Annotated in this window: 52 protein-coding genes and 1 pseudogene (2 of these 53 cut by a window edge); 28 read left to right on the forward strand and 25 right to left on the reverse strand. The window is 62.8% G+C overall.

Annotated elements, in window-relative coordinates; all coding sequences use genetic code 11:
* From argF to KY495_RS01495, 11 genes are all read left to right on the forward strand, one after another.
* Nucleotides 1-49, forward strand: partial view of an ornithine carbamoyltransferase gene (gene argF / locus KY495_RS01445; protein ID WP_219882015.1) — the end only. It extends 878 nt beyond the left edge of the window; 49 of the gene's 927 nt are visible here — the last part of the coding sequence; its start codon lies beyond the left edge, outside the window; the stop codon is at nt 47-49.
* Nucleotides 50-93: 44 nt separating this feature from the next.
* Nucleotides 94-1,326, forward strand: a complete 1,233-nt coding sequence (locus KY495_RS01450) for an argininosuccinate synthase (RefSeq protein WP_219882016.1) — start codon at nt 94-96, stop codon at nt 1,324-1,326.
* Nucleotides 1,327-1,448: 122 nt separating this feature from the next.
* On the forward strand, nt 1,449-3,272 hold the full coding sequence (locus KY495_RS01455) for a methyl-accepting chemotaxis protein (protein WP_219882017.1): 1,824 nt from the start codon (nt 1,449-1,451) through the stop codon (nt 3,270-3,272).
* A 66-nt stretch (nt 3,273-3,338) separates the two neighbouring features.
* On the forward strand, nt 3,339-5,150 hold the full coding sequence (locus KY495_RS01460) for a methyl-accepting chemotaxis protein (protein ID WP_219882018.1): 1,812 nt from the start codon (nt 3,339-3,341) through the stop codon (nt 5,148-5,150).
* Complete coding sequence (locus tag KY495_RS01465; RefSeq protein ID WP_219882019.1) at nt 5,151-5,606, forward strand: chemotaxis protein CheW; 456 nt, start codon at nt 5,151-5,153, stop codon at nt 5,604-5,606.
* Complete coding sequence (locus KY495_RS01470; protein WP_219882020.1) at nt 5,603-6,838, forward strand: protein-glutamate O-methyltransferase CheR; 1,236 nt, start codon at nt 5,603-5,605, stop codon at nt 6,836-6,838. The genes KY495_RS01465 and KY495_RS01470 overlap by 4 nt, the downstream gene beginning before the upstream one ends.
* Nucleotides 6,835-7,521: a chemotaxis protein CheW gene (locus KY495_RS01475; RefSeq protein ID WP_219882021.1), complete on the forward strand. Its 687-nt coding sequence runs from the start codon at nt 6,835-6,837 to the stop codon at nt 7,519-7,521. Before KY495_RS01470 ends, KY495_RS01475 begins: the two co-directional genes overlap by 4 nt.
* Nucleotides 7,518-9,896 carry a hybrid sensor histidine kinase/response regulator gene (locus KY495_RS01480; RefSeq protein ID WP_219882022.1) on the forward strand — a complete coding sequence of 793 codons (2,379 nt, stop codon included), beginning with the start codon at nt 7,518-7,520 and terminating at the stop codon, nt 9,894-9,896. The genes KY495_RS01475 and KY495_RS01480 overlap by 4 nt, the downstream gene beginning before the upstream one ends.
* Nucleotides 9,893-10,906 carry a chemotaxis-specific protein-glutamate methyltransferase CheB gene (gene cheB, locus KY495_RS01485; protein WP_219882023.1) on the forward strand — a complete coding sequence of 338 codons (1,014 nt, stop codon included), beginning with the start codon at nt 9,893-9,895 and terminating at the stop codon, nt 10,904-10,906. Before KY495_RS01480 ends, cheB begins: the two co-directional genes overlap by 4 nt.
* 26 nt (nt 10,907-10,932) lie before the next feature.
* Complete coding sequence (locus tag KY495_RS01490) at nt 10,933-11,949, forward strand: diguanylate cyclase (protein ID WP_307728231.1); 1,017 nt, start codon at nt 10,933-10,935, stop codon at nt 11,947-11,949.
* A 639-nt stretch (nt 11,950-12,588) separates the two neighbouring features.
* On the forward strand, nt 12,589-13,602 hold the full coding sequence (locus KY495_RS01495) for an IS110 family transposase (RefSeq protein ID WP_219881833.1): 1,014 nt from the start codon (nt 12,589-12,591) through the stop codon (nt 13,600-13,602).
* Between the two features lie 39 nt (nt 13,603-13,641).
* On the opposite strand, the gene murB is transcribed toward KY495_RS01495, so the two are convergent.
* Nucleotides 13,642-14,670 (reverse strand): UDP-N-acetylmuramate dehydrogenase, encoded by a 1,029-nt coding sequence (gene murB, locus KY495_RS01500; RefSeq protein ID WP_219882024.1) that lies wholly within the window; start codon nt 14,668-14,670, stop codon nt 13,642-13,644.
* A 126-nt stretch (nt 14,671-14,796) separates the two neighbouring features.
* Between murB and KY495_RS01505 the strand changes: the two genes are divergently transcribed.
* A complete protein-coding gene (locus KY495_RS01505; RefSeq protein WP_219882025.1) occupies nt 14,797-15,282 on the forward strand; it encodes a YajQ family cyclic di-GMP-binding protein in 486 nt (161 codons plus the stop codon).
* 137 nt (nt 15,283-15,419) lie between these two features.
* Nucleotides 15,420-16,685 (forward strand): nitronate monooxygenase, encoded by a 1,266-nt coding sequence (locus KY495_RS01510; protein WP_219882026.1) that lies wholly within the window; start codon nt 15,420-15,422, stop codon nt 16,683-16,685.
* A gap of 59 nt (nt 16,686-16,744) precedes the next feature.
* Here KY495_RS01510 and KY495_RS01515 read toward each other — a convergent pair whose 3' ends face one another.
* The gene (locus KY495_RS01515; protein WP_219882027.1) at nt 16,745-17,695 is read right to left on the reverse strand and encodes an exopolyphosphatase; all 951 of its coding nucleotides are present in this window, start codon (nt 17,693-17,695) and stop codon (nt 16,745-16,747) included.
* A gap of 275 nt (nt 17,696-17,970) precedes the next feature.
* Between KY495_RS01515 and KY495_RS01520 the strand changes: the two genes are divergently transcribed.
* The 4 genes from KY495_RS01520 (at nt 17,971) to KY495_RS01535 (ending at nt 22,556) form a co-directional block, all read left to right on the forward strand.
* Entirely contained in the window at nt 17,971-19,269 is a 1,299-nt protein-coding gene (locus tag KY495_RS01520) for a sensor histidine kinase (RefSeq protein ID WP_219882028.1), read from the forward strand.
* Between the two features lie 61 nt (nt 19,270-19,330).
* Nucleotides 19,331-20,092, forward strand: coding sequence for a LytTR family DNA-binding domain-containing protein (locus KY495_RS01525; RefSeq protein ID WP_219882029.1), 762 nt, complete (start codon nt 19,331-19,333; stop codon nt 20,090-20,092).
* 123 nt (nt 20,093-20,215) lie between these two features.
* The gene (locus tag KY495_RS01530) at nt 20,216-21,448 is read left to right on the forward strand and encodes a PAS domain-containing sensor histidine kinase (protein ID WP_219882030.1); all 1,233 of its coding nucleotides are present in this window, start codon (nt 20,216-20,218) and stop codon (nt 21,446-21,448) included.
* Nucleotides 21,449-21,545: 97 nt separating this feature from the next.
* On the forward strand, nt 21,546-22,556 hold the full coding sequence (locus KY495_RS01535) for a porin (protein ID WP_219882031.1): 1,011 nt from the start codon (nt 21,546-21,548) through the stop codon (nt 22,554-22,556).
* 39 nt (nt 22,557-22,595) lie between these two features.
* Here KY495_RS01535 and KY495_RS01540 read toward each other — a convergent pair whose 3' ends face one another.
* From KY495_RS01540 to KY495_RS01550, 3 genes are read right to left on the reverse strand one after another with little or no spacing between them, the layout of a single operon-like run.
* Nucleotides 22,596-23,576: a tetratricopeptide repeat protein gene (locus KY495_RS01540; RefSeq protein WP_219882032.1), complete on the reverse strand. Its 981-nt coding sequence runs from the start codon at nt 23,574-23,576 to the stop codon at nt 22,596-22,598.
* Between the two features lie 6 nt (nt 23,577-23,582).
* The gene (locus KY495_RS01545) at nt 23,583-24,233 is read right to left on the reverse strand and encodes a class I SAM-dependent methyltransferase (RefSeq protein ID WP_219882033.1); all 651 of its coding nucleotides are present in this window, start codon (nt 24,231-24,233) and stop codon (nt 23,583-23,585) included.
* Nucleotides 24,234-24,236: 3 nt separating this feature from the next.
* The gene (locus KY495_RS01550; protein ID WP_219882034.1) at nt 24,237-25,178 is read right to left on the reverse strand and encodes a CysB family HTH-type transcriptional regulator; all 942 of its coding nucleotides are present in this window, start codon (nt 25,176-25,178) and stop codon (nt 24,237-24,239) included.
* 180 nt (nt 25,179-25,358) lie between these two features.
* Here KY495_RS01550 and KY495_RS01555 point away from each other — a divergent pair, with 180 nt between their 5' ends.
* Genes KY495_RS01555 through cobA form a run of 6 tightly spaced genes read left to right on the forward strand, consistent with a single transcriptional unit; the run spans nt 25,359 to nt 31,421 of the window.
* A complete protein-coding gene (locus tag KY495_RS01555) occupies nt 25,359-27,047 on the forward strand; it encodes a nitrite/sulfite reductase (protein ID WP_219882035.1) in 1,689 nt (562 codons plus the stop codon).
* Entirely contained in the window at nt 27,040-27,600 is a 561-nt protein-coding gene (locus KY495_RS01560; RefSeq protein ID WP_219882036.1) for a DUF934 domain-containing protein, read from the forward strand. Before KY495_RS01555 ends, KY495_RS01560 begins: the two co-directional genes overlap by 8 nt.
* A gap of 10 nt (nt 27,601-27,610) precedes the next feature.
* Nucleotides 27,611-28,327, forward strand: coding sequence for a phosphoadenylyl-sulfate reductase (locus KY495_RS01565; RefSeq protein ID WP_219882037.1), 717 nt, complete (start codon nt 27,611-27,613; stop codon nt 28,325-28,327).
* A gap of 37 nt (nt 28,328-28,364) precedes the next feature.
* Nucleotides 28,365-29,303: a sulfate adenylyltransferase subunit CysD gene (gene cysD, locus KY495_RS01570; protein WP_219882038.1), complete on the forward strand. Its 939-nt coding sequence runs from the start codon at nt 28,365-28,367 to the stop codon at nt 29,301-29,303.
* Nucleotides 29,303-30,637, forward strand: a complete 1,335-nt coding sequence (locus tag KY495_RS01575; protein ID WP_219882039.1) for a sulfate adenylyltransferase subunit 1 — start codon at nt 29,303-29,305, stop codon at nt 30,635-30,637. The genes cysD and KY495_RS01575 overlap by 1 nt, the downstream gene beginning before the upstream one ends.
* A 19-nt stretch (nt 30,638-30,656) precedes the next feature.
* Complete coding sequence (gene cobA, locus KY495_RS01580; protein ID WP_219882040.1) at nt 30,657-31,421, forward strand: uroporphyrinogen-III C-methyltransferase; 765 nt, start codon at nt 30,657-30,659, stop codon at nt 31,419-31,421.
* A 6-nt stretch (nt 31,422-31,427) separates the two neighbouring features.
* On the opposite strand, the pseudogene KY495_RS01585 reads toward cobA, so the two are convergent.
* The 6 genes and pseudogenes from KY495_RS01585 to KY495_RS01610 form a co-directional block, all read right to left on the reverse strand.
* Nucleotides 31,428-32,227: pseudogene (locus tag KY495_RS01585) on the reverse strand (IS5 family transposase).
* A gap of 189 nt (nt 32,228-32,416) precedes the next feature.
* Nucleotides 32,417-32,803, reverse strand: coding sequence for a pentapeptide repeat-containing protein (locus tag KY495_RS01590; RefSeq protein ID WP_219882041.1), 387 nt, complete (start codon nt 32,801-32,803; stop codon nt 32,417-32,419).
* Between the two features lie 451 nt (nt 32,804-33,254).
* Entirely contained in the window at nt 33,255-33,713 is a 459-nt protein-coding gene (locus KY495_RS01595; RefSeq protein ID WP_219882042.1) for a hypothetical protein, read from the reverse strand.
* A gap of 157 nt (nt 33,714-33,870) precedes the next feature.
* The gene (locus tag KY495_RS01600) at nt 33,871-34,305 is read right to left on the reverse strand and encodes a DUF6678 family protein (protein ID WP_229518457.1); all 435 of its coding nucleotides are present in this window, start codon (nt 34,303-34,305) and stop codon (nt 33,871-33,873) included.
* Nucleotides 34,306-34,602: 297 nt separating this feature from the next.
* Nucleotides 34,603-35,097 (reverse strand): nuclear transport factor 2 family protein, encoded by a 495-nt coding sequence (locus KY495_RS01605; RefSeq protein WP_219882043.1) that lies wholly within the window; start codon nt 35,095-35,097, stop codon nt 34,603-34,605.
* Between the two features lie 214 nt (nt 35,098-35,311).
* Nucleotides 35,312-35,731, reverse strand: coding sequence for a hypothetical protein (locus tag KY495_RS01610; protein ID WP_219882044.1), 420 nt, complete (start codon nt 35,729-35,731; stop codon nt 35,312-35,314).
* Between the two features lie 188 nt (nt 35,732-35,919).
* Here KY495_RS01610 and hemP point away from each other — a divergent pair, with 188 nt between their 5' ends.
* Nucleotides 35,920-36,102, forward strand: coding sequence for a hemin uptake protein HemP (gene hemP / locus KY495_RS01615; RefSeq protein ID WP_229518458.1), 183 nt, complete (start codon nt 35,920-35,922; stop codon nt 36,100-36,102).
* A gap of 80 nt (nt 36,103-36,182) precedes the next feature.
* The gene (locus tag KY495_RS01620; RefSeq protein WP_219882045.1) at nt 36,183-36,476 is read left to right on the forward strand and encodes a hypothetical protein; all 294 of its coding nucleotides are present in this window, start codon (nt 36,183-36,185) and stop codon (nt 36,474-36,476) included.
* Between the two features lie 7 nt (nt 36,477-36,483).
* On the opposite strand, the gene KY495_RS01625 is transcribed toward KY495_RS01620, so the two are convergent.
* Genes KY495_RS01625 through lptF form a run of 4 tightly spaced genes read right to left on the reverse strand, consistent with a single transcriptional unit; the run spans nt 36,484 to nt 40,824 of the window.
* Nucleotides 36,484-38,091, reverse strand: a complete 1,608-nt coding sequence (locus KY495_RS01625; protein ID WP_219882046.1) for an alpha-amylase family glycosyl hydrolase — start codon at nt 38,089-38,091, stop codon at nt 36,484-36,486.
* 53 nt (nt 38,092-38,144) lie between these two features.
* On the reverse strand, nt 38,145-38,522 hold the full coding sequence (locus tag KY495_RS01630) for a sirohydrochlorin chelatase (RefSeq protein WP_219882047.1): 378 nt from the start codon (nt 38,520-38,522) through the stop codon (nt 38,145-38,147).
* Nucleotides 38,519-39,688, reverse strand: a complete 1,170-nt coding sequence (lptG, locus tag KY495_RS01635) for an LPS export ABC transporter permease LptG (RefSeq protein ID WP_219882048.1) — start codon at nt 39,686-39,688, stop codon at nt 38,519-38,521. Before lptG ends, KY495_RS01630 begins: the two co-directional genes overlap by 4 nt.
* Nucleotides 39,685-40,824: an LPS export ABC transporter permease LptF gene (gene lptF, locus KY495_RS01640; protein WP_219882049.1), complete on the reverse strand. Its 1,140-nt coding sequence runs from the start codon at nt 40,822-40,824 to the stop codon at nt 39,685-39,687. The genes lptG and lptF overlap by 4 nt, the downstream gene beginning before the upstream one ends.
* Before the next feature lie 58 nt (nt 40,825-40,882).
* On the opposite strand from lptF, the gene KY495_RS01645 reads away from it, so the two are divergent.
* The gene (locus KY495_RS01645; protein WP_219882050.1) at nt 40,883-42,370 is read left to right on the forward strand and encodes a leucyl aminopeptidase; all 1,488 of its coding nucleotides are present in this window, start codon (nt 40,883-40,885) and stop codon (nt 42,368-42,370) included.
* Nucleotides 42,371-42,446: 76 nt separating this feature from the next.
* On the opposite strand, the gene KY495_RS01650 is transcribed toward KY495_RS01645, so the two are convergent.
* The 4 genes from KY495_RS01650 to KY495_RS01665 are packed head-to-tail and all read right to left on the reverse strand — an operon-like array spanning nt 42,447 to nt 44,005.
* Complete coding sequence (locus KY495_RS01650; protein ID WP_219882051.1) at nt 42,447-42,911, reverse strand: hypothetical protein; 465 nt, start codon at nt 42,909-42,911, stop codon at nt 42,447-42,449.
* A 22-nt stretch (nt 42,912-42,933) separates the two neighbouring features.
* Nucleotides 42,934-43,419, reverse strand: coding sequence for a CreA family protein (locus tag KY495_RS01655; RefSeq protein WP_219882052.1), 486 nt, complete (start codon nt 43,417-43,419; stop codon nt 42,934-42,936).
* Between the two features lie 20 nt (nt 43,420-43,439).
* Nucleotides 43,440-43,628 (reverse strand): DUF1653 domain-containing protein, encoded by a 189-nt coding sequence (locus tag KY495_RS01660; protein WP_219882053.1) that lies wholly within the window; start codon nt 43,626-43,628, stop codon nt 43,440-43,442.
* Nucleotides 43,628-44,005, reverse strand: coding sequence for a hypothetical protein (locus KY495_RS01665; protein WP_219882054.1), 378 nt, complete (start codon nt 44,003-44,005; stop codon nt 43,628-43,630). The genes KY495_RS01660 and KY495_RS01665 overlap by 1 nt, the downstream gene beginning before the upstream one ends.
* 463 nt (nt 44,006-44,468) lie before the next feature.
* Here KY495_RS01665 and xth point away from each other — a divergent pair, with 463 nt between their 5' ends.
* A complete protein-coding gene (xth, locus tag KY495_RS01670) occupies nt 44,469-45,239 on the forward strand; it encodes an exodeoxyribonuclease III (protein ID WP_219882055.1) in 771 nt (256 codons plus the stop codon).
* Between the two features lie 2 nt (nt 45,240-45,241).
* On the opposite strand, the gene KY495_RS01675 is transcribed toward xth, so the two are convergent.
* From KY495_RS01675 to prpB, 5 genes are all read right to left on the reverse strand, one after another.
* Complete coding sequence (locus tag KY495_RS01675; RefSeq protein ID WP_219882056.1) at nt 45,242-48,862, reverse strand: bifunctional diguanylate cyclase/phosphodiesterase; 3,621 nt, start codon at nt 48,860-48,862, stop codon at nt 45,242-45,244.
* A gap of 210 nt (nt 48,863-49,072) precedes the next feature.
* Nucleotides 49,073-50,263 (reverse strand): 2-methylaconitate cis-trans isomerase PrpF, encoded by a 1,191-nt coding sequence (prpF, locus tag KY495_RS01680; protein WP_219882057.1) that lies wholly within the window; start codon nt 50,261-50,263, stop codon nt 49,073-49,075.
* 1 nt (nt 50,264) lies between these two features.
* Nucleotides 50,265-52,859, reverse strand: a complete 2,595-nt coding sequence (gene acnD / locus KY495_RS01685) for a Fe/S-dependent 2-methylisocitrate dehydratase AcnD (protein WP_219882058.1) — start codon at nt 52,857-52,859, stop codon at nt 50,265-50,267.
* A gap of 16 nt (nt 52,860-52,875) precedes the next feature.
* On the reverse strand, nt 52,876-54,042 hold the full coding sequence (gene prpC, locus KY495_RS01690) for a 2-methylcitrate synthase (RefSeq protein ID WP_219882059.1): 1,167 nt from the start codon (nt 54,040-54,042) through the stop codon (nt 52,876-52,878).
* A gap of 28 nt (nt 54,043-54,070) precedes the next feature.
* Entirely contained in the window at nt 54,071-54,955 is an 885-nt protein-coding gene (gene prpB / locus KY495_RS01695; RefSeq protein WP_219882060.1) for a methylisocitrate lyase, read from the reverse strand.
* Nucleotides 54,956-55,149: 194 nt separating this feature from the next.
* Here prpB and prpR point away from each other — a divergent pair, with 194 nt between their 5' ends.
* Complete coding sequence (gene prpR, locus KY495_RS01700; protein WP_219882061.1) at nt 55,150-56,745, forward strand: propionate catabolism operon regulatory protein PrpR; 1,596 nt, start codon at nt 55,150-55,152, stop codon at nt 56,743-56,745.
* 8 nt (nt 56,746-56,753) lie between these two features.
* On the opposite strand, the gene KY495_RS01705 is transcribed toward prpR, so the two are convergent.
* Nucleotides 56,754-57,136 carry the 3' portion of a DUF4304 domain-containing protein gene (locus tag KY495_RS01705; RefSeq protein WP_219882062.1) on the reverse strand. 340 nt of this gene lie beyond the right edge of the window, so 383 of the gene's 723 nt are visible here — the last part of the coding sequence; its start codon lies beyond the right edge, outside the window — the gene reads right to left on this strand; it ends in the stop codon at nt 56,754-56,756.

Here is a 57,136-nt window from a genome sequence, read left to right on the forward strand (position 1 = left end):
AAAGGCACTGATCGAGTACCTGCTGCTCGGGCGCCTGAGCAATCCATAACATCAATAAAGCAGCAATCATCAACCCAACACTTTGGACACACCATGAGCGACATTAAAAAAGTAGTCCTGGCCTATTCGGGTGGCCTGGATACCTCGGTCATCCTGAAATGGCTGCAAGACCATTACCAGTGCGAGATCGTCACCTTTACCGCCGACCTGGGCCAGGGCGAAGAGCTGGAGCCGGCGCGCGCCAAGGCCATCAAGTTCGGCATCAAGCCGGAAAACATCTACATCGACGACGTGCGTGAGGAATTCGTGCGCGACTTCGTCTTTCCCATGTTCCGCGCCAATACGGTGTACGAAGGCGAATACCTGCTGGGCACCTCGATTGCCCGTCCATTGATTGCCAAGCGCCTCATCGAGATCACGCGCGAAACGGGCGCCGACGCCATTTCGCACGGCGCGACAGGCAAGGGCAACGACCAGGTGCGCTTCGAGCTGGGCGCCTATGCGCTCAAGCCGGATGTCAAGATCATCGCCCCATGGCGCGAGTGGGACCTGCTGTCGCGTGAAAAGCTGCTCAAGTATGCCGAAGAAGCGGGCATCGAGATCGACATGAAGCACAAGAACGGCGGCGCGCCCTATTCGATGGACGCCAACCTGCTGCACATCTCGTTCGAAGGCCGGCACCTGGAAAACCCGAGCCACGAGGCCGAGGAATCGATGTGGCGCTGGACGGTCAGCCCCGAGGCGGCGCCCGACCAGGCCGAATACCTGGACCTCGAATACGAGCGCGGCGACATCGTGGCCATCAATGGGGTGCGCATGTCGGCCGCGGCCGTGCTGACGGAACTGAACCGCGTGGGCGGCAAGCATGGCATCGGGCGCCTGGACCTGGTGGAAAACCGCTACGTGGGCATGAAGTCGCGCGGCTGCTACGAAACCCCGGGCGGCACCATCATGCTCAAGGGCCACCGCGCGATCGAATCGATCACGCTCGACCGCGAAGTGGCGCACCTGAAGGATGACCTGATGCCGCGCTACGCCTCGATGATCTACAACGGCTACTGGTGGGCGCCCGAGCGCGTGGCCCTGCAAACCCTGATCGACCATACCCAGCAGACCGTAAATGGCTGGGTTCGCCTGAAACTGTACAAGGGCAATGTGATCGTGGTCTCGCGCGACTCCAAGACCGATTCGCTGTTCGACATGAACATCGCCACCTTTGACGAAGACGGCGGCGCCTACAACCAGGCCGACGCGGGCGGCTTCATCAAGCTCAATGCCCTGCGCATGCGCATTGCGGCGGTGGCGCGCGAAAAGCGCAGCAAGTAGGGCACGTCAGCGCAGCAAATCGGCGCAGCAAATCGGCGCCGCCGGCGCACGCCACCTTCGGGTGGCTTTTTTTTCGCCCCAGCATGTTACATTGAGCAAAAATGTATCACTAAGGCGACAACATGTTAAAGAACCTCGGCATCGGCCACAAGATTGCGCTGGCCTTCGGCACCATCATTGCATTGCTGCTCCTGCTGCTGTCGCTGGCGTACGCAAGCTTCCAGCAATTATCCGAAGCCAACAGCTGGGACCGCCATACCCTCAAGGTTTTACTGGAAACGCAAGAGATCGCCACCTCGGTGCTGCAAATCCAGAGCGCCACGCGCGGGTTCATGCTAACTGGCAATGAAGCGGTGGCCCAGCCGATCCCGGCAGAAGAAGCCAAAGTCAGGCGCCACCTGGCCACCGCCCTGGGCCTGACCGCCGACAACCCCGCCCAGCAAGACCGCTTGCGGCGCATGGGTCCCATGCTCGAGGATTGGCTGGTCAATGTCATCGACCCGCTGCTGGTGCGGCGCCGCCTGGCCAGGGAACGGCCCGACCTGCCGCAGCAAACGGCAACCGAGGCCGATGTCGTCAACGGCGCGCGCACCATTGCCGCCATTCGCAAGCTGATTGACGAAGTCAGCACCGAGGAAGCACGCTTGCTGGCCGCGCGCAGCGCCCAGGCGCAGCTGCTGCATGACCGCATGGCGCTGCTGCTGCAGGGAGGTGGCCTGGCATGCGTGGTGCTGGCAGGCTTGATCGCCTGGTGGCTGGCCGGCGCGCTGCTGCGCCCTTTGCACAGCCTGACGCAAGCGGTCGGCCGGCTGGGACGGGGCGAGGCCGGCGCGCGCGCGGCCGTCCTGTCGGGCGATGAACTGGGCCGGGTGACGCAGGCCTTCAACGGCATGGCGCAGTCGATCGAAGACGCCCACGCGGCCGAACTGGCCCAGAACGCGTCGCTGCGGGCCAAGGTCGATGCGCTGCTCGGCGTGGTCTCGCGCGCTGCCGCGGGCGACCTGACGGGCGCGGTGACGGTCAGGGGCGAGGATGCGATCGGCCGCATGGGTGAAGGCTTGCATACGATGGTCGAGAATCTGCGGCGCCTGATCGACAATGTGCAACAGGCCGGCATCCAGGTCACCACCTCGGCCACCGAGATTGCCGCCGCCGCCAGCCAGCAGGAAGCGATGGGCATCGAGCAGGCCCAGACCAGTGTCGAAATCCTGGCCACTACGCGCGAAATCTCGGCCAACACGGAGCAGCTGCTCAAGACAATGGAAGGGGCCACCGCGGTGGCCGACTACACCACCAGCGCCACGGCCGAAGCGCAGACCAACCTCAAACGCATGGACAGCACCATGGGGCAGATGGTCGCGGCCACCGACTCCATCAACGCCAAGCTGGCCGCGCTGTCGGAAAAGGCGAGCAACATCAACAGCGTGCTGACCACCATCACCAAGGTGGCCGACCAGACCAATATCCTTTCGCTCAACGCCGCCATCGAAGCGGAAAAGGCAGGCGACGCCGGGCGCGGCTTTTCCGTGGTGGCCACCGAAATCCGGCGCCTGGCCGACCAGACCTCGGTCTCGACCTGGGACATCGAGCAGATGCTGCGCGAGATGCAGTCGGCGGTGTCGGCCAGCGTCATGGGCATGGACAAATTCTCGGAAGAGATCCGGCGCAGCGTGGGCGAAGTGCGCCAGGTGGGCGAACAGCTCTCCGGCGTGATGGACCAGGTACAAAAGCTCGCCCCCGAGTTCGACCTGGTGCTGCAGGGGATGCAGTCGCAGGCCAGCGGCGCGGCCCAGATTGCCGACACCATGACCCAGCTGAACGACACCACCCACCAGAGCGTGGATTCGCTCAAGGCCACCAGCGAGGCGGTGCACCAGCTGCAGTTCGCCGCCAGCGGCCTGCACACCAGCGTGGCCTCGTTCTCGCTCGCCGGCAGCGTTCGCTAAAGTGCGGAGGTTCCATGGGAGCCGCGGCAATGTTACATTGGTGAAAAGCGCAGTTCAGGAGACGACATGTTGCGAAATCTGAGTATCAAAACCAAGCTGTACGCCGGATTCGGCGCCATTGTGTCCATCATCCTGGTGTTACTGGCCCTGGCCAACAAGGATTTTGCCCGGCTGTCGGCCGCGAGCGAACTGGACCGCAAGACACTGGAAATCCTGGTCGAGGCCAACGAGATATCCACGTCCCTGCTGGAACTGCAGACCGAAACGCGCGGCTTCCTGCTGACCGGCAACGAGCGCTTCCTGACGCCCGACAATGACGAGCGGGCCGAACTGTACAAGCACCTGGACGACGCCGACCGGCTCGTGATCGACCCGTCGATCCGGGCCAAGTTCCAGCGCCTGCGCACCCTCTCGGACAGCTACCTCAAGGACATCATCGATCCCCTCCTCGCCCGCCGGCGCGCCCTGGGCAACAGCCCGGACGCCGCCCGCCGGATGGCCGACGCCCCCGAACTGACGCGCGGCTTTGAAACCGTGACGGCCGCCATGGGCCTGCTCGACGAAATCAACGCCGACGAAAACCGCCTGCTGGCCGAGCGCAGCGCCGAGTCGCGCGCGCTGCAGCAGCGCATGCAGATGCTGCTCACCGTCGGCGGCGTCATTACCATTGCGCTGGCGGTGATGATTGCCTGGCTCCTCACGCGCGCGCTGATGGCGCCCTTGAACGAACTGACCCACGTGGTGGGCCGCATTGCGGCCGGCGAGAAAGGCGCCCGCGTGACCGTGGCGGCCAACGATGAACTGGGCAAGGTGGCGCAGGAATTTAACCGCATGGCGCAGGCGGTGCAGGACAACCAGGCGCGCGAACTGGCCGCCACCGACGAACTGCGCTCCAAGGTCGACGCCCTGCTCGACGTGGTGTCGAAGGCGGCCATTGGCGACCTGACCGGGACCGTGACGGTCGAGGGCCAGGACGCGATCGGCCGCATGGGTGAAGGCTTGCAGACCATGGTCGACAACCTGCGCAAGCTGATTCACAACGTGCAAAAGGCCGGCATCCAGGTCACCACCTCGGCCACCGAGATTGCCGCCGCGGCGCGCCAGCAGGAAGCCACCGGCACCGAGCAGGCCCAGACCAGCGTCGAAATCCTGGCCACCACGCGCGAAATCTCGGCCAACACGGCGCAGCTGCTCAAGACCATGGAAGGGGCCACCGCGGTGGCCGACTACACCACCAGCGCCACGGCCGAAGCGCAGACCAACCTCAAACGCATGGACAGCACCATGGGGCAGATGGTCGCGGCCACCGACTCCATCAACGCCAAGCTGGCCGCGCTGTCGGAAAAGGCGAGCAATATCAACAGCGTGCTGACCACCATCACCAAGGTGGCCGACCAGACCAATATCCTTTCGCTCAACGCCGCCATCGAAGCGGAAAAGGCCGGCGACGCCGGGCGCGGCTTTTCCGTGGTGGCCACCGAAATCCGGCGCCTGGCCGACCAGACCTCGGTCTCGACCTGGGACATCGAGCAGATGCTGCGCGAGATGCAGTCGGCGGTGTCGGCCAGCGTCATGGGCATGGACAAATTCTCGGAAGAGATCCGGCGCAGCGTGGGCGAAGTGCGCCGGGTGGGCGAACAGCTCTCCGGCGTGATGGACCAGGTACAAAAGCTCGCCCCGCAGTTCGACCTGGTGCTGCAAGGGATGCAGTCGCAGGCTATCGGCGCCTCGCAAATTTCCGACACCATGATGCAGCTTAACGACGCCACCCAGCAAACGGTGGACTCGCTGCGCGCCACCAGCGAAGCGGTGCACCAGCTGCAGTACGCCGCCACCGACCTGCAGTCCTCGGTGGCCACCTTCTCGGTGACGCAGTAAATGAAAGTGCTCGTTTTCAGCATCGGCCCGGACCGCTACGCATTGCCGCTGGCGGCGCTGGCACGGGTGGTGCCTGTGGCCGAGCTCAAGCAGGTGGCGCTGGCGCCGCCCTATGTCGCCGGCCTGCTCGACCTGCACGGCGAACCGGTGCCGGTGGTCGACCTGTCGCAGCTGGCCGGCTTCCCGCGCCAGGACACCTGGTTCGACACCCGCATCATGCTGACCGACTACCCCCTGCCCGGTGGCGGCTCCGCCCTGCTTGGCCTGCTGGCCGAACACGTGATGGGGGTCGAGACACTGGACCTGGCAGCGCTGCGCGAGACCGGGGTGGCCGGCGCGCCGTTCCTGGGGCAGGTAGCCAGCGGGCCCGATGGCATGCTGCAGCTGCTCGAGCCGGGACAGCTGCTGCCAGCGGAGGTGCGCGCGGCACTGTTCCCGCAGCAGGTGCGCGCATGAGCGCGCGCGAGCTGATCAAGCAGACCACAGGGCTGAACCTGAGCGTGGCCGCCGCCGAGCGCGCCCTGCGCCAGCGCATGGCGATCCTGGGGCAGCGCGACAGCCGCGCTTATCTCGACACCATCACCCCGGCCGAACTGCAGGCGCTGGTGGAACTGGTGGTGGTGCCGGAGTCATGGCTGTTCCGCGACGCCCAGGCCTTTGTCTCGGCCACCGCGTACGTCCAGCAAAGCCTGGCCGCGCGCCCGCAGCGCCAGTTGCGCATCCTGTCGCTGCCCTGCGCCAGCGGCGAAGAACCGTACTCGATTGCCATGTCCCTGGCCGACGCCGGGGTGGCGATGGAGTCGGTGACCATCGACGCCATGGACCTGTCGGAAGTGGCGCTGGAACGGGCACGGCGCGGACGCTACACGCGCAATGCCTTTCGCGGCCCCGACATTTCGTTCCGGGCACGCCACTTCAGCCAGGTGGACAATGAATACCAGATCCACGACCACCTGCGCGAGCGCGTCAATTTCAGCCAGGGCAACCTGCTCGACATCGATGCCCTTGGTAACGCCGGCCGCTACGACGTGCTATTTTGCCGTAACCTGCTGATCTACTTTGACGACGCCACCACCGCCACGGCCATCGCCAAGCTGCGCCTGCTGCTGGCCGATGACGGCGTGCTCTTTGCCGGCTATGCGGAAGTGCCCGTGTTCTGCACCAATGGCTTTACCCCGATGCGCATGCCCGGCGCGTTTGCCCTTCAAAAGGAGCGCCGCGGTCAGCTGCGGCGCCCCCGGGCCGCAGGCTTGCCCGGGCCGGCGGCGAGCCAGGCGCGCCCCGCTCCCGTGCTGCGCCCGGCCCCGCGGTCGGGCCAGGCGGCGACAGGGCACGCCGAGCGCGAGTCAGCACAGGGGTTCGACCTGGCGGCCATGCTGACCCATGCCCGGCAGCTGGCAAACCAGGGCGACCATGCCGCCGCCGCCGTGGCCTGTCACGCGGTGCTGGCCAGTAGTCCGGGGGCGGCCGAAGCTTACTTCATCCTGGGCCTGATAAGCGAGTGCAACCAGCAGCCGGCGGAAGCGGGCGAACACTGGCGCCGCTGCGTCTATCTGCAGCCGGACCACTACGAGGCACTGTGCCACCTGGCCCTGCTGGCCGAACAGGGTGGCGCCGCCGCCCAGGCCAGCGCCCTGAAACAGCGTGCCGCGCGCGTGTTCAGCCGCACCCGGAACCAGGCATCATGAGCGCACCCACCGACAAAGGCGCCGTCCCGGCACTGGCCGACTGCTGGAACCGCATCGGCGTGCTGGGCGACCAGAGCTGTCCGCTGCTGCGTGACGTGGTCCACTGCCGCAATTGCGCGGTGTATGCCGGTGCGGCCCAGCGCAACCTGCAGCGGCCAATCGGCGCGGGCTACCGGGAACAATGGGCCGAGCTGCTGCGCCAGCCGCGCCAGGAGGCTGACCGCGCCGACCGCGCCGTGCTGGTATTTCGCATCGGGCAGGAATGGCTGGCACTGCCCGCTGCCATGATCGATTCGGTGGCACCGCAGGCACACGGCCACCGTCTGCCGCACCGCGGCGGCAGCGGCCTGCTGGGCGTGGTGAACGTGGGCGGCACGCTGCATCCATTGCTGTCGCTGGGCACCTTGCTGGGGGTGGACGAAAACGCGGGCAGCGCCACGGCGGGACGCCAGGTATTCGCCCGCCTGCTGGTGGTGCGATGGGAAGAACAGGCATTCGCCTTGCCCGTGGCCGACCTGCACGGCATCGTGCGTTACAGCGCGCGCAGCCTGGGCGCGCCCGCCGCCACCATGAACAAGGGCCTGGTGCGCTACCTGACGGGGGTGCTGACCGAGGCCGGCAAACATATCGGCGTACTCGATGCCGCCCTGGTGGGACACCAAATGACAAGGTTGCTGCGATGAGCCACGACGCCGATGACCTGAGCCAGTTCTCCATGATGGACCTGTTCCGCATGGAGGCCGAGGGGCAGAGCCAGCAACTGACCGATGGCCTGCTGGCGCTGGAACGGAAATCCGGCAGCAACGGCACCGTGGAGTCGCTCATGCGCGCGGCCCACTCCATCAAGGGTGCTGCCGCCATTGTCGGACTGGACGTGGTGGTGCAGCTGGCGCACGCCATGGAAGACGTCTTTGTCGCGGCCCAGAATGGCCTGCTCCTGACGCCGGCCAATATCGATACCCTGCTGGCCGACGTCGACATCATCATGCAGATTTCGGCCCAGACCGAAGGCGGGGTAGCCGGGTGGCTGGCCGCCAATGGTGCGCGGATCGGCGAACTGGCGGCGGCCACCGGCGCCATCCGGGATGGCGAGGCGGCGGCTGCAGTGCCCGCGCCGGCGGCTGTGGTGGCCGCGCCGGCGGCGGCGCCGCAGCCGGCATCGCTGGCGACCCTGCTGGCCCAGGACCCCGACGAAGAGGCGCGCGAAATCGCAGCCGCCATGGCCGCCATGGCGCAGCTGGAACAGGAACGCGCGCCGGCCCCGGCGCCGGCCACCGGCGCGCCGGACGACAGCGGCGAGCCACCTCCCGCCCCCGGCCCGGCACGCGGCCCGGCCCAGGCCCAGAACTTCGACCGCCTGCTGGCACTGGCCAGCGAATCGCGCATCAATGCACACCAGATGCAGCCCTTCATCGCTTCCCTGCAGCGCTTCAAGCGCAACCAGGGCTTGCTGTTCCAGGCGCTGGAGCAGCTCAACGAAGCGGTCCTGGCGAGCGGCGACGCAGGGCTGATCGACAAGGCCATGACGGCCGTACAGAAAGCCCATCCGCTCAAGCAGTTCATGCTCGAGCACCTGGCCGACATCGAAAGCTACGAGCGGCGCCTGCTGGTTGTATCCGACAACCTGGTCGACGAAGTGCTGGCCCTGCGCATGCGGCCATTTCGCGACGGCGTGCAAGCCTTTCCGCGCATGGTGCGCGACCTGGCGCGCAGCCTGGGCAAGCAAGCCCAGCTGGTCATCAGCGGCGAAGACACGCTGGTTGACCGCGACATCCTGGCGCGCATTGAAAGCCCGCTCAATCACATCTTGCGCAATGCCGTCGACCACGGTGTGGACAGTCCCGACGAGCGGCGCGCGGCCGGCAAGCCCGCCCTGGCCACCATCACACTGGACGCACGCCACCGCGCCGGCATGCTCAGCATCGAAATCAGCGACGACGGACGGGGCGTCGACCTTGAACAGATCCGGCGCAAGGTGGTCGAGCGCAAGATGGCCAGCGAAGCCATGGCCGCCAGCCTGTCGGCACCGGAACTCATGGAATTCTTGTTCCTGCCCGCCTTCAGCCTCAAGGAAACCACCAGCGCCATTTCCGGGCGCGGCGTGGGGCTGGACATCGTGCATCAGGCCATTCGCGAACAGAATGGCAGCGTGCGGATGCAGTCGGAACCGGGGCACGGCCTGCGCACCTCCATCACGCTGCCCCTGACCCAGTCGGTGGTGCGCTCGCTGGTGGTGGACATCCAGGGCGAGGCCTACGCCGTCCCGATCGTCAAGGTGGAGCGGGTGCTGATGGTGCCGCAGGCCGAAATCCACACCCTGGAAAACAAGCAGTTCTTCGACTACGGCGGCGAGCATCTGGGCCTGGTCTCGGCGGCCCAGGTGCTGGAACTGGGCCAGATGGCCGGTGCCGCCACCGATCTGCCGGTGCTCGTCATCGGCAGCGCCCAGCGCCGCTTCGCGCTGGTGGTGGACGCCATCCGCGGCGAGCAAAGCCTGGCAGTGCAAGCGCTGGACCGGATGTTCGGCAAGATCCAGGATGTCAGTTCGGCCGCCCTGCTTGACGACGGCTCGCCGGTTCTGATCCTGGATGTGGCAGACCTCCTGGTCTCGATCGACAAGCTGCTCGGCGAAGGCAGCCTGCACCAGCTGGCGCGCGAGAACGCGTCGGAGCGGCAGAAAGTCAAACGCGTGCTGGTGGTGGACGACTCGCTGACCGTGCGCGAAATGGAGCGCAAGCTGCTGCAGGCGCGCGGCTACCGGGTCGACATCGCCATCGACGGCATCGACGGCTGGAACGTGGTGCGCAGCGGCGAGTATGACCTGGTCATCACCGACGTCGACATGCCGCGCATGGACGGCATCGAACTGGTTGCGCTCATCAAGAAAGACGTGCACCTGCACCAGCTGCCGGTCATGATCGTATCCTACAAGGACCGGCCGGAAGACCGCGCGCGCGGCATGGCAGCCGGAGCTGACTACTACCTCACCAAGGGCAGCTTCCACGACGAGACGCTGCTCGACGCCGTGTTTGAACTCATCGGAGACGCCGCCACATGAAAATCGCCATCGCCAACGACGTTGCCATGGCGGCCGAAGCGCTGCGGCGCGTCATCGCCAGCACCAGTGAACACCAGGTCATCTGGATCGCACGCAGCGGCAGTGAAGCGGTGGCCATGTGCGCCGACAACCGGCCGGACCTGATCCTGATGGACCTGAACATGCCGGGACTGGACGGCGTGGAAGCGACGCGCCAGATCATGGCGGCCACGCCGTGCGCGATCCTGGTCGTGACCGGTGCGCCGCAGGACAATGTGGGCCAGGTGTTCCGCGCGCTCGGCGCCGGCGCGCTGGACGTCACCGCCACGCCTATCCTGGCCGGCAAGGGTGGGGGCGACAGCGCCCTGCTGGCCAAGGTCAAGACCATCGGCAAACTGGTCAAGGCCAGCCGCCAGGATGCCCAGGCGCAGACCGCCGGCACCGAGCGTGGTGGCGAAGTGCGGCATTTGCTCGCCATTGGTGCTTCCACCGGCGGCCCGCTGGCCGTCTCGCAGATCTTGGCGGGCTGGATCGCGCCGCCGGGCACCGCCATCGTCGTGGTCCAGCACATCGACGCCAACTTTGCCGGCCACTTCGCCAAGTGGCTGGGCGAGCAGCTGTGGCTGCCCGTAAAAGTGGTGGACGATGGCGACATGCTCGAAGCGGGCTGTGTGCAGATCGCCAAGACCAACGACCACCTGACGCTGTCGGCGCACCAGCGGCTGCATTACGCGCAAGAGCCGCGCGACTACCCGTATCGGCCATCGGTTGACGTGTTTTTTGAGTGCGTGGCGCGCAACTGGCCCGGTGACGCGACCGGCATCCTGCTGACCGGGATGGGGCGCGATGGGGCCCAGGGGCTGCTGTCGATGCGGGCTGCGGGCAAGCACACAATCGCCCAGGACCAGGCCAGCAGCGCCGTGTACGGCATGCCGCGCGCCGCGGCCGACCTGGGTGCGGCCCAGCAGATCCTCTCGCTGGACCAGATCGCACGCTTGCTGCGTGGCCGCAGCGGATCAAAACTGGCATAATCGGCCACCTTGAACAGGAACTGACCTTGACGACTGAAGCGAACGACTCTGAGACAACGCCATGCCTGGCGGCGATTGCCGCGAGCACCCGCGTGCTGCTGGTGGACGACCAGCCGATGATCGTCGAAGCGGTGCGGCGCATGCTCGGTGGCCAGGACGACATCAGCTTTTACGCCGTCACCGATGCCACGCTGGCGCTGGCCGAGGCCGAGCGGGTGGCGCCGACCGTCATCCTGCAAGACCTGGTCATGCCGCAGGTTGACGGTTTCACGCTGATCCAGCAGTACCGCAGCAGTGCCGTACTGGGGGAGGTGCCGGTGATCGTGCTCTCCTCCAAGGAAGACCCCAAGCTCAAGGCGCACGGTTTCGCCGTCGGCGCCAACGACTACATGATCAAGCTGCCGGACCGGCTGGAATTGCTGGCGCGGGTGCGCTACCACGCCGGAGGGCACATCAGCCGCCTGCAGCGTGACGAAGCGTTCCGGCTGCTGCGAGAAAGCCAGCGCCAGCTGGCCGAAGCCAACATCGAACTGCAAAAGCTGGCCGTGCTTGACGCCGTGACCGGGATTGCCAACCGGCGCCGCTTTGACGAGGCCATGCGCACGGAATGGCAGCGCGGCCAGCGCGAAGGGCGGCCGCTGTCGCTGCTCATGTGCGACATTGACTGCTTCAAGGCGTACAACGACACTTACGGCCACCAGGCGGGCGACCTGTGCCTGCGCAAGGCGGCGGCCGTGTTCACGGAACACCTGAAGCGCCCGGCGGACGTGGTGACGCGCTACGGCGGGGAAGAGTTTGCCATCATCTTGCCGGAGACGGGGCCGGAAGGCGCGCTGGAAGTGGCGGACGGCTGCCGTGTGCATCTCGAGCGGTTGGGGATGCAGCACAGTGGCGTGCCGGGCGGCGTGGTGACGGTCTCGATCGGCGTGGCAACGATGACGCCCAGCGCGGACACGACCCTGACGGACCTGATCGCCAGCGCGGACAAGGCCCTGTACGCCGCCAAGGCGGCCGGGCGCAACCGCGTCGAAGCCGCCGCCTGACGCGCCCCCCCCAGCGCCCCCAAAAAAAATTTCCCTACACCAGGGTCAGACCACTTAAACGCACCAAAATCAATTTCCTATTGCCAGGGTCAGACCACTTAAACGCACGAAAAGCAATATCTTGGCACGTGTTCCCACCACAAAGCTGTTCAGCACCGTTTAAACTTTTCCTGCGTGCATTCAATGGGGTCAGATCAGCGCTCTATTTTGTGCCCTGAGCAACCGATCCAGGCCCGTGTCACCAGGCCGCGCGCCAACACTTGGTGCAGTGGCATCGCTATCGTGGCGGAGAGGAAACGACAATCCTCGGAATTTCGGATTTTCGCTGACTTGAGCCCCTTCCCCGGTCCAGAGAAATTGATTTTGGCGGCTTTAAGTGGTCTGACCCTGGCGTAACGGCTTTAAGTGGTCTGACCCTGGCGTAAGGAAATTGATTTTGGTGCGTTTAAGTGGTCTCGTATATTGGAGTTACCGAAAATTTGGCAGAATGTGGGCCAGATTTATTGGTCGGGCAGAGTGACATCGGCGTGGTCGGAGACGAGTAGTCTGTGGGTCAGATAGGTGCCTTTGCCCGTTTTTTCCTTGCAAGTCCGGACGGTATCTTAGGCCTTAGAGCCTGCATACGAGACAGGTCAACAAATGGAAACTACGCACGCTCCCATTCTGGGAATTGATGTCAGCAAGAAGAAGTTGGACGCCGCGCTGTTGGAAGGCGGCAAACTGAAGAACAAGGTCGTTGAGAACAGCAAGGCCGGATACGCCGAGCTGGCGAACTGGGTGACCAAGCAAAAGGTCGATGTGACGACAGTCCACGCCTGCATGGAGTCAACCGGCATCTACAGCGAGCCCGTAGCGCTCAATCTGCAGGCAGTTGGCATGAAGGTCAGCATCGTCAATCCAGGCTGCATCAAGGGCTTCGCTCAGAGCGAAAACATTCGAAACAAGAACGACAAGGTCGATGCCGGCGTTATTGCTCGGTATTGCCGAGCAATGACGCCGGAACCTTGGGTGGCACCGCCGCCAGCTGAGCGCTTGTTGCGTGGATGGGTGGAGCGCCTCAGTGCACTTCAGGATATCCGCCAGCAGGAAGCAAACCGGATTGAAGCGCATGAGTTCGCCGGGCAAACTGACTTGGCCAAGCACACCAAAGAGCACGTGGACTGGCTGGATGCCCAGATCGCGCAGCTCAAGAACGATATCGACACCCATATCGATAGCGATCCTGGGATGCGGGCTGACGTTGAGCTAATGACGACGATTCCGGGCGTGGGACGCGCCACGGCAGCCAAAGTCATCAGCTATGCGGGCGATGTGCGAAAGTTCAGCAGCGCCAAGGCCTTCGCCGCTTACATCGGCGTCACTCCCAAGCAACGGCAATCGGGCAGTTCGGTAAGAGGCCGGACCATGATCAGCCGAATCGGCAGTGGTCAACTGCGAGCAGCGCTGTACATGCCGGGCGTGGTGGCCAAGACGCACAACCCGATACTCAGGGCCTTTGCGGCCCGCTTATCGGACAACGGCCTGGCCAAGATGGCCGTGGTCAGCGCTGTCATGCGTAAGCTGGCACATCTGATCTACGGGGTCCTGCGGTCAAACAAGCCCTTCGATGCAAATTACTTGCAATCCGGGCTTGCAATTCAAGACGGTATCTGACCCTGGGGGTAGGAAACGAATGGGGGCGGTCAGCTTGTCTCAGATGAAGACCGGTTCGGTTTCGAGGCGCACGCCGTAGCGCTCCCAGACATCGGCCTGGATAGCCCGCGCCAGCGCAACCACCTCGGCGCCGGTGGCCCCGCCGTTGTTGACCAGCACCAGCGCCTGGCGCGGGTAGACTCCCGCCGCGCCCATGGTCCTGCCCTTCCAGCCGCACTGGTCGATCAGCCAGCCGGCCGCGAGCTTTTCACTGCCGTCAGGCTGCGCATGGTGCACCAGCGCCGGAAACGCCGCCAGCAAGGCCGCGCACTGCGCCGCCGTGACCACCGGGTTCTTGAAAAAGCTGCCCGCGTTGCCAATCACGGCCGGGTCGGGCAACTTGCGCTGGCGGATGGCCACGACGATGTCGCTGACCTGCTGCGCCGTGGGCGATGCCAGCCCCGACTCGGCCACCGCTTGCGCCAGTTCGCCATAACGCAGGTTCGGCTGCCATGCCTGGGGCAGCGCAAAGGTGACGTCGACAATCACCAGCCCGGCCCCGGCCGCGTGCTTGAACACGCTGTCACGGTAGGCAAAACGGCACTCGGCCGCACCCATGGTGCGCAAGGCGCCACGGGCCGTGTCGTACACGGTCAGGGAATGAAATACGTCCTTGAGCTCGGTGCCATAGGCGCCGATGTTCTGGATCGGTGACGCGCCCACCGTGCCGGGAATGAGCGACATGTTCTCCAGCCCTCCCAGCCCCTGCGCCAGCGTGTACTGCACAAAGCCGTGCCACGATTCGCCGGCGCCGCAGCGCACCAGCGTGCAGCCATCCTCGCTGCCGATCACCTCCTTGCCCAGGATGGCCATGTGCAGCACCAGTGCGTCAACGTCGCCGGTCAGCACGATATTGCTGCCCCCGCCCAGCAGCAGGCGCGGCATGCCGGCCAGGGCCGCATCGGCCAAGACGGCCTCGAGCCGCGCGACGCTGTCGATCCGCAGATAGGCGCGTGCGCGGGCGTCGATGCCAAAGGTGTTGAGCTGCCGGAGCGAGAAATCGTGCTGGAGAGGGAGGTCTGTTTGCATAAGTTACCGTTGTTTTGGCCGATTATAGGCCATGAACCGGGATTTCGGCCGTGGCGCTGGGGCGCAGGGCCGGTTGTCCGTTAAAATATCGGCATTCTACATTTTGCAAGTGAAAAGGAAGCCACCATGCCGTCGTTTGATGTCGTCTCCGAAGCAGACATGATCGAAGTGAAAAACGCTGTCGAACAATCGAACAAGGAAATCACTACCCGCTTCGATTTCAAGGGCAGCTCCGCCAAGGTGGAGCAGAAGGATACGGAATTGACGGCCTTTGCCGACTCCGATTTCCAGCTGTCCCAGGTGCGCGATGTGCTCACCAATAAGCTGGCCAAGCGCAAGGTCGACGTGCGCTTCCTCGACGAGGGCAAGATCGAAAAAATCGGCGGCGACAAGGTCAAGCAGGTCATCAAGGTGAAGAACGGGATCGAGACCGAGGACGCCAAGAAAATCGTCAAGGTCATCAAGGAATCGAAAATGAAGGTCCAGGCCAGCATCCAGGGCGAAGCCGTGCGCGTGACGGGCGCCAAGCGCGATGACTTGCAGGCGGCCATGGCCATGCTGCGCAAGGATGTGCCCGATATGCCCCTGGAATTTAATAACTTCCGCGATTAATTGTTCTTGCTGCATCTGTTGTGTCCGCCAGAACGTATACAGCGATCGTGGTGACGGCCCCGGGGTAAAATGCAGGCATGCGCCGGGCCGGTGGCCGTGACGGAAGCGCAGCTCATGTCAGTAGTGTAAGGATAGCAATGAAACGTGTTGATGATTTCCGCCTGCGTCTGGGCAACAAGGAATATGTACCCATCATGATTGGCGGCATGGGTGTCGATATTTCCACCTCGGAGCTGGCGCTCGAAGCGGCCCGCCTGGGCGGCATTGGCCATATTTCCGATGCCATGGTGGAAGACGTGTCCGACCGCAAGTTCGATACGAGCTATGTCAAGGACAAGACCAAGACCTACAAGTTCAACATCAACAATATGGACAAGGCCGTGGTCCAGTTCGACCTGGCCCGCCTGGCCGATGCCACCCGCCGCCACGTGGGCGCCACCATGGAAGCCAAGCGCGGCGATGGCTTGATCTTTGTGAACTGCATGGAAAAGCTGACCATGAACGCGCCCAAGGAAACCTTGCGCACGCGCCTGTCGGCCGCCCTCGACGCAGGCATCGATGGCATCACCATGTCGGCCGGCCTGCACCTCGGTTCCTTTGCCCTCATTGCTGACCATCCACGTTTTCGCGACGCCAAGCTGGGCATCATCGTGTCTTCGGTGCGCGCCCTGCAATTGTTCTTGCGTAAGATTTCACGCCTGAACCGCCTGCCCGACTACATTATTGTCGAAGGCCCGCTGGCCGGCGGCCACCTGGGCTTTGGCATGGACTGGCAAGAGTACGATCTGCATACGATCATGGATGAAATCCATGCCTTCATGCGCGCCGAGCAGCTCGACATTCCCCTGATCGCCGCCGGTGGCGTCTTCACCGGCACCGATGCGGCCGGTTTCCTGGAAAAAGGCGCGGGCGGGGTCCAGGTGGCCACCCGCTTTACCATCACCCACGAGTGCGGCCTGCCCGACAAGGTCAAGCAGGAATACGTGCGCGCCACCGAAGACGATATTGTCGTCAATGGCATTTCGCCCACCGGCTACCCGATGCGCATGCTCAAGAGTACGCCCGCCATCGGCGCCGGCATCCGCCCCGGTTGCGAATCCTATGGCTACCTGCTCGACGCCACCGGCAACTGTTCCTATATCAATTCCTACAACCGCGAGATCCTGGCCAATCCGGATGCCAAGACGGTGGTGGTGATGGACAAGACTTGCCTGTGCACGCACATGCGCAACTTCAATTGCTGGACCTGCGGCCATTACACCTATCGCCTCAAGGACACCACGCACAAGCTGGACGACGGCAGCTATCAAATGCTCACGGCTCAGCACGTGTTCGAGGATTACCAGTTCAGCGTGGATCATCAGATCGCCCTGCCCGCGCGCCAGGAAGTGGTCGCGGCCTGAGCGGCCCGGCATCGGAAAGAACGCGGCTTGGTCCGCGTTTTTTTTCGCCGCCAGCCGGCCTAACCGAGGCTGACGATGCGTGTCACCAGGGCCTCGAGCACGTCTGCAGCGAGCTCGTTCGATACCTGGCAGGTGCCGGCATTGCGATGCCCGCCCCCGCCGTACTCGAGCATCAGGGCGCCGATATTGGTGTTGCAGCTGCGGTCCAGAATCGAGCGGCCCGTGGCAAACACGGTATTTTGGCGCCGCAAGCCATGCAGCACGTGGATTGAAATGTTCGCTTCCGGATAGAGCGCGTAGATGATGAAGCGGTTGCCGGCATAAATGATGTCCTCGCCGCGCAAGTCGAGCACCACCAGGTTCTTGTGCACCGTGGCGCAGCGCCGGATCTGGTCCTTGCACAACTGGCTATGCTCGGCGTACAGCGCGCTGCGCTCGCGCACGTCCGGCAGACCCATGATGTCGTCGATACTGTGATCCTTGCAGTAATCGATCAGGTCCATCATGAGGTTGTAATTGGAAATGCGGAACTGCTTGAAGCGTCCCAGTCCGGTGCGCGCATCCATCAGGAAATTGAGCAGATCCCAGCCCTGCGGGTCGAGCACTTCGCGCTGGGTAAAGCGCGCGCTGTCGCCCTTGTCGACGGCGGCCATCATTTCCGTCCACGGCGCCGGGAACACCGAGGAGCCGCCATAGTAGGCATACACGATGCGCGCCGCCGATGGCGCTTCGTGGTGAATGATGTGGTTATGCGGCACCTTGCCCGTGCCACCCGGTTCGCGCATGGTTTCCGACAGGTGATGGTCGAACGCCAGGTGCACGCCCGGCACGTAGGGCAGATTGGTGGTGATGTCGCGGTCGGTCACGGGAATGACGCCGTCCTGCATATCCTTGGGATGGACAAACAGGATCTCGTCGATCAGGTCGAGGTGCTTGAGCAGCACCGCGCATACCAGCCCGTCAAAGTCGCTGCGGGTGACGAGGCGGCATTTCTTCTTGTCCAATGACATGCGATACCAACGGTGAGGGAAGTCAGTTTTAGATGATACAGGGCAACTATTGATGCCGTAAAGCGCCATCTGGCGGTTTCCTGCGCCACACTGCATTCTGCACCTGGAAACGTGCAGACTGTCGCAATTCGGTCGTCCCGGCAGGCCGGCAGCAGTACAGTGGTAAGGTCGCGACAGCAAAGCCGGGCGCCGAGATGCCCGCGCGCCGGCCGCTTCGATTACACTGCCATCCGGCCGACGCAACACTACTTGATATAACGATACGGATTTTCATCATGCCAGCACGCAGCCCCATCCAGCAGCAAGCCGCCTCCGTCATGGCCGCGCTGCATCGCGGTTTCGATGCGACCAGTACTTGGGTGACGGAGTTATCATGGTGGAAATTCTTCCTGTTTGCCATGGTGTCCCTCATTGCCGCCAATATTCTCCAGGATGAACTGTTTTCCGGTTCGCCCGAGGAAGTGGTGGTGCGCAAGGATGAGGACGACAAGCGCCGCGGTCCCCAGCCCACCATCGTGATCGATGACAGCGGCATCCATTTCAAGACCAACAAGCCGGTCACACCCATCCCGCCCCTGCCGCCGGTGCCGGACGCGCCGGGCACGCCAGGCACGCCGGATGCTGCGCCCGGGGACACGCCCGGCAAGGCCGACATCACGGTGGCGGCGCCCGACATGACGAGCATGCCCGACAGCGACGGCGAGTCCGTCCATATCGAACTGCCGCCCCAGATTGGCGAGGAACTGTCCAACGCCATTGAAATGGCAGTCGAGAACAAGGCCGAAGCGAAAGTGACGCGCTACCACAAGCAAGCTTCGACCTGGTTCATCAGTTTCGTGTCGCTGCTGATCCTTGCCTTGCTGTCGATGAAAGCCCTGGTGGGCGGCAAGAAGCGCGCGGAAGCGGAAACCGTGACCGCCAACGCGGCCGCGGAACGGGAATCGATGCAGCGCCAGCTGTCGGAAACGAAGATGCAGATGATGCAGGCCCAGGTGGAACCCCACTTCCTGTTCAATACCCTCGCGTCGGTGGAATACCTGATTGAAACCGATCCCCCGCGCGCCTCGGCCATGCAGCGCAGCCTCATCCAGTATCTGCGCGCGGTGCTGCCCCAAATGCGCGACAACGCCGTGGTGACCAACCTCGGCCGGGAAGCGGACATGGTCAAGGCTTACCTGAACCTGCTCAAGATGCGCATGGAAGAGCGCCTCACAGTCGACATGCAGATTCCCGACGGCCTGCGCAGCGCAGCCTTTCCCCCCATGATGCTGCAATCCATGGTGGAAAACGCCATCAAGCACGGCCTCGAATGCAAGGCCGAAGGCGGGACGCTGCGCGTGATGGCGGAAGTTGCCAGCGGCAAGCTGCGTGTGATTGTCAGCGACGATGGCGTGGGCTTCGGCGTCATGCCGAGCGACGGCACGGGCCTGGGCTTGCCCACCATCCGCGAGCGCCTCAAGCTGCTGCATGGCGATGCCGGCAAGCTGCACATTGCCGCCAATAGCCCGAGCGGCGTCATCGCCACCATCGAAGTGCCGTACCAGGTGGCGGCCGGCCAGGCTGGCGCCGCATAATGAGTTGATTAAAGTACCAATTCATTCAATAATTCATCCTCTACCACTTCTCGACGCTCCCATGCCTACAGCAATCATTGCCGATGACGAAAGACTGATGCGGGACCAGCTGCGCATGCGCCTGTCGCAAGTGTGGCCGGAGCTGGAAATCGTCGGCGAAGCCAAGAATGGCGAAGAAGCCATTGGCCTGGTGGGCGAACTCAAGCCTGATTTCACCTTCCTCGACATCCGCATGCCGGGCAAGACGGGCATGGATGCGGCGCGCGAAATCGGCGCGCAAAGCAATATCGTGTTTGTCACTGCCTACGACCAGTATGCGGTCGAGGCGTTTGAACGTGGTGCCATCGATTACGTGCTCAAGCCGCCCGAGCAGGAACGCTTGCAGGTGACGGTGGATCGCCTCAAGACACGCCTGGAAAAACCGAAGGAAGCGGTCAATGACAGCGTCACGGCCATGCTGTCGCAGCTGGCTGAAAAAATGGCCGCGCCCAAGCCCAAGTACCTGCAGTGGATCCAGGCCAGCATCGGCCAGGACCTGCGCATGATCCCGGTGGAAGACATCCTGTTTTTCCGCTCGGACGAGAAATACACCTGCGTGCAGACTGACAAGTTTGAAGCGCTGATCCGCAAGCCGGTGCGCGATCTGGCAGAAGAACTCGACCCTTCGCTGTTCTGGCAAATCCACCGCGCCACCCTGGTCAATGTCAACGCCATCGAAGGCGTCACGCGCGACTTGCGCGGGCGCCACCTGGTGCTCATCAAGGGCAAGTCGGACAAGCTGGAAGTCAGCCGCAGCTTCCTGCACCTGTTCAAGCAGATGTAAGCACCTTCCCTGGGCCGGCGCCGGGCCGCCATTGGCCCTTGTCGCGCCTCAATGGCGATTGTTGCCATTGCCTTATGCTGTGCGTGGGCGCGCATTCGCGCGCCACCATCAGGCAGGCGCCCCATGACATTGAAGCATTCCTATCGGCTCCTGCGCTGGAGCGTGGCAACGTTCGCACTGGGCGTGCTCACCGGTCAGGCCGTGGCGCGCGCGCTGGCACGCACGCGCGGGCCGCGCTTTGCGCACAGCCACAGCCACGACATCATCCATCACGCCAGCGAAGCCATCATCTCCACTGACGAAGAGCAAAACGTGGTATTGGCCAACCCGTCGGCGGCGGCCATGTTCGCCACCACTGTGGAAGCCATGCAGGGCTGTCACCTGAGCCGCTTCATTTCTCCCCTGCCTACCCTGAGCGGCGACGCCACCCTGGCCATTTTTGGCGATGGCGCCGGGCGCACCGGGCGCCGTGCCACCGACTACGCCGTCACCGGCGTGCGCGCCAGCGGCGAGGCCTTTCCCCTGGAAGGGTCGGTATCGTGCCTGACCGAAGGCGGCGCGCGCATCTACACCATCATCCTGCGCGACGTGACGGAGCGCCAGCAAGTGCAAGCCAAACTGTCGCGCTCGCATTCGCAGCTGCGCCAGCTCTCCTCCGCCCTGCAAACCGTGCGCGAGGAAGAGCGCGCCCATATTGCGCGCGAGCTGCACGACGACCTGGGGCAACTGCTGGCGTCGCTGCGCATGGACCTGAACCTGCTGCAGCAGGAAGCCCCGGAGCGCAGCGCCAGCAACCGCCTCATGCAAGGCATGGAAGAGAACCTGCTTACCGCCATCCAGTCGCTGCGCCGGATCGCCACCAACCTGCGCCCGCGCGCCCTCGATGAAGGCGGGCTGTACTTTGCACTGCAGGGCTTGCGCGATGAATTCGTGCAGCGCCACGGCATCGCCTGCACCCTGTATGCGGACGAGGCCGAGCTGCGGCTCGACGATGGGGCCAGCACCGCCATTTTCCGCATCGTGCAGGAAGCATTGACCAATATTGCGCGCCATGCGGGCGCCAGCAATGTCACGGTCTACCTGTACCGGCTCGACGGCCAGCTGCTCATTTCCATTGCCGATGACGGGCGCGGGATCCAGCTGTCGGACATGGAAAAGGCCCAGTCCCTGGGCTTGATCGGCATGCGCGAACGGGTTTGGGGCATGCACGGCGACATCACCATCAGCGCCGACGAGCCGCCTGGCACCCGCATCGAGATCGTGCTGCCCATTGCCCACGCGCCAGCGGCCGAGGCGCACCAGAGCGAGCGAGCCGCCCTGGCCGAGGGCACCCGTGGCACTTCCGCCTCATCCTGACGTTTGCTGCAACGCTGTCATCAAGTTGACATTTTTAATTGTTATAATTTTTTACGGTTAAGAAGCAACTCGTTGAAGCAAACTCATGGAGATTCAAATGCAAGGTAAACTGTTGGCAGCTGCACTGATCGCAATTTTCCCACTGGCCGCGTCGGCCCAGTCCAGCGTCACCGTCTATGGCGTAGCAGACGCAGCGATCGCAGCCGAGGACACCGGCGCCCCGGATGGCAGCCGCACGGTCCTCAACTCGGGTAACCAGTCGAGCTCGCGCCTTGGTTTCCGTGGCACGGAAGATCTCGGCGGTGGCCTGAAAGCCATGTTCAATCTCGAAGCCGGCGTGGCCCTCGATTCCGGCGCCGCCGACAGCGCCCTGTTCGGCCGCCGCGCCGTGGTCGGCCTGGAAGGCGCCTTTGGCCAGCTGACGCTCGGCCGCGAATATTCCCCGATTGCCGACATCGCCAATGCCACCGACATCAATGGCCAGGGCTTCTACGGCAGCAACCTGTCGGCCTTTGTCAGCGGCCGCCTCACCCGCCGCCTGTCCAATTCGGTCAACTACAAGTCGCCATCGCTGGGCGGCTTCAAGTTCAATGCCGCGCACAGCGCCGGCGAAACCCAGACCGGTGCTTCCCAGGACCTGACCGGCGTGTCGGCAACTTATGTCCTGGGCAACCTGTTTGCCGGCATTGGCTACCATGTGGCCGAGCGCGCGGTGTCCGGTGATGACAAGGAAATGATTGTCGGCCTGGGTTACAAGATGGGCGCGGTAGAACTGAAGGCCAATTACCTGACGGCCAATCCAACCGGTAACAACAACAAGTTTGAACAGCTCAACGTCGGTGCATCCTACGCCTTTGGCGCCAGCAAGGTGCTGGCCAATGTCCAGCGCAATGAACTGGAAAATGGCGCCAAGGGCAACGGCTTCAACGTCGCTTACACCTACTCGCTGTCCAAGCGCACCAACGTGTATGCGAACTATGCCCGTCTGAGCAACAACGCCACCGGCGTTTTCGGCCTAGTAGCCGCGAGCACCAACGTCACGCCGCCTAGCACGGCGCGCGGTGCCGATCCGTCGGCCCTGTCGCTGGGCGTGCGCCACTCGTTCTAAGCATCGCCACCCCGGCGCGGCCCAGGCCGCGCCGGTGGTTCAGCTGCCCCGCTTTTTCAGCTCTGCCCGCGCCAGCTTGTGGCCCGCCTCGGCGGCCCGGCGCAGGTAAGCCATCGCCTTTTGCTCATCGCGCGTCACGCCGCGCCCTTCTGCATACATCCGGAACAGCATGTACAGTGCCTGGTCCCGGTGCGATTTTTCTTCCTCTTCAAACAGGCGCAGCGCCCTGGCATCATCCCGGGCCACGCCTTGTCCATAAAAATACAGTTCGCCCAGCATGGTGGCCGCGTCGCCAACACCGGCGTCGGCGCCCTTCTGGCACCAGCTCAGCGCCAGGGCGTCATCGCGCGCGGCGCCGCCACTACCCTCCTTGTAGCGATGGCACAGGTTGCCGACGGCGGCAGGATCGCCCTGCCCGGCCAGGCGCACGACCTCCTCCAGCGGCCGCTCGGGCATCTCGAGAAAACCATCGTTGTCCTTGCTGCCGCACAGGGCACCAATTGCCTGGAACGCGGCGATGACGGGGGCGGCCAGCTCCGGCGCCATGTCGTTGGGCATGGCAATGCCGAGTTCGCGCGTCTTGTGCGAGCGCGCCAGCACGCTGCCCCGGCTGCTCACCTCAGTCGTGCCAAACTGAATGTTGCCATTGAAACGCACCTGGATGCGCGCGCCCCAGTGCTCGGCGCCACCGTCGCGCAGTCTCACGATATAAGCCGGGACATATTGGACAGTCGGCATGCCCCATGCAAAATTGATGTCCGCCAGCGCCGTCATGCGTGCCAGCTTCGGACTCCAAGCCTTCGATCCCACGGCCGTGATTTCCAGGCGGGCCTGGCATGGACCCGAAGGCGTGAAAACATGCGTCTGCTGGCCCGGGCCGCGCCGCTCAGGCGCCTGCAACAGGCGATTGATGTGCCTGAGCTGGCCCTCGAAGCTGGGATCGCTGGCCGAACTGGCGCCGGGTACGGGCGAGCAGCCGCTGAGCGCGGCGCCAGCGAGCACGGTAAGCAGTCTCTTCACGGTGGCTTACTTCAAACGGCAGGTCAAAATCCAGTAAAACTCGTTGCGCGAGATCTTGATTTCACGCACCGACGAGGCCAATTTCTTGCGCAGCGCGCTGTCCGATGGATAGGTTTTTGGAATTTCGTAGCGTTCGCCATCGGGCGCGGTCATGATCTGGTAAGTATTGCCTTCACTGTCGGTGCGCGCCACGGTGGGGCTGATGCCTTCGACGTAATCGTCGTCCAGCAGCACCAGCATCACATCCTTGCCCACGCGCGACTTCACATGGGCCAGGAATTTTTCCTGGTGCTCGCGCTTGACGTGCGACCACCAGCAGCCGATGAACACGGCCGTAAAGTCGCCCAGGTCGGCCGGCAAATCATAGGCATCGGCCACGCGGAACTGCACCTTCTCTTCCGGCAGCTCGCGCAGGCGCGCTTCCTCGATCATTTCCGGACTGATGTCGATGGCCACGATCTTGTCGGCCACTTCGGCAATTGTTTCGGTCCAGTAGCCGGTGCCGCAGGCCAGCTCCAGCACGGTGTGGCCCTTGAGGATGATGGACAGGTGCTCATGCACATCGTGCAGGTCGTCCTGGCACTCCTCCTCGTTGTACATCAGGTCGTAATCGGGGGCGCTCTTGGCGTAATAGGGGACGTATTGGTCTGAATTCATTCTTTACAGCTCGTAATTTTCTTTGGTGCCGCTCATGGCCGATTCGACCATCTTGCGGCTCAGGGTCGGCGCCAGCAGCTCGATGAAGGTGTAAATGTAACTGCGCAGGTAGGCGCCCTGCTTGACTGCCACACGCGACACATTCATGCCGAACAGGTGGCCCACGGAAATGGCACGCAGGTTCTTGTCGCGTTCGGGATCGAACGCCATCCCCGCTATGATACCAACTCCCATCCCCAGCTCCACATAAGTCTTGATCACATCGGCATCAATGGCTTCGAGCAGCACGTCGGGCTTCAAGCCGCGCAAGCCGAAGGCATGGTCAATCTTGCTGCGGCCGGCAAAGGCGCCGTCGTACGTGATGATGGGATAAGTCGCAATTTCTTCCAGCGACACCGCCTTGGAACGGGTCAGCGGATGGTCGGGCGGCACCACCACCACGTGCTCCCACTGGTAGCAGGGCAAAGTGATCAAGCCGTCCACGCCGGCAATGGATTCGGTGGCAATGGCGAGGTCGGCCTGGTCACGCTGCACCATTTCGGCAATCTGGCGCGGGTTGCCCTGCAGCAGAGACAAGCGCACCTTGGGATACTTGAGCATGAAGGCTTGCACCACCTTGGGCAACATGTAGCGGGCCTGGGTGTGAGTGGTGGCAATGGTGAAGCTGCCGCTGTCCTGGGCGGCGTATTCCTTGCCGATGCGCTTGAGGCTGTCGATTTCCTGCATGATCAATTCCACCGACTGCAAGACCAGCCGCCCCGGCTCGGTCAGGCCCCGGATGCGTTTGCCATGGCGGGTGAAAATGTCAACGCCAAGCTCTTCTTCGAGCTCGATAATGGCCTTGGACACCCCTGGCTGGGAGGTAAACAAGGCCTTGGCGGCATCGGTGAGGTTGAAATTCTGGCGCACCGCTTCGCGGACGAACCGCAGTTGATGGAGATTCATTGCTTTTATACTCAGTTTCTTGTTGGATACCCGCAACGCTCATTTTATAAGATTGCTTATGCCAGATACGAATATAAGCAAATAAATTCTTAGTCCTTTGGAATAAAGGCTGAGTTCATTACCATTGAGCCTAGTTTGGGAGAGTCCATCGCCCGAGAACGCATTTTCCAGGATTACACAATGTATCGTTACGACCAATACGACCATCTTATCGTCAAGGAACGCATCGCCCAGTACCGCGGCCAGGTAGAGCGCCGCCTGAGCGACGAACTGACGGAAGCCGAATTCCTGCCCCTGCGCCTGCAAAACGGCCTGTACATGCAGCGCCACGCCTACATGCTGCGCATCGCCGTGCCATACGGCCTGCTGTCCTCAAACCAGATGCGCATGTTTGCCCACATCGCGCGCAAGTACGACCGCGGCTATGGCCACTTCACCACGCGCCAGAACATCCAGTTCAACTGGATTGAACTGGAGCAGACGCCGGACATCCTGGCCGATCTGGCTTCGGTCGAGATGCACGCCATCCAGACCTCGGGCAACTGCATCCGCAACATCACGTCCGACGAATTTGCCGGCGTGGCCGCCGACGAAATCATCGACCCGCGCCCGTACGCCGAGGTGCTGCGCCAGTGGAGCACCTTCCATCCCGAATTCGCCGCCCTGCCGCGCAAGTTCAAGGTGGCCATCAATGGCGCGCTGGAAGACCGCGCCGCCATTGCGGTGCACGACATCGGCCTGACCGTGGTGCATGGCGCGGACGGTGAAGTCGGCTTCAAGGTCATGGTCGGCGGCGGCATGGGCCGCACCCCGATCCTGGGCAGCGTGGTGCGCGAATTCTTGCCGTGGCAGCACATGCTGACCTACATCGAAGCGATCATGCGCGTGTATAACCAGTATGGCCGGCGCGACAACAAGTACAAGGCGCGCATCAAGATCCTGGTCAAGGCCCTGGGCGTGGAAGAATTCGCGCGCATGGTCGAAGAGGAATGGCAGGACCTGAAGGACAATGAATCGACCCTGGTGGCCGAGGAGATGGAGCGCATCGCCGCCTACTTCACGCCCCACCCGTACGAGAAGCTCGAAGCAATCGACCCGCGCGCCGGACGCGAAGACAACAAGGCCTTTGCCAATTGGCTCAGCCGCAATGTGTACTCGCACAAGGTGCCTGGCTACGCCATCGTGCTGCTGTCGCTGAAAAAGACGGGCGTGCCGCCAGGCGACGCCACCGCCACCCAGATGGACTTCGTGGCCGACCTGGCCGACCGCTACAGCTTTGGCGAAGTGCGCGTCACCCACGAGCAAAACCTGGTGCTGGCCGACGTCAGGCAGGCCGACCTCTTTGAACTGTGGCAGGAAGTGAAGGCCCAGGGCCTGGCCACGCCAAACATTGGCCTGTTGACCGACATGATCTGCTGCCCCGGCGGCGACTTCTGCTCGCTGGCTAACGCCAAGTCGCTGCCGATTGCCGCCGCCATCGCCGAGCGCTTTGACGACATCGACTTCCAGCACGATATCGGTGACATCGAACTCAATATCTCGGGCTGCATCAACGCCTGCGGCCACCACCATGTCGGCTCGATCGGCATCCTTGGCGTGGACAAGGATGGCAGCGAGTGGTACCAGGTGTCGATTGGCGGCGCCCAGGGCAACAACTCGGCCATCGGCAAGATCATCGGCCCATCGTTCTCGGCCCTGCAGATGCCGGAAGTGATCGACCGCCTGCTGCAGGTCTACGTCCGTGAGCGCACCGAAGACGAGCGCTTTGTCGATACCGCGCAGCGCCTCGGGATTGCCCCGTTCAAGGAACATGTGTATGCCACGCCGATCAAGGCGGGCGAACTGGTTGGAGAAGACCACTATGCTTGAGAATCACCCTCAGATCATCAAGGACCGCGCCGTCGTCGCTGACGACTGGACGGTGTTGCGGCTTGACGAAAACCAGGCCGCGCAGGATGCCGTCGTCCCGGAAGGCAAAGTCATTGTGCCGCTGGCCGTATGGCAGGCGCAGCGCGAGTCCCTGTCGGCACGGGCCGCCCTGGGCGTGTGGATCGCCTCCGACGAGCGCCCGGAAGTACTCAAGGGTGAGCTGGAACGGTTTGCCGTGGTGGCCGTGGACTTCCCCAAGTTCACCGATGGCCGCGGCTATTCGATTGCCTTTAACCTGCGCATGCGCCTGGGCTATACGGGCGAGCTGCGCGCCATTGGCGACGTGCTGCGCGACCAGCTGTTCCAGATGCACCGCGTGGGCTTTAACGCCTTTGCCACGCGCCAGGACCGCAACATCCACGATGCCCTCAAAGGCCTGACTGACTTCTCGGAGGTGTACCAGGCGTCGGTTGACCAGAAGGCGCCGCTGTTTCGCCGCGCCCAGCGCCATCACGTGGCAGCGGAGACCAGCGATGTCGGCTTTGGCATCTGAGGCAGCGGCCATGAGCGACATCTCCGCACTGGTTGCCGACACGCGCGCCACCCTGGTCCGCATTGCCGCCGATTTTTCGCCGGCGGTATTTGCCTCGAGCCTGGCGGCTGAAGACATGGTCCTGACCGACATGATTCTCAGGGCCGGCCTGCCGATCAAGATCTTCTCGCTCGAGACCGGCCGCCTGCATCCGGAAACGCTGGATGTGCTGGCCCAGGTCAAGGCGGTCTATGGCTACAGCATCGAGTTGTACAAGCCAATCGATGAACTGGTGAACACCTACGTGGCGGCCAACGGCATCAACGCGTTTTACAACAGCGTCGAGATGCGGCGCGAATGCTGCCGCATCCGCAAGGTCGAACCGCTGGGTCGCGCCCTGGCCGGCAACAAGGCCTGGGTCACCGGCCAGCGCCGCGCCCAGTCCACCACGCGCGCCCAGCTCGATGTGCAGGAAGACGATCCGGCACATGGCATGACCAAGTTCAATCCGCTGGCCGACTGGTCGGAGGACGACGTGTGGAACTACATCCGTGCCAACGATGTGCCATACAACGCGCTGCACGACCAGGGCTTTCCATCGATCGGCTGCGCACCGTGCACGCGCGCCGTGGAGCCGGGCGAAGATATCCGCGCCGGCCGCTGGTGGTGGGAAAACCCGGACTCCAAGGAATGCGGCCTGCACATGGTCGACGGCAAACTGATTCGCATTAAATCCGTGGCAGCCTGACATCAGCGCGGCCACCACAAAACCAGGCAAAGCCAATATGAATACAACTACCGATCTCCCGCGCGGCCTCACCGACGTCAATGCGCGCCACCTGGACGCGCTGGAATCCGAAGCGATCCACATCATGCGCGAAGTGGCTGCCGAATGCGCCAATCCTGCCCTGCTCTTCTCGGGCGGCAAAGACTCCGTGGTGCTCCTGCGCCTGGCCGAAAAGGCCTTCCGCCCGGGTAAATTCCCCTTCCCGCTGGTGCACATCGACACCGGCCACAATTTTGACGAAGTGATCGCCTTTCGCGATGCCCGCGCCGCCGAACTGGGCGAGCGCCTGATCGTCGGCTCGGTCGAAGACTCGATCCAGAAGGGCACCGTGCGCCTGCGCAATCCACTGACCGACTCGCGCAATGCCGCGCAGGCGGTCACGCTGCTGGAAACCATCGCCGAGCATGGCTTTGACGCCTGCATCGGCGGCGCCCGCCGCGACGAGGAAAAGGCCCGCGCCAAGGAGCGCATCTTCTCCTTCCGCGACGAATTCGGCCAGTGGGACCCCAAGGCCCAGCGCCCCGAACTGTGGGACCTGTATAACACCCGCGTCCACCCGGGCGAGAACATGCGCGTGTTCCCGATTTCAAACTGGACCGAACTCGATGTGTGGCAGTACATCCACCGCGAAAAGCTGGCCCTGCCGCCGATCTATTTTGCCCACGAGCGCGAGGTCATTCCGCGCAATGGCCTGCTGGTGCCACTGACGCCCCTGACGCCGGCGCGCGAAGGCGAGAGAATCGAGAAGCAGGTGGTACGTTTCCGTACCGTGGGCGACATTTCGTGCACCTGCCCGGTGAGTTCGAGCGCGGCCACGGTCGAAGAAATCATCGCTGAAACGGCAGTTACCCAGATCACCGAACGCGGCGCCACCCGGATGGACGACCAGACTTCCGAAGCGTCGATGGAAAAACGTAAAAAAGCAGGATACTTCTGATGAATGCCCCGACCACCAACCTTGACCTCCCCATCAGCGAACGCACCGACGCCGTCTCGGGCCTGCTGCGCTTTATCACGGCCGGTTCGGTCGACGATGGCAAGAGCACCCTGATCGGACGCCTGCTGTTTGACAGCAAGGGCATCTTTGCCGACCAGCTGGACGCCATGTCGCGCTCCAAGCACAAGCGCACCGTGGGCGACACGGTCGACCTGTCGCTGCTGACCGATGGCCTGGAAGCGGAGCGCGAACAGGGCATTACCATCGATGTGGCGTACCGCTACTTCGCCACGCCCAAGCGCAAGTTCATCATCGCCGACACGCCTGGCCACGAGCAGTACACGCGCAACATGGTCACCGGCGCCTCGACGGCGGACGCGGTCATCATCCTGATCGACGTGTCAAAAGTGAAGCTGCGCGAAGACGGCGGCGTGGACCTCTTGATCCAGACCAAGCGCCACTCCACCATCGCCCACCTGCTGCAGATCGAGCACGTGGTGGTGGCCGTGAACAAGATGGACCTGATCGGCTACGACCAGGCGACCTACGAGCGCATCGTCAAGGCTTACCAGGAATTCGCGGCCACGCTGGGCCTCAAGGACATCACGCCCATTCCGCTGTCGGCCCTGACGGGCGACAACGTGGTGGAGCCATCGGACAGCATGCCGTGGTACCAGGGCCCGACCCTGATCGAACTGCTGGAGTCGCTCTCGGTCTACGACGAGTCGCACAACTCGCCGTTCCGCTTCCCGGTGCAGCTGGTGGCGCGCCACAATGGCCACGAAGCGAACGACTTCCGCGGCTACATGGGCCGCATTGAAGCGGGCAAGGTCAGCGTGGGCGACAAGCTGGTGGTGCAGCCTTCGGGCCAGAGCGCCACCGTCAAGGACATCGTCACGCTGGAAGGCTCGCATCAGTCGGCATCGGCCGGCCAGTCGATTACGCTGCTGCTCAACGAATACCTCGACATCTCGCGCGGCGACCTGCTGGCCAGTGCCGAGCAGCCGGCCCAGCTCCTGAAAAGCGTGACGGCCGATGTATGCTGGATGTCGGATGAACCACTCGACCTGCGCCGCAAGTACTGGATCAAGCACGGCACCAAGCAGACGGCGGCCAAGATCACGGCCGTCGACACCCTGCTCGACATCAATACCCAGCAGCGCCAGCCGGCCCAGGGCTTGAAGCTCAATGATATCGCGCGCATTTCACTCAATGTGCAGCAGCCGCTGGCGGCCGATGCCTATGCCGATATCCGCGCCACCGGTGCATTCATCCTCATCGATGAAGTCACGCACCAGACTGTCGCGGCGGGCATGATCCGGCTCGGCGAATAATCCTTCAAAGGAGAAGACCATGGCAGCACTCGGAAAAGTCTATCTGGTGGGCGCCGGTCCCGGCGCCCAGGACCTGATTACCCTGCGCGGCGCGCGCCTGCTGGCGCAGGCCGACGTGGTGCTGCACGATGCCCTGGTCACGCCCGAGATGCTGGAACTGTGTCCGCAGGCGGAAAAAATCCTGGTCGGCAAACGCTGCGGCCAGCTCTCCACGGCGCAGGCATTCATCAACAAGCAGATGGTCGACAATGCCCACAAGTTTGCGCTGGTGGTGCGCCTCAAGGGTGGCGACCCGATGCTGTTTGGCCGCGCCGACGAAGAACTGCGCGCGCTCGAAGAAGCGGGCATCGAGGTGGAAGTTGTCCCCGGCATCACCACCGCCGTCGCTGCCGCCGCCGCCACCAAGCAGCCGCTCACTAAACGAGGCGTCTCGCGCAGCGTCGCTTTTTTCACGTCCAGCACGGCGCCGGACGAAACAGAGCATGCGGCGATTCCGGATACCGATACGCTGGTGCAGTACATGGGCGGGCGCGAAGCGATTGCCACCGCCCAGCGCATGCTGGACCAGGGCCGGCGCGCCGACACGCCAGTGGTGGTCATTGAAAACTGCAGCCGCCCGGACCAGCGCATCTTCCGCCTCACGCTGGCCACGCTGGCGCATGGCCTGGGGCCATCCCACGGCCCGGTGCTGGTCATGCTGGGTGAGGCGATGAAGCGGCGCGACAGGCAGGCGGCCGACCCGCTGGAGGGCGAGCCGGCGCTGGTGCAGCGGCGAAGCGCCTAAGAGCGCCTAACAAAACCTCTCGACATACCTCCAACAGATGAGTGAGCAGGCGGGCGAAAGAAACGCTTGGTGGATGTCCGCTCGCCGTTCATAACGGATGCGCAATCTGCGAAAACGGTGTAGCCGCCCCAGGGTACGTTCAACGACCCAACGCAACCTGCCGAGCCTTTCGCGTGACTCGACCCCGTAGCGTGCTATCCGTACTGAGATTCCTAGCCGGCGCAACCAGACTCGATGTGCTCTCGAAGCGTACGCTCGATCAGCGTGCAGCTTATCTGGACGTTTCCGCGCACGGCCGGGTAGGCCTTTAACAGCTGGGATCGATTCTACGAGTGGAAAGAGCAGGCGCGAATCATGAACCTGAGCGCCGGTGGTTTTAGCCTCGAGGGGCAGGCCACGCTGATCAACTAGTAAATGATGTTTGCAGCCGAGCTTGTCGCGATCGGTCGGGTTCGGGCCAGTATGCTTCCACGAGCCGGTGCCGGTACGCTCGCGGCATCAATACAAGCTCGATTCCACATGATCTGGTCATACTCTCGAAGGCGGCGCAGGACAGCCTCGTGGATGCGCTGCCAAACACCGGCTTGCATCCATTCGTGAAGGCGACGCCAGCAGGTCATGCCGCTGCCGCACCCAAGCACGCGGCAGGTATTCCCAAAGTATTCCAGTTTTAAGAATAAATGGAATGCCAGTGAGGGCTGCCCGATCGTTAATCCGTGGTCGCCCACCCCTCAGCGAGCGAATTGGGCAGGAAGATGCTCTTCTATAAGCGACCAAAGGTCGTCGGGAAGAAGTGCTTGGGCCAGAACTCAGTCCGGCTACGAAAACGGCCGTCATCTGAATGCCCAGACTGAGGTCCGTGCGTCCGCTTGAATCCACACCCCAAAGCCGACGTTGACGCGGTCTTCTGTTGGCCGGTCCCTGTCGATTGCACGCGACGGGGACCGGCGCCTCAGCGGCCGGAAGCTCGCGCCTCGCAGCGGTCACTTGATCGTTTAAAACGGAAATGTTTCGCCGGCGGCTAAGGTATGCCCGCAGAAGGTTACGCCTGTGAACGAGGCTCCATCTAAGAGTGCGCCGTCCCAGTCCGTGGCTTCGACCGATGCCCCTTCAAAAAATGCACCCCGTAGGTCGGCATTACTAAAGTTCGCACATTTGACATTGCAATTATGGAAGCTCACCCCTTGGAGCTTTGCCCCATTGAAATTCGAGCTGTGGAACCACGAGCCTGGGCCAAACGATGCACCGTTTAACACGACGTTAGAAAAGTCGGTGTCGTCCAATTCCGTATCTGGAAAACTGCGCTCACCGGCCGCATACCTCTGCAAGAGCTCTGCGAGAGATTCTGGCGCAATGTATTCATCGGATGGGTTCTTCGTCATGTCGAGTCGATTGTACAGATGTTTACTGAAGATCGAATGACCGCATTTGGCCCAGGCTGTGTAAAAACGCGAATGCGCCGAGGTGGCCGGAGCATTCGACCCTTTAGAACTCGCGCCACGGCGTTTTCTCGGTGTCGGGAATGGTTAGGAGACCCCTGAAAACGCACCGATTCTGCGTTTTTACACAGGCTGGGCCGAAACCGGCCTGTCGGCCAATGATAGCAGCTTGCTAGGGGAAAACTCTACCAGAACCCCGACCGGCCGGAATCGCCCCAAACCGGACGATCACTGCTGGCCTACTGATTTCAACTACGCAAGTCGTCCGCTCTGAATTTATTGAAAAGTGACTCGTCCCGCCAGCCATCCTCAGCAACGACGGTGCAATCGGTAGTTGACCTTCACCATCAGCCACATGTGTCAGAGAGCTGGGTCGCAACCACCGCCCCCAACCTCACAGGTTTGAAAGTGGCAACCGTCCAGAAGCCGGCAGCCATTGAGCTGTTGAACGAACAGGTTCCCCTTTCAATACCTGCGATAGGCGGGGAGAATGAAACGAGATAAATCCGTCACTAGGTGAGTTCATTTCGATCTTCCACGAGAACGAGGTGTAACCATTCGGGTACCTATGGACCTCTCGATGAATTTCACTGATCGTCATAGGTTGTAGCGAAGCAGAGGATGAGGCGTAATCAACAGAAATTACTAAATTTGTAGCTTCATGGAAAACCAGCTTCGCCGGGGCCACGACGAAAGAAAAAACTGCTTCGTCACCCGTTGGCGGAAGCCACTCAAGAATGTAGTCGATGTCTAGCGTCAGCTGACCGCTGCAGCCGTCATCCCCTTCGGCGATATGAAATCCGTGGATTGCATTGTCGTGCCAGCTCATACCTTCAAATATGTCTGCTGTCATAGGTTCTGTTTTAATTTCATTCCGGGTTTTTCAGTAGTGGTAAGCAGCGTCAAATTGCGAACGGCAGCTTCTGGCCGACATCCGCAGATTGTTCTCGACGGCGACCGGGGCGGACGCCAGGGCTGCTGCCTCCCCACTGCTGGCATGTGCGTGCCGGTTAAACAGGAGGGAAATCGTCGTACGATCTGGGCAAGTACCCCCATATCCTGAGTACATCGCCGCGCACTTCGAGTTCGAAACCAATGGCATCGACGACGTTCGAAATCTCTTCCGTATGATCGATAACTTTAGATCTAAGAAGCCGCCCCTCCGCCGGCACACCCTCGTACAAGCCGATGTCGAACCACTCAACCGACGCGAATGGAAAAGGCAAATGGTAAAACCACTCAACATCCCAACCAGAAATACGGCCTGTGACCGACTTGGACCTATACGATGGACGCCAACCGGTCTGGTTTCGGAAATAGCTAATCAGCCCATCCCAGCGAGTATTGCTCGAGGCGCGTGCCAAATTTCTGGCAGATACAGCAGCATCGATCCTTTTGCGGGTCGCATCATCATTCGCAATGCCTGCGCGCGGCAATTCGTCCATTTAACTCTCTTTAACTTCGACGTCCGACCGTCCGCTGTTGGCCCGAAAGCGGCCTGTCCAGGGATGATAGCACCTTGCCAAGTGGAAAGCATCATCAACGTTTACGACCCACCACAACTAGCAAGTAGCAGTTTTGTTAGGCGTTCTAAGCTTCCGTGGCGCGGCCTCGGTCACATCGCGCAAAGGGTTCGCAAGCTTCCGTCTTCTTTGGCTCCATTGGGGACTTGCCTGCCAGCCCGGTGGGGGCACGGCACCGAATCAGGGAACAAGCTTGCAGCCCAGCGCACCTGCCTGCGTTTATTTCACTGGCCCGTGATCAAAACTGAGCACCCGGGCAACCTGCCACTGCCCATTCTTGATGAGCAGCGTGTGCGCAAAGCGCGCCCTGCCCTCCAGCCGCTCCGGCTGGCCCTTGTTCAGATGGTAGAAGTAATGCTCGCCGACGATGACGGCGCCATACACCGCGCCGTTGCTCTTGAGGGGATAGAACTGCACCGTCCCTGGCACGTCCTGCCGTCGCAAGCGCCAGTCCGGCTTGCCGCAGATATTCCGATTGGTCGCCTCGGCGAATGCCTGCCGTCCACGCATCTTGCCACCAATGTCATGATAGAACTCAAGATCCTCAGAATTCATCATCGTCATTTTCTGCACTTCGCAATCGTTGAAGGCTTTCCAATAAGCGCTGTCGAACTGGCGCAAGCTGGCTTCCCAATTTTCGTTGGTAACTTGCGCGGCTGCAGTGACTGGTGCGACGAGCGTGGCCAGCAAGGCGGCGATGAGAGCGGGTTTCATATTCTCCGAGATGCGAGTTGATCAAGCAGACAGCATAGGTCAGCCATCACGCACACGCGAGCGCGCCGGGACAATTGGTGGATTCGGTGAGATCAACGGGGCTTATCGGCGATGAGTGGCCTTTTGGCAGTCCGTCATGGCGTCTTTTCGCTGCTAACTTGCGTTCGTCAGGTTCGCGCTTTTACAGGCCGACAGCCGCTTCCTTTCATCGTTTTCAACCGCGCAGCTCAAACCGCCCATCGTGCTCGGCAATTTCCCACTGCAGCTTGTCGGCGCTGGCATACGTTTCTTCGGCGATGCGGTTCAGGCGCGAGATGGCGCGCTCGATGCGCTCGCTGAGCCGGACACCGTGCATGCCGGAGAGCTGGCAGCGGATGTCGCGGATATCTTCCTTGAGATGCTTGAGTGCTTGGCGCAGTGAGGCATCGTCATCAACCGGTTCGTCCCCCCCGCCGGCGCGCATCCCCGCCCTGAGCAGGTCGATTTTCTTGCCCATGCCGGTGAGACGGTCGGCCACACGGTCCAGCCGCATGGCGCAGCGGCGTTCAGCCCCCAGGGCCGCCAGCCAGGCTTGCACGCGCTGCACCACGCCCTGGAGATCACGAAAGAGAAATTTGAGAGTAGCGCTGAGCATGGCTAGATCCGATCGTCATCGTTGAAGTGATCACGAAAGTCTGGCCCCCCGGCGCAAGGCCGTCAAACGGCAAAGCCGCCTTTCCGACTGATGCAAAACAAAGGTGACGCAGATTGCGGCGCTTGCATTCCAAGAAAACATCGTCCATAATCTAAATGAGAATTGTTCTCATTCAAAAAAGGTGATCAATGAACCTCCCGGAAATGACTCCCAGGACAGTGCCAAGCTCCAGTCCCGCAGCGCCGGCCCCGGCACAGCGGGTCAAGAGCGAGGACTTGCTCAGACAAGCCAAGTACGTCGAGATCGAGCACGAAGGCAAGATCTACGAACTGCGTGTCACGCGCCTGAACAAGCTGATTCTGACGGCATAGCACTGTCTACCCTCTCCCCTAGCCAGCCATCCGCTCTCCCGGCGGTAGCCAGCCAACCACCCTACATCGCGGAAGTTGCAATGGCTATCAATCTGGCAAAGCCCACCATTCCCGGCCCGGAGCTGCTCGTCTCCAGCGCCCTGCACCTGATGACCCACTACAGCGCCCAGGCCAGCGACAGCGGCGCCTGCGTCAAACTGGCGTCAGTGATCGAGCGCCACCTCAAGGCACTGGCGGCACATACGGAACTTAACCCGGTCCTGCGCGCGACCTGCCAGCAGTTATCGGAACAATGGGCGGGCGTGGTTGATCGCAGCTTGCCTGCGCCGGCGCGCCGCTCCCTGTTCGAACGCTTTTCGACCTGCCGCGACTGAAGGTTTTTCAGGCAAGTGCCACGGCGCTGGCGAACGGCGCCATGCTTGCGCCATCCACGCCGTGCGCAAACAGCATGTGGTGCTGGGCAAACGCCGGCGGCAATGCGCAGGCACTGGCAGAGAGGTTGACCGCCACCAGCAGCCGTTCCTGCGCATTGCTGCGCCAGTACATGAGCAGCGTGGCCGAGCCACTGCGCACGAAATGCACGGCGCCCTCGCGCAGGGCTGAATGCGCGCGCCGCAGCGCAATGAGCGCCTGGTAATGACGGAAGGTCGGCTCGTCAAAGCTGTTCCAGTCAAGGTGGAAGTCACCGAACAGTGAGCGCCAGTCTTCCCAGCGCGGCTCGTTGAATTCCTGCCCCATCAGGATGTGCGGTACGCCATCGAGCGTGAAGATGACGGAAGCGGTAGCCTTGTGCAGCCCGGGCCCGAAGAACCGGTGCGCCCGCCCCTGCTCCTTTTCTTCCAGCCAGCGCATCCGCAGCGCGCCGCGGGGAAAGGTGTAGGTCGACTCTTCCCACTGCCAGCGGAAAGTGTCGGCCCCGGCCTCGCCGTCCGCGATGGCGCGCATGGTGGCGCGGGCACCGCCGTCATAAGTGAGGTCGCAGGCATCGAGATGATGCAGTTCGTCGGTTGACTGGGCAATGAGCGCAATGTCCGCCCGCACCGCCTGCAGCGCCGGGCGAATCTCGTCGAGAAAGTCGAGCGGGGTAATGTCGGCATCGTCAAAGCGCATGCCGTCAAAGCCGAAATCGCGAATCCAGCCGGCCATGGTGTCGAGCAGCCAGGCGCGCAGGGGGCGGCTGGAAAAATCGAACCCGGCGAAATACGCACGCTCAGGCACCAGGTAACACAGTTCGCCACTGGCGGTACGGGTGAACCAGTCGGGATGGGTCGCAGTCAGCACATTGTCCACGCTGGCGCGGTTCAGGGTCCAGTCCATGAGCACACGCATGCCGCGCGCGTGGATATCGTCAATCAAGGCGCGCAGCTCGGCGGCCGACCCCAGCTCCGGATCAATGGCCGTGAAGTCGCGCACCGCGTACGGGTCGCCCGCTGCGCCCCTGCGCCCACGCTCGCCAATGGGATGAAACGGCATGAGCCACACAATCGTCACGCCCAGCTCCTGCAGATAGCCGAGGCGCTCGCGCACTCCGCCAAAGGTCGCGCCAAAGGCGCGCACCGACAGCTGGTAGATGACGCCATCGCGCAGCCATTGCGGACTGCTCACTGCAGTACGGCGGCGATACAGGTCGCCCGGCGTCTGCCGCGCCACTTCGCCGGTACGCACGAACACGTCGCCAAATTCATTGATCGTGAAAGACGAATTATCCTGGGCGTCTTCCGAGACCCAGGGATTGGCCGGGTCGCGTATCCAGTCACGCCCATTGACCACATACTTGTAATGGTGCCGTCCCGGCCCGGCGGCGACCGTGGTCTGCCAGGTGCTGGCGCCCACCCGCACCAGCGGCGCGGCCGTGCCGACCCAATGGTTGAAGGTGCCGGCGACAGCGACCGATTCGATGCCGGGCCCGCCCTCAAAAGTGAATCGGATACCGCGCGCGGTTTTTTGCGGCAGCAGGTCTGGCCGGATGGGGAATTTGGTGTCTTTCATGATACGGACATTTTATCAAAAGCAATGATCTGGCCGCACCCGGTTCACGCAGCCTAGTCGCCGGCCTGGAAGGAAGACACGCAGTATTCGGTCATGGCGGCCAGCACGCCAGGATCTTCACCGACGGCGCCGGCGACCCTGATCGACAGCTGCGGCAGGTCGGCCCGCAATTGTTCGACCATGAGCGGCAGGTCGCGCAGCAAGTGCCCGCCCTGTCCCAAAAAAACCGGCACGATGGTGACCCGGGTGGTACCGGCGGCCGCCAGTGCAGCCACGTGCTCGGGCAGGCGCGGCTCCATCAGTTCGAGGAAGGCGAGCGACACCGGTACCCCCGGCATGCGCTCCTGTGCCAGGGTGCGCAGGCGCTCGAAGGGCGCGGCCCAGGACGCGGCGCGTGCGCCATGCGCAAACAAAACGAGGGAATGGGTCATCCGTGCCTTTCAACGCGCCACAGCGCAGCCAGCGCCAATGCCAGGAACACCAGGCTTGGTGCAATCGCGGTCAGGAAAGCCGGCATGTGGCTGAGCAGGCCCACGTGCGCGAACAGGTTATTGACCAGCATGAAGCCGATACCGATCATGATGCCGGCAAAAATTTTCAGGCTCACACCGCCGCTGCGGGTATGCAGGTAAGCAAACGGCAGTGCCAGCGCCATGAGCACGAAGATGGCCAGCGGGTCGACCAGCTTCTTCCAGAACGCGATCTTGAAACGCTCGCTTTCCTGCTTGTTCTCGTTCAGGTGGCGCGTATAGACGGCCAGTTCGTTGGCCGACATGCGCTCCGGGTCCGATGCCGATACCGAAATGATCTTGGGCGTGACCTCGGTCAGCAGTTCCATGGTGGCCATGCTGGCGGTGGTGACCACGTTCGATTCCTGCCCATAGCTCGGGTCCTGGGCTGCTGCGATGCCCGCGAGCGCGCCCGTATTGTCGAACAGCGTCTCGGTCACCTGCTCCAGGTTCCAGCGGTTGGCGCCCTTGTAGCTGGCCTTGGCGGCGGTAACGAGCCGGCGCAGGCGCAGGGCCGTGTCAAATTCATACAGGCGCACGTCGATCAATTGACCATCATTTCTGAACTGGCGCACATTGAAAAAGCGCGACCCGGTGACGGTGCCGCTCAAGCCATCGCTGCGCAGCACGTCCTTGGTCCACATGCCGGACTGGAAGCCCTGCGAAATGGTGGTGCCGCGCGCCCCGAGCTTGAGCTTTTCGGCCATGGGGGCCGTGTGGGGAACAATCAGTTCACCAAAGGCGAAGGTGATGGCGACGAACACGATGCCGATCTTGACGAGCATGAATGCCGCCTTGCGGGTGGACATGCCGGCCGCGCGCATGATCGTGAATTCAGACGTGGAGGCGAATTGCGCCATGGCGTAAATGGTGCCGATCAGGGTGGCCACCGGCATCACCTGATACACATGGAAGGGCAAGCGCAGGAGCATGTACAGGAATACATGCTGGATGCCGAAGCCGGCTTTCCCCACCGATGGCAGCTCGCCCGTCAGGTCCATGAAGGCAGACAGGGCGAGGAAAGCGGCCAGCACAAAGAACACCGCCTGCGCAATGGTGACGGCGAAGTAGCGCTGCAGGATGCTCATTTGGCCCCCGCCGGCAAGGCCGCCTGGTGGCGGCGGCGCTTGAATGCAGCCAGCATCGCCTTGGGATGGTAGCGGTGGTTCACGTTCAGGCGCCAGGCGAACATGGCCAGCACCCACACCAGCACGGCCACATGCAGCGGCCACCAGGCCAGCGCAAAATCGCTGCGGCCACGCCGCACGCTGGCCTCGGCCATCTTGCCCAGGTTAAGGTAGGTAAAGAAGATCAGCATGGCCACGATCAGGTTGGCCGCGCTGCCGGCGCGCGGATTGACAAAGCCCATGGGAATGGCCAGCAGGAGCAGCAGCAGGCAGGTGATGGGGGCGCCAATACGCGAAAGCAGTTCGGCCATGTTGCCCTGCCCGCCCTGCTCGATCAGGGCGCGCGTGGACAGGGCCGCCGCCGGCACGTCGCCCCCAATCACCGGGTCCTGGGTCGATACACGCATGCTGTAGCGCTCGAACTCCATGGACTGGAAATCGGCCTGGCCGGGCGTGCCCTGGTAGCGCCGCCCTTTTTTGAGTACCAGGAACTGGCCGCCATCCTTGTCCGCCTCGATCACGCCTTCCTTGGCCACGACCACGGTATTGACATTGTTTTCAACCGTATTGACAAACACGTTCTGCACCACGGTGGCCTCGCCGCTGACGCCTTCGACAAAGAACACGCGGTTGCTCGATGACGATTCCTTGAACTGGCCGGGCGAGACTTTTTTGAGGTCTTCGCGCTTTTCGAAGCGCTGCACGAACTCGGTACTTTTCATCTTGGCCCATGGCGTGACGTACAGGCTCAGGACACCAGTTAGCACCACCAGCGGCAGGCCGAACGTCAATACCGGGCGCAGCCAGCGGGCCAGCGACAGGCCGGAAGCAAACCACACCACCATCTCGGAATCGCGATAGCTGCGCGTGACGACCATCAAAACAGAAATAAAGCTGGTGAGAGTCAGGATAGTTGGCAGATAATTCAGCATCGCGAATGCGATCAACGCGAGCACGTCGCCAGATGCGACCTTGCCGCCTGCGGCCTTGCCCAGGATGGAGATGAGCGTCCATGTGACGAGGACAGTGAACAGCACCGTGAAGGTAGCGCCGGCTGCTGCTGCCAGTTCACGATGCAATGCGCGATGAAAGATCATTCGATTTTATAATTACAGGTTGAGCAGTGCGCGTCACATACACGAAATGGAGATTCAAATGGACTTTAGCATAAAAGCATTCGATACAAAAAACACCATCGCGGCAGCCAAATCCGGCTGCATCGCGGTTGCGGTGTTCGACAACAAGAAACTGTCGCAGGCAGCTAAAGCCCTCGATCAAGATGGACAAATCAGCGCCGCCGTCAAGTCCGGCGACATCACCGGCAAGCCCGGTTCGACCCTGCTGCTGCGCGGCGTGGGCGCTGCCGCACGCGTGCTGCTGGTGGGCATGGGCAGCGACGAGTCGATCAGCGAGAAAAGCTTTGCCTCGGCCGTGGGCGGCATGCTCAAGGCCTTCTCGCAACTGGGCGCCGCCGATGCCATTATCGCACTCCCGATGGAAGATGTGAAAGAGCGCGACGCCGCCTGGGCCATCCGCACCATCGTATGCGCGGCCCACGAGAGCGTATTTCGCACCGATGGCCAGAAGAGCAAAAAGGATCCCGCGCCAGCCGGCGTGCGCAAGATCACCCTGGCCACCCAGAGCACGGCCGAGACCAAGACCGCACTGCTGCAGGCGCAGGCCATTGCAAACGGCATGGACCTGACCAAGGAACTGGGCAACCTGTCGGCCAACGTCTGCACCCCGACCTACCTGGCCAATACGGCCAAGAAGCTGGCCAGGGATTACAAGTTTGAAGTCGAGATCCTGGAGCGCAAGCAGCTCGAAGCGCTCAAGATGGGCAGCTTCCTGTCGGTGACCAACGGCAGCGAAGAGCCGCCCAAGTTCATCGTCCTCAAGCACATGGGCGGCAAGTCCAAGGACGCGCCGGTGGTCCTGGTGGGCAAGGGCATCACGTTCGACACGGGCGGCATTTCGATCAAGGCCGGTCCCGGCATGGACGAAATGAAGTACGACATGTGCGGCGCCGCGTCCGTGCTGGGCACCTTCCGCGCCATTGGCGAAATGGGCTTGAAGCTGAACGTCATCGGCGTGATCGCCAGCTGCGAAAACATGCCTTCGGGCCGCGCCACCAAGCCGGGCGACATCGTCACGTCCATGAACGGCCTGACCATCGAGATCCTCAATACCGACGCTGAAGGCCGCCTGATCCTGTGCGACGCCCTGACCTACGCCGAGCGCTTCAATCCGGCCGCCGTGATCGATATCGCAACCCTGACCGGCGCCTGCATCGTCGCCCTGGGCAACCACAATTCCGGCCTGTTCGCGCGCAGCGACGACGCCGGCGAACAGCTGGCGGCCGAGCTGATGGCAGCGGGCAAGCAGTCCAGCGACACCGCCTGGCGCCTGCCGATCGAGGAAGCCTACAACGAGCAGCTCAAGTCCAACTTTGCGGACCTGGCCAACATCGGCACCCCTGGCGGCGCCAGCGTGACGGCGGCGTGCTTCCTGGAGAACTTCACGCGCAAGTATCCATGGGCGCACCTGGACATCGCCGGCACTGCATGGAAGTCCGGCGGCGCCAAGGGCGCCACCGGCCGCCCCGTGCCGCTGCTGTCGACCTTCCTGATCAACCGCACGTAATCGACGCGCGGTAAAGCGAAAAAGGCCCGGGGTTGATCGCCCCGGGCCTTTTTTATGTGCGCGTGCCGCGCGCCGCTCAGTACACGACCGTGCCGGCGGCGCCCTGTGGCTGCTCCGGCGCCAGCGCCGGCGCTGTGGGCTTCATGATGACGGTGAGCGTGTCGGGATAATCCCAGCCGGCGCCGGTCTGCTTGTCGAGCAGGTAGCCCAGCCCCGCCGTGGCAACGGCGTTGCCGATGGTGGCGGTGTTGTTGGCGCGCGAAGCGAAGCGATCCTGGCCGGCGATCTGGCCACGCTCGCTGGTGCGTTTGCAGTCCACGAACAGGTTGCCCGTGCTGCGGCGCACGGTGACGCGCCCGGGGGAAGTCACGAACCAGCGCCCTGCACTATTGGTCAGCACGCAGCCAACGCCGCCCACTTCGCGATGATCAAGGATCGTGCGCACCGTGACTGCCTGGGTTGGCGACTCGCTGACCGTGGCGCAGCCGGCCAGCAGGAGCGATACTGCGGCCAGGGCGCATGCGCGCATGATGGTTGCCATGTGATCCTCCGTAGGGTTTTGCCTACTTTAACGGAATCGGCAGATTCGTGGGAACCGGTACGGCCGTGACACTGTTTTGTGGGCTGCCGTCGATCAGGCGATCCGAATAAACCAGGTAGACCAGCGCGTTGCGGCGCGGGTCCACCATGCGTACCACCCGCACATGCTTGAAAAAGATGGAGGCGCGCTCGGTGAACACTTCTTCCTGGCGCGGGAGCTTGCCCGGGAAGGCGATCGCACCGACCTGGCGGCAGGCCACCGATGCATTGGCCTTGTCTTCGGCCAGGCCGACCGCGCCTTTCAGGCCTCCCGTCTTGGCGCGCGACAGGTAGCAGCTCACGCCCGTCACCCTCGGATCATCGAACACTTCGACAATCACCTTGTGATCCGGACCGATCAGCTTGAACGCGGTGTCGACCGAGCCGATGGTTTCGGCACTGGCCAGCAGGGAAACGCCGGACAGGAACAATCCTGCCAGCAAACGGGGCATGGTTGAGGTCTTGCGCATGACGACTCCTTGGTGGGAATTCATTCCACTGGTGTAAAGCGCTGGACGAGCTTGCCGTCCACTTCCACCATTTGGAAAAACACGTCCCTCGGGCGGGTCCAGAAAGACCCGTCGGGTGCGGTGTAGACAATCATTTCGGACAAATCCGATTCAAGGGTGGCGACACAGACGAGCTGGTACAGGCCACCCTTGTAGTGCCGAAACTGCATCAGCTTTCGGACTTGTCTTCAGCCATTGCCTTTTGCTTCTTCTTCAGGCCCTGAATGACTTTCAGCACGCCTTCGATACCGGCGTTGTCGTCGAGGTCGCTAAACGCATCGAGGACTTCGTTGAGCACGCGGTTGCGTACCGCGCTCTCATCGGCCGTGGCCGGCGCTGCCGACTTGCCGGTCTCGCCTTCCTTGGCACCGGCTTTTGGGGCCGTTGCCTTGGTGGTCGCGGCGGCGGTCTTGCCATGCGCCAGGGCGGCCTGCCAGATTACCCAGCGGCGCTGGGTCTCGAAGACGAGGTATTCGTCGGGTTTGTCTTCACGGCGGCGTACGATGTGGCCATCACGCTGGGCCCAAGCTTCAAATGCAGTGCGCATTTCTATCCTTTACAAATGCTGTGTTCGCATTTTCTTCACTAATTGAAACGCTATTGGTTTCTATTAGAACCACCTCTCCGGCCCCTTGCAGCGAGCTTTCGAGGACGAGTAACGTCTGATTCCACGGAAAGACAAATGATGGTTTCTCCCGAACTACACCACCACTCAAACAATACTACTCTCTCCGTTATAAGAATGCAATTTTTTATTCCCGTTGAGTAACAATAGTACAAGAACATAGTAATGTAGCACTGTTGTTACATCTTGCAACACTTATAGGCTGTTCTATGGAAAATGTCAATATTGTCTTGAAATAAATAGTGAATCTATTACCAAAAGTCTTACCAGCGCTGCAGCCTTAGTTGCTAGAAATCATTATAGATGACAGCTCTCGCGCACGGTTGCGAATATTGTCTACAGCACCGATACTGCTCTTCTTTGCAACTTTTTAGCCACACTCGCGATGAAAATAGCCACCTGGAATGTCAACTCGCTGAAAGTCCGCCTGCCGCATCTTTTACGCTGGCTGGAAGATAACCCGGTGGATATTCTCTGCCTACAAGAGACAAAGTTAACTGACGATAAGTTCCCCACGGCAGAAATAAATGCAGCCGGCTATCAGGCCGCGTTCAGCGGACAAAAAACGTACAACGGTGTCGCGATCCTGTCCCGGCTTCCCATGACCGATGTCGTGCGCAACAATCCGCGCTTTCCCGACGAGCAGCAGCGCATCATTGCCGCCACCATCGGCGCCATGCGCGTCATCTGCGCCTATGTCCCCAACGGGCAGGCGGTGGGGTCCGACAAATACATCTATAAACTGGCATGGCTCGCAGCGCTGCGTGAATGGCTGGCCGACGAACTGGCGGTCCACGGTGCCGGCGGGCTGGCGATCGTGGGTGACTACAATATCGCTCCACAGGACCGCGACGTCCATGACCCGGCCCTGTGGGCCGGCGCCATTCATTGTTCGGACCTGGAGCGCGCGGCCTTGGCGATGCTGGTGGATACTGGCGTGACAGACGCGTTTCGCCTGTTCGAGCAGCCGGAAAAATCGTTCAGCTGGTGGGATTACCGCATGCTCGGCTTCCAGAAGAACAAGGGGCTGCGCATCGACCACATCCTGTTGTCCCCAGCGCTGGCCCAACGCTGCACCGCCTGCGCCATTGACCGGGCGCCGCGCAAGTGGGAGCAGCCCTCCGACCACGCCCCGGTGATTGCCACCCTGTCCTAGTTCTAGCGCCCGCGCAGGACACGCGCGGCATCGGCCAGTTCCAGCGGCTGGTCGAACAGGTAGCCCTGGGCGTACTGGCAGCCGTGGGCTTGCAGCAGGGCGTACTGCCCTTCCGTCTCCACGCCCTCTGCCACTACCGACAACTGCAGGCTGTTCGACAGTGCCATGATGGCAGCCACGATGGCGCGGTCTTCCGAGCTTTGCTCGAGATCCTTGATAAAGGCGCGGTCAATCTTGATCTTCTTGACCGGGAAGCGCTTCAGGTAGGCCAGGCTGGAGTAACCGGTGCCGAAATCGTCAATCGACAGGCGAATACCCATGGCATTGATCTGGTCCAGGATCTCCAGGGTCTGTTCGCCCTGCTGCATCAGCGCCGTTTCGGTAATCTCAAATTCCAGCAATGCCGGGTCGATGCCCGTTTCCACCACCACGCGCCGGATCGAATCGACCAGCCCGCGGCTCATGAACTGGCGCGGCGACAGATTCACCGTCAGCGGCACCGGCTGCAGGCCCTCGCGCTGCCATTTCACGCTTTGCTCACAGGCGCGCCGCATGACCCACTCGCCAATGGCCACGATCTGCCCGTTTTCTTCGATGATCGGAATGAAGTGGTCCGGCAGCACCAGCCCGGTCCCTTCGCGGCGCCAGCGCAGCAGCACCTCCATGGCGTGCAGGCGGCGCGTGGCGGTATCGATGATCGGCTGATAGAACAGTTCAAACTCGCCCTTGGCCAGCGCCCCGCGCAAACTGCTCTCCAGTTCAAAGTGCTGGGATGCCGCCTGGTTCATGCGCTGCACGAAGAACTGGTAGTTGTTGCGGCCATTCGCCTTGGCGTGGTACATGGCCGCGTCGGCGTGGCGCATCAGCGTGTCGACATCGGCGCCATCGTCCGGGTACATCGAAATGCCGATCGAGGGCGTGATGTGCAGCATGCGTCCGTCAATCGGGAACGACACCGCCAGCGACTCGATGATTTTTTCAGCCACCGTGGCGCATTCGTCGGCCGCGCGAATGCCCGGCACCAGCACCACGAATTCATCGCCACCGAGACGCGCCACGGTGTCGCTGGCGCGCACCGCGCGGCACAGGCGGCTGGCCACTTCCTTGAGCAGGTAGTCGCCCGTCATGTGGCCGAGCGAATCGTTGATGGTCTTGAAGCGGTCCAGGTCAATGAACATGACTGCCAGCTTGCGATTGGAGCGCTGCACGGCCAGCATGGCGCGGTCCAGGCGGTCCGACAGCAGCGCGCGGTTGGGCAGGCCGGTGAGGCTGTCGTGGTAAGCCATGTGATGCACGCGCGCTTCTGCCTGGCGCCGCTCGACGATTTCGCCCTGCAGCAGGGCGTTGGCGCCTGCCAGTTCGGCGGTGCGTTCCAGCACCCGCACTTCGAGCTCGTCGCGCGCGCGCCGGATGGCTTCGGCCGCTTCGCGCCGCGCCGTCACATCGTCCACCAGCCACACCGAGCGGCCGGTGGCACGCTCCAGGTCGAACGGACGGCCAGACAGGCGCGCCCAGAAGGTACTGCCATCCTTGCGCTGCAGGAGATGCTCGGACATGCTGATGCGCCCGGCCCGGAAGTCGCGCCCGGTCTCGGCCCGTGCCAGGTCCCAGGTCGCCACGTCAGGGTACAGGTCCTGCACCGACAGACCGACGATCTCGCCCGGGTCGTAGCCGAACAGCTCTTCCATCTTGCGGTTGCAGCGCAGGTTGAAGCCGTTTTCCACCACCGCGATGCCCAGCACCGCGCTGTCCAGGATGGCCTGGTTTTCCAGCAGTGCGTTGCGCAGCGATTCCTCGGCGCGCTTGGCGTCGGTGCGGTCCTCGATGATCCAGATCGTGCCGTGCGAAGGCTCGTCCGGGTTGACCACGTAGCCAATCAGCTGGCACCACATGGTGGTGCCGTCCTTGCGCTGCATGGACACTTCGGTCTGGAACGGCTTGCCTTTCGAGAGCAGCGGGCCGGCGATGGCGCCCACCTGCGCATACACTTCGTCGCTGGGATACAGTGCGCGACCGGGCAGGCCCAGGCCTTCGTCGCCCTCATAGCGGAACATGTCGGCAAAACCGCGGTTGTAGCGCGTGATGACGCGGTTCTTGGTGTACAGGATGCTGATGGAGGCATTGGTCATGAGCGCCTGCACCTCGATCAGGGTCTGGCGCGCTTCCGTCACGTCTTCCAGAATCCAGATCGTGCCTTCCTCGCTGCGGTCGGTGTCAACGGCCTTGGCGCGCACGCGGCACCAGAACAGCGAACCATCCTTTTTCCTGAACTCGAACTCGGGCTTTTCAAACGGCAGCGCGTTGCTCAGAACGGGCCCGGCTTCCTCGCCGAACCGCTGGTACGCCTCGGTCGACGGGAACACCTCCACCGCGCGCCGCCCTGTCATCTCCTCGGGCGTGTAGCCGAACATCTCGGCAAACCGCGGATTGCACGACATCATGGTGCCGGCCTTGGTGAACAGGATGCCCACCGAGGCGTTATCCAGAATGGCCTTCTGTTCGAGCAGGACCTTCTTGGTCGCCTCTTCCACCGCGCGCTGGGCGCTGCGGTCGTCGAGGATCCAGATCATGTCCTGCTTTTCGCGCCCTGAATCGATCTCGTAGACATACGCATGGGCCCAGAATTGCTCGCCGTCGGGACGCTGCATTTTCACGTCGGCCTGGTAGGCACGGCCTGCGCGCAGCTGGGGTTCGGCGTCGGCCATCATGCTGTCGAACTGCATCTCGGACGCGTACAGCTCGCGCGCCGTAACGCCCACGCCCTCGTCGCCCTGGTAGCCGAAATAGCGGGCGAACTGGCGGTTGTAGCGCACGATCGCGTTATCGCGCTGGAAGGCGATGGCCAGCGGCGCATTGTCCATGATGGCCTGGGTTTCCAGCACTGCGCGCTGCAGCTTGGCCTCGTTGCGGTGCGGCTGGTCGACGTCTTCCACAATCCAGATGGTGCCGTGGGCGGTGTTGTCCGGATCGACCGCGCGGCCATAGATGCGGCACCAGAGCAGGTGCCCGTCCTTGTGGCGCAGCTGCAGTTCATGGGTAAATGCCTGGCCGGCGGCCAGCGTGGGACCGGCACTGCGGCCCATCTCTTCGTAGCTTGCCGCGGACGGGAAAATGCACACGCTGCTCATGCCAATGAGCTCGTGGTCGGCGTAGCCAAAAATTTCGGCGGCGCGGATATTACATTCCTGGATGACGCGGTTCTTGCTCAGCATGATGCCAACCGCCGCGTTTTCCAGGATTGCCTTCTGCTCCAGCAAGGTGCTGTGCAAGGCGCCGGCACTGCCTTCAAAGTCGCGGATGTCGGTAAACACAAAGGTCGTGCCGCCTGCCGGCAGGGGCTTGGCCACCACCTGCACGGCCACGTCGCCGTCCATGCCACGCAAGGCGCTTTCCCAGCTGCGCACGGCAAACCGGGCCGCGTGGGCCTGGGCGGCGCCCGCTTCGAGGGCGCGGGCGGCAAACAAATCGACCAGCCGCGCGCCGTCGACCGCCGTGCCCAGCAAAGTGCGCAGCTCGCCATTGGACGCGAATACGACGCCATCGGCATTGCACGCACAGGCAGGCGATGCGATCAGCTGTAAGGCGTCAACGACAGACTCGAGGTTGGTTGGTACGCGGTCCATGTCCCCACTACGACGGAAAAGCCGCCAGAAGGCGGCAGTCAGGTGAGCTACGATCATAAACCACAATTGCACCAAAGTTACAAAAATGGTCTAAAAACAAACGCGCTGACGACGGGTTTGCTACAGATGCAAGACAGGAAGGACGAAACAGTATACAAATGCCATCGGATGCCTCCCCACCGTTGGCAGGGAGGCATGAATGGCCAAGCCCTAGAACGCGTTGCCCGGGACGCGCACCCAGCCTTCCATCAGCACCCGTGCGCTGCGGCTCATGATGGCTTTCTTCACGCTCCACTCGCCGTTGGCCAGGTGCGCTTCGGCGCCAACGCGCAGCGTGCCGGACGGATGGCTGAAACGCACCGCGGTGCGCTCGCCGCCGCCGGCTGCCAGGTTCACCAGCGTGCCGGGGATGGCCGCCGCCGTGCCGATGGCCACTGCGGCCGTGCCCATCATGGCGTGATGCAGCTTGCCCATGGACAGGGCGCGCACGTGCAGGTCAATGTCGGCAGCGCTGACCTGCTTGCCGCTGGACGACACGTAGTCGCTCGGGGGCGCCACAAAGGCCACCTTGGGCGTGTGCTGGAACCGGGACGCTTCGGCCACGTGCTTGATCAACCCCATGCGCACCGCACCGTGGGCGCGGATGGTCTCGAACATTTCCAGCGCCTTCGGGTCGCCGTTGATGGCGTCCTGCAGCTCCGTACCCTTGTAGCCAAGGGCGGCGGCATTGAGGAAGATGGTCGGTATGCCGGCATTGATCATGGTGGCCTGAAAGGTGCCCACGCCAGGCACTTCCAGGCTGTCGACCAGCTGCCCGGTGGGGAACATGGCGCCGCCCGCGCCCTCTTCTTCTGCCGCCGGGTCGAGGAACTCGAGCTGCACTTCGGCCGCCGGGAACGTCACACCGTCAAGCATGAAGTCACCGGTTTCCTGCACTGCGCCGTCCGTGATGGGGACATGCGCGATGATGGTCTTGCCGATGTTGGCCTGCCAGATGCGCACCGTGGCCACGCCATCGTGCGGCACCCGCTCGGGGTCGATCATGCCGGCACTGATGGCGAACGAGCCCACCGCCGCCGACAGGTTGCCGCAGTTGCCGGTCCAGTCCACGAAAGCCTTGTCGATGGCGATCTGCCCGAACAGGTAGTCGACATCATGCCCCTCGCGCGAGCTGCGCGACAGGATCACGGCCTTGCTGGTGCTGGACGTGGCCCCGCCCATGCCGTCAATCTGCTTGCCGTACGGGTCGGGGCTACCGATCACGCGCAGCAGCAGAGCGTCACGCGCGGCGCCGGGCATTTGCGCCGCCGACGGCAAGTCCTGCAGCCGGAAGAACACGCCCTTGCTGGTCCCGCCACGCATATAGGTGGCGGGGATCTTTACCTGGGATGGTGTGCTCATGTCAGGCCGCCCTGGTCGATTCGAGGAAGTCCTGCGCAAAGCGCTGCAGCACGCCGCCAGCCTCATAGATCGCGACTTCTTCAGCCGTATCAAGGCGGCACATGACCGGGACCTCCAGCCGTTCGCCATTGCGCCGGTTGACCACCAGCGTGAGCGCCGAGCGCGGGGTGCGCTCGCCAATGACGTCGTAGGTTTCGGTGCCGTCCAGCGCCAGCGTCAGGCGGTTCACGCCGGGCAGGAATTCCAGCGGCAGCACCCCCATGCCCACCAGGTTGGTGCGGTGGATGCGCTCGAAGCCTTCGGCCACAATCGCCTCCACGCCGGCCAGACGCACGCCCTTGGCAGCCCAGTCGCGCGAGGAACCCTGGCCGTAATCGGCCCCGGCCACGATGATCAGCGGCTGCTTGCGCTCCATATAAGTTTCGATGGCTTCCCACATGCGGGTTACCTTGCCCTCGGGCTCGATGCGCGCCAGCGAACCGGCCTTGATCTTGCCGTCTTCGCGCACCATTTCATTTTTCAGCGTTGGATTGGCAAAGGTGGCGCGCTGCGCCGTGAGGTGGTCGCCCCGGTGCGTGGCATAGGAATTGAAGTCTTCTTCCGGCAGGCCCATCTTGGCCAGGTACTCGCCGGCCGCGCTGTCGAGCATGATGGCGTTTGATGGCGACAGGTGGTCGGTGGTGATGTTGTCACCCAACAGCGCGAGCGGACGCATGCCGCGCAGCGTGCGCTCGCCCGCCAGCGCGCCCTCCCAGTACGGCGGACGGCGGATATAGGTGGTCTGCGCGCGCCAGTCGTACAGCGGCGAAACCTGGGCGCCGTCATCATCCTGTTTGGCGAACATGGGAATGTAGACCTTGCGGTACTGTTCCGGCTTGACGCTGGAGGCGACGATGGCGTCGATCTCCTCATCGCTTGGCCAGATATCCTTGAGCGTGACCTGCTGGCCATCGGCGTCGATGCCGAGAATGTCCTTCTCGATGTCGAAGCGGATGGTGCCGGCAATGGCATAGGCCACTACCAGCGGCGGCGAGGCCAGGAAGGCCTGGCTGGCATACGGGTGGATGCGGCCGTCGAAATTGCGGTTGCCCGACAGGACAGCGGTGGCGTACAGCTTGCGGTCGATGATCTCCTGCTGGATCACAGGGTCGAGCGCGCCGGACATGCCGTTGCACGAGGTGCAGGCGTAGGCCACCACGCCAAAGCCCAACTGCTCGAGTTCAGGCATCAGGCCAGCTTCTTCCAGGTACAGCGTGACGGTCTTGGAGCCGGGAGCGAGCGAACTCTTGACCCAAGGCTTGCGCGTGAGGCCGCGCTGGTTGGCGTTGCGCGCCAGCAGACCTGCCGCAATCATGTTGCGCGGGTTGTTGGTGTTGGTGCAGCTGGTGATGGCGGCGATGATCACGGCGCCGTCTGGCATGAGGCCAGGCTCGTTTTCCACCACGCCGCTGATGCCGCGCGCGGCCAGCTCGGACGTTGGCACGCGATTGTGCGGGTTCGAGGGTCCCGCGATATTGCGCACCACGGACGACAGGTCGAAGCTGAGCACGCGCTCGTATTCGGCCGTCTTCAGGCTGTCGGCCCACAGGCCAGTTTCGCGCGCATACAGTTCCACCAGTTTGACCAGTTCATCGTCGCGGCCCGTCAGACGCAGATACTTGATGGTCTGCTCGTCGATGTAGAACATGGCGGCCGTGGAACCGTACTCCGGCGCCATGTTGGAGATGGTGGCGCGGTCGCCCAGGGTCAGGTGCGATGCACCCTCGCCAAAGAATTCCAGGTAGGACGACACCACTTTTGCCTTGCGCAGGAATTCGGTCAGTGCCAGCACGATGTCGGTGGCAGTGATGCCGGGCTGCGGCTTGCCAGTGAGCTCCACGCCGATGATGTCGGGCAGGCGCATCCACGAGGCGCGGCCCAGCATCACGCTTTCCGCTTCCAGGCCGCCCACGCCAATGGCGATCACGCCCAGCGCATCGACCATGGGTGTGTGCGAGTCGGTGCCAACCAGGGTGTCCGGGAAGGCCACGCCGTCGACCACCTGGATCACGGGTGACATGCGCTCCAGGTTAATCTGGTGCAGGATGCCGTTCCCGGGCGGGATCACGTCCACATTCTTGAACGCCTTCTTGGTCCAGTTGATGAAGTCGAAGCGGTCTTCGTTGCGGCGGTCTTCGATGGCGCGGTTCTTGTCAAAGGCGTCGGGGTCAAAGCCGCCGCATTCGACTGCCAGCGAGTGGTCGACCACGAGCTGGGTTGGCACCACCGGGTTGACCAGCGCGGGATCGCCGCCCTGCAGGGCAATGGCGTCGCGCAGGCCTGCCAGGTCCACCAGCGCGGTCTGGCCCAGGATGTCGTGGCATACCACGCGCGCGGGGAACCATGGAAAGTCCAGGTCGCGGCGGCGCTCGATGAACTGCGACAGCGAGGCATTGAGCGAAGCCGGGTCGCAGCGGCGCACCAGGTTCTCGGCCAGCACGCGCGAGGTGTAGGGCAGCTTGTCGTAGGCGCCCGGCGCGATGGCGTCGACCGCGGCGCGCGTGTCGAAGTAATCGAGCTCGGTACCGGGCAGCTGTTTGCGAAATTGGGTATTCATATAATCCTGTGAAAGCTTATTTGCGTTCCGAGATCGGCACGAATTTGAGGTCTTCCGGACCCACGTAGTTCGCACTCGGGCGGATGATTTTGTTGTCGATGCGCTGCTCGATCACGTGCGCTGCCCAGCCGGAGGTGCGCGAGATGACGAACAGCGGCGTGAACATCGCGGTCGGTACGCCCATCATGTGGTACGACACGGCGGAGAACCAGTCCAGGTTGGGAAACATCTTTTTGACTTCCCACATGACGCTTTCCAGGCGCTCGGCGATATCGAACATCTTGGTCGAGCCTGCGTTTTCCGACAGCGTGCGCGCCACTTCCTTGATCACCTTGTTGCGCGGGTCGGACACGGTATACACCGGGTGGCCGAAGCCGATGACCACTTCCTTGTTGGCGACGCGGCTGCGGATGTCCGCTTCGGCTTCATCGGGATTCTCGTAGCGCTGCTGGATGTCGAGCGCCACTTCATTGGCGCCGCCATGCTTGGGACCACGCAGCGCGCCAATGGCGCCGGTGATGGCCGAATGCATGTCCGAACCGGTGCCGGCGATGACGCGCGCGGTGAAGGTCGACGCATTGAATTCATGCTCGGCGTACAGGATGAGCGAAGTATGCATCGCCTTTTCCCACTCCTTGGATGGCTTGTGGCCGTGCAGCAGGTGCAGGAAGTGGGCGCCGATGGAATCGTCGTCGGTCTCGGTCTCGATGCGCTTGCCGTTGTGGCTGAAGTGGTACCAGTACAGCAGCATGGAGCCAAAGGAGGCCATGAGGCGGTCGGCAATGAAGCGCGCGCCCTGCACGTTGTGATCATCCTTTTCAGGCAGGACGCAGCCCAGGGTCGATACGCCCGTGCGCATCACGTCCATTGGATGGGCCGACGCGGGCAGCGCCTCGAGCGCCGCTTTCACTGCCTGCGGCAGGCCGCGCATGGAGCGCAGGTGCGCCTTGTAGCCGCGCAGCTCGCCGTCGGTCGGCAGCTTGCCATGGACCAGCAGGTAGGCGATTTCCTCGAACTCGCAGGTATTGGCGACATCGAGAATGTCGTAGCCGCGGTAGTGCAGGTCATTGCCGGTCTTGCCGACCGAGCACAGGGCCGTGTTACCGGCAGCGACGCCGGACAGGGCGACAGATTTTTTCGGTTTGAAAGCGACAGCTTCCGGGGCGTTGGTCGTATCGGACATGGGAACTCCTGTAGTTAAGTTTTGTGGATTATTTTTCTTTACCCTGGGCGAACAGCGCGTCGAGCTTTTGCTCGTACTCGTGGTAGCCGAGGTAGTCGTACAGGTCCATGCGGCTTTGCATGGTGGGCACCACGTTCTTCTGCGTGCCTTCGGCGCGCAGCGTCTTGTAGAAATTGAGCGCGGCTGCGTTCATGGCGCGGTAGGCGCCGCAGCAGTACAGGGCAATGTCCACGTTGTGGGCACGCAGTTCATCGAGCGTAAACAGGGGCGTGGCGCCAAACTCGGTCAGGTTGGCCAGGATCGGCACGTTCACGGCGGCGCGGAACTGGCTGTACATTTCCAGTTTGGTGATCGCCTCCGGGAAGATCATGTCGGCACCCGCTTCCACATAGGCGCAGGCGCGGTCGATGGCGGCGTTCAAGCCTTCGACCGCGAGCGAATCGGTGCGCGCCATGATGACGAAGTGTTCGTCATGGCGCGCATCGACGGCGGCCTTGATGCGGTCGACCATCTCCTCTTTCGTGACCACTTCCTTGCCGGGGCGGTGGCCGCAGCGCTTGGCGCTGACCTGGTCTTCCATGTGGACGGCGGCGACATCGGCGCGGATCATGTGGCGGATGGTGCGGGCGATATTGAAGGCGCCGCCCCAGCCGGTGTCGATATCGACCATCAGCGGCAGGCCGCAGGCGTCGGTGATGCGCTGGGCGTCGGTGATGACGTCATCCATGGTGCTGATGCCGAGGTCCGGCATGCCGAGCGAGTTGGCGGCAACGCCGCCGCCGGAGAGATAGACGGCCTTGTAGCCGGTCTGCTCGGCCATGCGTGCGGTATAGGCGGTAATGGTGCCCACCACCTGCAATGGCGACTCTTCCTGCACTGCGCGGCGAAACAGCGCGCCTCGGGATTCCCTCATGTAGTTCTCCTGTTGATGTTGCATTTGACTGGTAACTGGAGCTCCTTTCGCAAGCAGCGTGCCACCCTGTGGAAACCAGTGGTTCGCCTTGAAAATCAATCACTTAGCGATTGAAACAATGTTTCAAATACTGCTCGTACATGAAATATTGTTTCACGCGATGTTTCAATGTGAAACACGGTCTATAATGCGTGATGGACTCACTCACCGACACTCTCGAGCGGCCGGTCATCTGGACCGTATCGGTCTCGCGCCTGTACGACCTGTTTCGGGACATCACGCTCGAATATGACCACGTCGCGTCGATTGAACCAATCAACCTTGGCTTTGACGACGCCGCACGCCATATCCGCGAACGCATGGCCACCGAGCGCTGCGATGTCGTCATTGCGGCCGGCTCCAACGCGGCCTATCTGAAAGGCCGCGTTTCCGTCCCCGTCATCATTGCCAAAGCCAGCGGCTTCGACATGATGCAGGCCCTGGCACGCGCGCGCCGGGTCTCGGACAAGATCGGCGTGATTACCTATCAGCGCCAGCATCCGGAACTGGCTGAATTCTCCAGCACCTTTGGTGTGCCGATCGCGCAGCGCACCTACGCCACCGAGGAAGACGCACGGGCGCAGATCAACGAGATGAAAGCCGCCGGGATCGAAGTCATCGTCGGCGCCGGATTGATTACCGACCTGGCTGAAGAAGCGGGGCTGACCGGCGTGTTTGTGTATTCGGCCGCCTCGATCCGCCAGGCGTTTGACGACGCGCTGGAAATGGCGCGCCTGACGCAGCTCGAATCGAAGCGCGCGGTGCGCACCGTGGTCAACGATACCCTGCGCGCCAAGCATGGCCTGAATGACCTGCGCGGCGTGTCGGAGGCGATGGAACGCCTGCGCCAGTCGGTCGTGCTGTATGCGAAGTCGCCGGCGACAGTGCTGATCACCGGCGAAACGGGCACCGGCAAGGAACTGGTAGCACAGGCGATCCACCGCGAAAGCCCGCGCAGCCTGGGCGCCAACCGTCCGTTCGTGGCGGTGAACTGCGGCGCCATCGCCGAATCGCTGCTGGAGTCCGAATTGTTCGGCTACGAGGAAGGCGCTTTCACCGGTTCACGCCGGGGCGGCCATGCGGGCCTGTTCGAGGCGGCCAATCGGGGCACTTTGTTCCTGGACGAGATCGGCGAAATGCCCTTGCCACTGCAAACACGCCTGCTGCGGGTACTCGAAGAGCGCGAAGTGGTGCGCGTGGGCGGCACACGCCCCATTGCAGTTAGCGTGCGCATCATCTGCGCAACCCACTGCGACCTGGAAGCGCGCGTGCGCGAGGGCCGCTTTCGGGCCGACCTGTTCTACCGCCTGGCCGTTCTGCGCCTCTCCATACCTGCGCTGCGCGAGCGTAGCGAAGACATCGGCCCGCTGGCCGAGTGGTCGCTCAAAAACGCCCTGGCAGCGCTGGGCGAGCGCCCCCACCCCAATCTGCGGGCGGAAATCGCCGCCTGCACACCGCTGCTGACCAGGCACGCATGGCCCGGCAATGTCCGTGAACTGCGCAACCTGATGGAGCGCCTTGCACTGTTCCTGGCGGCGGAACCGCTGCAGGCGCTCACGCCGGCGTTCATTCAATCGGTCTCGCCCGAGCTGGCGGGGGTGGTGCCCTCTGCAGCTGCCCCGCCGCCGCCCGAGCGCGAAACGGCGGCCCAGGTGCTGGCGCGTTTTGGCGGGCGCCGCGACGAAGCTGCCCGCTACCTTGGCATCAGCCGCACCACCCTGTGGCGCAAGCTGCGAGAGCAGCCCGGGTGACGCACTGCTCAGCGATCCGGACCATCGGCCAGCAGGCCCTGGTCCAGGCAGACGCCCTGCGCTTGCAGCCATGCCGTCACGCGCCCGAGGGCTGGTTCCTGCAGCCGCGCGGCGCATGACGCAATGAACCGGCAGCGCGCATCTTCAGTTCGCCCGCGCAGGGCGTCGACAATCACCCTGAACAAATAGTGCTGGCCCAGCTGATCGGCGCTGTTGAACATCCCTTCGAACGAGGCGCTTTTTTCCAGCCACGGCACCACATAATTGTGTGCAGTCCGGACCAGCACCGCAGAGAGCGCAGCGAGGTCGGTGGACGGTCCGATCGTGAACCAGATATCGCGCCCGGCAGCCATCTCCCGAACCCACCACGGCTCGCGCTGCGCCGGCAGCG

Source organism: Massilia sp. PAMC28688 (assembly GCF_019443445.1).
Taxonomy (GTDB): Bacteria; Pseudomonadota; Gammaproteobacteria; order Burkholderiales; family Burkholderiaceae_D; genus Telluria_A.

Coding starts and splice junctions, on each gene's coding strand:
- KY495_RS01450 (WP_219882016.1), top strand. CDS start 94: ATGAGCGACATTAAAAAAGTAGTCCTGGCCTATTCGGGTGGCCTGGAT.
- KY495_RS01455 (WP_219882017.1), top strand. CDS start 1,449: ATGTTAAAGAACCTCGGCATCGGCCACAAGATTGCGCTGGCCTTCGGC.
- KY495_RS01460 (WP_219882018.1), top strand. CDS start 3,339: ATGTTGCGAAATCTGAGTATCAAAACCAAGCTGTACGCCGGATTCGGC.
- KY495_RS01465 (WP_219882019.1), top strand. CDS start 5,151: ATGAAAGTGCTCGTTTTCAGCATCGGCCCGGACCGCTACGCATTGCCG.
- KY495_RS01470 (WP_219882020.1), top strand. CDS start 5,603: ATGAGCGCGCGCGAGCTGATCAAGCAGACCACAGGGCTGAACCTGAGC.
- KY495_RS01475 (WP_219882021.1), top strand. CDS start 6,835: ATGAGCGCACCCACCGACAAAGGCGCCGTCCCGGCACTGGCCGACTGC.
- KY495_RS01480 (WP_219882022.1), top strand. CDS start 7,518: ATGAGCCACGACGCCGATGACCTGAGCCAGTTCTCCATGATGGACCTG.
- cheB (WP_219882023.1), top strand. CDS start 9,893: ATGAAAATCGCCATCGCCAACGACGTTGCCATGGCGGCCGAAGCGCTG.
- KY495_RS01495 (WP_219881833.1), top strand. CDS start 12,589: ATGGAAACTACGCACGCTCCCATTCTGGGAATTGATGTCAGCAAGAAG.
- murB (WP_219882024.1), bottom strand. CDS start 14,670: ATGCAAACAGACCTCCCTCTCCAGCACGATTTCTCGCTCCGGCAGCTC.
- KY495_RS01505 (WP_219882025.1), top strand. CDS start 14,797: ATGCCGTCGTTTGATGTCGTCTCCGAAGCAGACATGATCGAAGTGAAA.
- KY495_RS01510 (WP_219882026.1), top strand. CDS start 15,420: ATGAAACGTGTTGATGATTTCCGCCTGCGTCTGGGCAACAAGGAATAT.
- KY495_RS01515 (WP_219882027.1), bottom strand. CDS start 17,695: ATGTCATTGGACAAGAAGAAATGCCGCCTCGTCACCCGCAGCGACTTT.
- KY495_RS01520 (WP_219882028.1), top strand. CDS start 17,971: ATGCCAGCACGCAGCCCCATCCAGCAGCAAGCCGCCTCCGTCATGGCC.
- KY495_RS01525 (WP_219882029.1), top strand. CDS start 19,331: ATGCCTACAGCAATCATTGCCGATGACGAAAGACTGATGCGGGACCAG.
- KY495_RS01530 (WP_219882030.1), top strand. CDS start 20,216: ATGACATTGAAGCATTCCTATCGGCTCCTGCGCTGGAGCGTGGCAACG.
- KY495_RS01535 (WP_219882031.1), top strand. CDS start 21,546: ATGCAAGGTAAACTGTTGGCAGCTGCACTGATCGCAATTTTCCCACTG.
- KY495_RS01545 (WP_219882033.1), bottom strand. CDS start 24,233: ATGAATTCAGACCAATACGTCCCCTATTACGCCAAGAGCGCCCCCGAT.
- KY495_RS01550 (WP_219882034.1), bottom strand. CDS start 25,178: ATGAATCTCCATCAACTGCGGTTCGTCCGCGAAGCGGTGCGCCAGAAT.
- KY495_RS01555 (WP_219882035.1), top strand. CDS start 25,359: ATGTATCGTTACGACCAATACGACCATCTTATCGTCAAGGAACGCATC.
- KY495_RS01560 (WP_219882036.1), top strand. CDS start 27,040: ATGCTTGAGAATCACCCTCAGATCATCAAGGACCGCGCCGTCGTCGCT.
- KY495_RS01565 (WP_219882037.1), top strand. CDS start 27,611: ATGAGCGACATCTCCGCACTGGTTGCCGACACGCGCGCCACCCTGGTC.
- cysD (WP_219882038.1), top strand. CDS start 28,365: ATGAATACAACTACCGATCTCCCGCGCGGCCTCACCGACGTCAATGCG.
- KY495_RS01575 (WP_219882039.1), top strand. CDS start 29,303: ATGAATGCCCCGACCACCAACCTTGACCTCCCCATCAGCGAACGCACC.
- cobA (WP_219882040.1), top strand. CDS start 30,657: ATGGCAGCACTCGGAAAAGTCTATCTGGTGGGCGCCGGTCCCGGCGCC.
- KY495_RS01590 (WP_219882041.1), bottom strand. CDS start 32,803: ATGACGAAGAACCCATCCGATGAATACATTGCGCCAGAATCTCTCGCA.
- KY495_RS01595 (WP_219882042.1), bottom strand. CDS start 33,713: ATGACAGCAGACATATTTGAAGGTATGAGCTGGCACGACAATGCAATC.
- KY495_RS01600 (WP_229518457.1), bottom strand. CDS start 34,305: ATGGACGAATTGCCGCGCGCAGGCATTGCGAATGATGATGCGACCCGC.
- KY495_RS01605 (WP_219882043.1), bottom strand. CDS start 35,097: ATGAAACCCGCTCTCATCGCCGCCTTGCTGGCCACGCTCGTCGCACCA.
- KY495_RS01610 (WP_219882044.1), bottom strand. CDS start 35,731: ATGCTCAGCGCTACTCTCAAATTTCTCTTTCGTGATCTCCAGGGCGTG.
- hemP (WP_229518458.1), top strand. CDS start 35,920: ATGAACCTCCCGGAAATGACTCCCAGGACAGTGCCAAGCTCCAGTCCC.
- KY495_RS01620 (WP_219882045.1), top strand. CDS start 36,183: ATGGCTATCAATCTGGCAAAGCCCACCATTCCCGGCCCGGAGCTGCTC.
- KY495_RS01625 (WP_219882046.1), bottom strand. CDS start 38,091: ATGAAAGACACCAAATTCCCCATCCGGCCAGACCTGCTGCCGCAAAAA.
- KY495_RS01630 (WP_219882047.1), bottom strand. CDS start 38,522: ATGACCCATTCCCTCGTTTTGTTTGCGCATGGCGCACGCGCCGCGTCC.
- lptG (WP_219882048.1), bottom strand. CDS start 39,688: ATGAGCATCCTGCAGCGCTACTTCGCCGTCACCATTGCGCAGGCGGTG.
- lptF (WP_219882049.1), bottom strand. CDS start 40,824: ATGATCTTTCATCGCGCATTGCATCGTGAACTGGCAGCAGCAGCCGGC.
- KY495_RS01645 (WP_219882050.1), top strand. CDS start 40,883: ATGGACTTTAGCATAAAAGCATTCGATACAAAAAACACCATCGCGGCA.
- KY495_RS01650 (WP_219882051.1), bottom strand. CDS start 42,911: ATGGCAACCATCATGCGCGCATGCGCCCTGGCCGCAGTATCGCTCCTG.
- KY495_RS01655 (WP_219882052.1), bottom strand. CDS start 43,419: ATGCGCAAGACCTCAACCATGCCCCGTTTGCTGGCAGGATTGTTCCTG.
- KY495_RS01660 (WP_219882053.1), bottom strand. CDS start 43,628: ATGCAGTTTCGGCACTACAAGGGTGGCCTGTACCAGCTCGTCTGTGTC.
- KY495_RS01665 (WP_219882054.1), bottom strand. CDS start 44,005: ATGCGCACTGCATTTGAAGCTTGGGCCCAGCGTGATGGCCACATCGTA.
- xth (WP_219882055.1), top strand. CDS start 44,469: ATGAAAATAGCCACCTGGAATGTCAACTCGCTGAAAGTCCGCCTGCCG.
- KY495_RS01675 (WP_219882056.1), bottom strand. CDS start 48,862: ATGGACCGCGTACCAACCAACCTCGAGTCTGTCGTTGACGCCTTACAG.
- prpF (WP_219882057.1), bottom strand. CDS start 50,263: ATGAGCACACCATCCCAGGTAAAGATCCCCGCCACCTATATGCGTGGC.
- acnD (WP_219882058.1), bottom strand. CDS start 52,859: ATGAATACCCAATTTCGCAAACAGCTGCCCGGTACCGAGCTCGATTAC.
- prpC (WP_219882059.1), bottom strand. CDS start 54,042: ATGTCCGATACGACCAACGCCCCGGAAGCTGTCGCTTTCAAACCGAAA.
- prpB (WP_219882060.1), bottom strand. CDS start 54,955: ATGAGGGAATCCCGAGGCGCGCTGTTTCGCCGCGCAGTGCAGGAAGAG.
- prpR (WP_219882061.1), top strand. CDS start 55,150: ATGGACTCACTCACCGACACTCTCGAGCGGCCGGTCATCTGGACCGTA.